Genomic DNA, 57,671 nt, shown 5'->3' with positions numbered 1-57,671 from the left:
CAGTAACCCAAATGCTTTCCGCATGCTCAAACAAATTTTCGATAAGCAACCGGCTTTGCAGAAAATGGAGTTGTTACAAACCTTACCTGGAAAAGAGGGTACGCAATTACAAGTAAAATATTACTTCGAGAAGCAAACACCTACTGTATCTAATATCTTATTGGATAAAGATGGTAAAATCGACCGAGTTCGTTTATTCGACCAATTATATGGCGCGAAGCTAGATACCACTGCGCACGAAGTGGGCGTTATCCCGTTCGTGATGGAGAACAAGAAAATTGTAGTACAGATTAAGATTAATAACCATCCTAAAGTATTACGCATGTTGTTCGATACCGGTGCCGATGGTGTTGGGTTGAAGAAAGAAGTAGCCGATGAATTGGGTTTAACAGGAAGCCGCGAGCAGCAAACAAGCATTGTTGGTGGCTCAGCAAAAATTACTATCAGCGAAAACAACATACTACACTTAGCAGAAGGTATCCAGCTGGAACGTTCTAATATCGCCATTTTCCCTAAGTATGATGGCGAGTTAGATGGATTATTTGGGGGTAACGTGATGCGCAAATACTCGGTATGTATTGACTTTGACAAATCGGTGTTACGATTATACACGCAAGGAGAAATAGCTTACCCGAAAGGTGGGTTTTATTTACCGCTTGTATATAGAGGCACACCTGAAATTGCGACCGGTATTAACATTCGTGGTACCGAACACTTGGCACACTTAGCATTTGATACAGGCGCTGGCTATAATGTGATTTTATTTGGACCATATGTACACAATAAAAATCTTATGGAGCGTTTTAGAGTGGAATCGTATAGCCAGAACATCAGCTTTGGTCATACTACCAAAACAGCTATGGGTAAGATTGATACGATTACACTGGGCGCTACAAAAATCCCGGCCTTACAAGGTAGTTTGCAGCAGTACGAAGAGGGAGATGAACGCTGGTCGCCAATGAGTGATGGAAGTTTGGGTATTGATGTGATTAAGCAATTCAATATTTACATCAATGCCGGCATGCGTGAATTCTATTTGATTCCCAACAATAACTTTGGGTATCCCGGTGATTTTTGGATGGCACAAGTGCAATACGGTTTTGAAGATGGTAAACTAAAAGTTATGCGTATTTATCCCGACTCCCCGGCAGCTACAGCAGGTCTTGCGGAAGGAGATGAAGTACAATTGATCAATAATATTAAACCACTTGCTTTCAAGAATATTGCAACGATAGAACAATATCAACGCGAGTGGAAACGTCAACCAATTAACATCACTGTTAAGAGAGAAGGTAAAACGCAGCAGCTGAAAATAGCCAGCATGTAGTTTGTTTTGTAGTAATCAATAATAGCACGTTTCTTATTATAGAAACGTGCTTTTTTGTTTTTGGGAGTACCGGGGTGGGAATCGGCCATACTAATTTCAGGTACATCCTAGTGTGTTACTTTCTTTGCTCGCCAAAGAAAGTAACCAAAGAAAGGCGAAAAACGCCCCGTGAACGACGGGGGCGTTTTATCGGAGCATTGATGAGGCTGTGGAGGTACTGTGCTGCCGGGCTTGGGTTCGTTGATTATGATTGCGTGGTGTTGCTATTTGGGGTGTTTGAGTTTGATTGGGATAATGGAGTTTTTGAGATTGGGGGTTTAACAAGGTTTTTGTCGACAAAAACTTTGAAAACTACCGGATCATCCTTGCTGACAGTAGGTTTGAAGTGAAAAAATCGGTGTTGAGGCGGTGAAAAAATGGGGCAAAATTCTTAAAGGCTTACTTATCAATACATTTTAAATTTTACCCTTTAATTTATTCCCTGCGGAAAATAATTGGCGACTGCGGTAAAGAATATAGCGAGCCTTTGACTTCCCTTTAACTTGCCTTTGACTTGCCTTTGAAAACCCTTTGAAATGCCTTTGACGACCCTTTGAAAGACTTTGACTTCCCTTTGAATGGCTCTGGCAACCCTATGAAAATCGTCACCAAACCACAAAAACCTTTTTAAGGGCTTTTAAGACCACAACAATAACCCATCAAGCAATATTTACCACCAAGAGAGAGATAAGTCAAAATACAGGCTAAAAAGGCCACAAAACAACCATTTTGCTTACAAAAGGTCAACCATTGGGATCACATGAAACTTTCTTTACAACAACATTAGTAGTTGGTGTTCTACAGTATTCCATGAATCCCAATGCGTTGTGTTGTAAGATTCGATGAACCACTACACCTGTAGTAGCACTTTTACATACTTATGGGCATGATGATTAAAGGTTCTTTCGATTTCAAATGAAGGAGCAGTATCGATGATTTCTACATGGGTGATATAGTCGATTATATAATCGCGCCAAGCGGGTAATGGTTTGGAGGGATCGGTACAAACGCCGCCTAGTTTGTAGATATCGACATTGGTTTGACCGTGTTTGGCGGTGTAGAGGATGTGAGGATGCCCTGTACGTTTACCGGGTATTTTGCCGGGGCAATTGTATTCGTACTGAATGGGTTTTCTCTTAACAATGGCTTCTTTGATAATGGACAATGTGTCGGGCATAGATGAGGTTTTTAAATGTTTATAGCATACATAAATATACATGAAAGTACTGCGAACAGAAGGAAGGAAGGGGGTATAACAAAATGCTTATACAGGGGTTAATACATATCAATTATCAATAAGTTGACATATCAATAATTGCCTTACACTTGATCAATACTTAGTTAATAATTGATCAACAACGAATAGGATTAACAACATGCATCACCGAAGGCAGCATCCCGTTGCAGATGGCAATCGAGGCAAACAAGATGCTGACTTGGTGAAATATTATTTACTGTAGTCGCGATGTAGCGCTACATTTAGTTTTGCATTTTCTTTTTTAGCATGCTCACTTGTTCTTGCAAGTTGGTGACCATATCTGCCAAGTGATTCACGCTTAAACGGGATTGGGAACCCATTTTTTGGATAATAGCATCTGTTTGCCAGATCTCCAATATATCTTCCATGGTTAATGGATAAGGGTCGTACTGCGGGTTATCCGATACTAGCGTAACCTTATTCTTGTTACGGTTACTCTTTAATACACGCTTGTACACGATCCCTTCGCGGCTCGTTACCACGATATGGGTTTCGTTGTTCTTAATATCTTCCCACTTGTCTACCTTATGGCAAACAATAACGCTACCTGAAGGGGTTGGTAGCATGGAATCCCCGGCAATTTCAAATGCCCGGTAATTACCGGCACCCAACATGGGTAAGGTAAAGGTGTTCAGTTCCTCGATAAATTCATCATCATTATATCCAGCCAAATAACCCGCCGCTGCCTTCACCGGTACAAATACTACATTCTGACGTTGGTTATTTCCTAATTTCTGCGCCCGGCGTTTCTCTAAGTAATTCTCCTTTGCGGTACTCAAATCACGGCGCAATAAATCATCGATACTTACCCGGAACATATCACTCACCTGCTCCAACACCTCTGTGCGGGGCTCGGCGCGCTCTTCCTCGTAAGCACCTAGCAATGATCGCTTGATGTTTAACTTATCTGCAAATTCCTGCTGGGTCCAGCCCTTTTGTTTACGCAGGTATTTTAAATTTCGGCAAACGGTTGACATCGCTCTAATTTATTTAGTAAATAATACTAACAAATTTAGCAATTATTTTTTTTATTTTCCAAATAAACTTGGTTGAGTTCCATTATTTTTGTCCCTGGTTTAAAAAAATCTGATAATATGTATACAGCAGTTCAATGGGTGCACTCCATCTTGCGTTACCTCGTGCTTTTCGCAGGTATCTGGGCGGTAATCCGTGCTTTTAGAGGTGTAGCTGGCAAAACGCCCTACACAAATGCAGACAATAAGGCAAGCTTGTTCTACATGATCTTTTTCGACTTGCAAGTAGTATTTGGCTTATTACTCTTCTTTGTAAGTCCCCTCATCGGCTCTGCTCTCGACAACATGGGTGCGGCGATGAAAGACAGTGTTCTCCGCTTCTTTACTGTTGAACACACTGTATTGGCATTGGCTTCTTTAGCATTTATGCACATTGGTCGTTCTAAGATCAAAAAAGCAGCTTCTGATGCGCAGAAACACAAAACAGCTTTAATTTTCTTCGGTATTTCGTTGATTTTATTGCTGGCTTTAATTCCTTGGCCTTTCCGTGCCGCTTTAGGTAAAGGTTGGTTACCTGGTATGTAATTTTGTCGTACAATTACTGTATTATAATAAATGGAAAAACGCCCTCTACCATTGTAGGGGGCGTTTCTTTTTATCCATTCGTATTAAAACTCGTTGCTTTTGCTTCTACTTAATAAAGCATTATTACACAATTTGCTAAAAAGCATCGCCTGTACCTAACTTTTCAGCTCCTTGTACTAAATGGCGAACCTGCCGGTTTACAAACCATCTAACCTTGTTCTTTATAAAATAAGCGGTACGAGTATACAAATGGTAAATAAGCTAATATACCTGCCGTTACTATAAATAAACATATACCTGCCACCATCGGGATAAACATACCACCAACAGCGATGGCAATTCCCGTAAACAGCCATAATTTACTGGCCATATGGTGCGTTAATGTCCAATTAATATCACTTTGCAGCGTCCACGGCGTTCTTACCCCTACATAATTATTCGGGTGTAAGTTCTTTAAGAACACGCCAATTGTTGCTACCATCAATCCTACAAAGAGGAAGGTCCATTTTTCCAAGAACATCACTTTCCCATGCGAAGCCATCCAAATAAGCGTACAACTGAAAAGCGATAAGAAAAAGTGTATCCGGAACCGTATCCGGTAATACTGCGCCATGTGTGATTTGGCTTCTTGCGGCGGCTCATCCTCCGTTTTAGGAATGTAGCGGAACAAAGCATACAATACGCCGTTCGTTACGAATAAAAAGATGAGTAATAATAAGATATCCGACTTCGGCCCTACCCGCTCCGGTGTACCTGTAAATAAGTTGTAGTTCGACGGGAAAATGTTCGGTAATGATGGCCATACTATGCCCAAATAAACCATGGGCAAGAATAGCAAAGCAATAAATAAAATTTCTCTGAAATAATTCGGCCTTATCATGGTAATAGTTTTAAGTGAGTAAAAACTACCGGGACTGGTGCCCTTACTATTATCTACAGTTTTCATGCCTGCTTGGTTTTAATTTTCCTGGTTTTAACATCCTTTTTACCAGGATTTAACTACTAACTTTTTTAGTTTTACTAAATATTTTAGTATTTTTGTCGTAGATTCTATAACTATTAAAGACATGATCACGCTCCAACATCGCACCATCGCGCATTTCGATCTCGATTGCTTTTTCGTGTCGGTAGAATGCTTGCACGACAATAGCTTAAAGGGGAAACCCTTGTTGGTAGGTGGTAAGAGTGACCGTGCCGTAGTGGCCGCTTGTAGCTACGAGGCGCGGCGGTTTGGAATCCATTCGGCCATGCCCATGAAAACGGCTTTGCGTTTATGTCCGCATGCGATTGTACGCAGTGGCGACATGGAACAGTACAGTTATTTTTCGCGCATGGTAACGGATACAATTGCAGAAAAAGCCCCATTATATGAAAAGGCGTCTATCGACGAGTTTTATTTAGATATATCGGGGATGGATAAGTTTTTCGGGTCGTTGAAGTGGACGAGCGAGTTACGTTCTTTGATCATGAAGCGCACGAAGTTGCCCATTTCCTTTGGTTTAGCGTCTAATAAGATGGTATCGAAGGTGGCTACGGATGAAGCGAAGCCGAATGGACAGTTGGAAATCCCGTTTGGTTTCGAGAAATCGTTCTTAGCGCCGATGCCCATCGATAAAATCCCCATGGTGGGGAAAGAAACGGCGGCACAATTACGCCGCCGGGGGGTAGAAACCGTTAAAACACTCAGCGAAATCCCCATAGGCCTGCTGGAAGCGTGGATGGGGAAAAATGGCATCACATTGTGGAATAAAGCCAACGGGATCGATGATTCGCCCGTGGTACCGTACTACGAGCAGAAATCCATTTCCACGGAAAACACCTTCCATGCCGATACCATTGATGTGCAGTTTATGCAACGCGAGCTGGTACGGATGACAGAGAAAATTGGGTTTGAATTGCGCCAGCAAGAAAAGCTCACCGGCTGCGTGACGGTAAAAATCCGCTATTCGGATTTTGAAACAGTGACCAAGCAAATTTCCATCCCGTATACAGCTTGCGATCACGTGCTGTTATCGCATGTGAAAGCTTTATTCGAGAAGCTGTACGATAGGCGATTGTTAGTTCGGCTTATCGGGGTTCGGTTCAGTCATTTAGTACAAGGTAATTATCAAATCAACTTATTCGACGATACACAAGAAATGATCGCGTTATACCAAGCCATTGATAGTATTAAAGATCAATTTGGTGCGGAGTTTTTAATGCGGGGATGTAATGTGAAAAACGGTGAAACAAGCGAGAAACAAATCTTACCATTTTTGAAAGAAAGCGGCGGCACGATGCGGAAACGCTACCATGGCCGGTAAATAAAACATATGTTTTTGAATTGCAAAAGCTGGTTCAGCTTACGTTATGGCACCATCGACACGAAAGAACTCGTGAGAACTGCACAGCAGCTGGGCATTACATCGCTGGCGTTGACCAATATCAACAATACCACCGATGCATGGCTTTTCGTGCAAGAATGCCGCGCGCATCACATCAAGCCTATACTAGGTGTGGAGTGTAGAAATGGGAATGATTTACAATACATTTTACTCGCACACAATATGGAAGGTTGGCTACATATTAACCAACATATAAGCGAACATTTACAACAAGAAACAGCATTCGAGCAGCGCGCCCCGCGGTTACCCTATACCTATGCTATTTATCCTTGGGGAACCGTTCCATTGGCAGATTTACAGGAACACGAACTTGTAGGTGTTCGCAGTAATGAACTAACAAAACTTTTTAGAATAGACACGTTCACACACGCGCAGCAATTGGTGATACTGCAACCGGTCACTTATCAAGACGATGTATACTTTGAACTACACCGATTGCTACGCGCAGTGGATCAGAACCTGCTCATCACGCAACTCGATCCCCAAAGCGTGGCCAAGCAAGGCGAAACCTTCGTGAGGCCCGCGCAGTTGGTAGATACATTCGCTGCCTACCCACACATCATCCAGAACACTTTGCGCGTGATGGAACAATGTAATATTACATTCGATTTTCATCAACATAGAAATAAAAAACTGTTTACTGCAAGCGCAGCAGAAGATGCACAACTGCTGCGCCAATTGGCCTATGAAGGCATGGAAGATCGTTACGGGGCACAGCATGAAGAAGCGAAGCGACGTGTTGAGAAAGAGTTACAAGTGATTAGTGATTTACATTTCACGTCGTACTTTTTGATTACTTGGGATATTATTCGCTTTGCCAATGAACGGCATTTCTTTTACGTAGGAAGAGGTAGCGGTGCGAATTCCATTGTTGCGTATTGTTTGAAAATAACGAACGTAGATCCCATTGCGCTCGACCTCTATTTCGAGCGTTTCTTAAATCCCCACCGCTCATCGCCACCCGATTTTGATCTCGATTTTTCTTGGAAAGACCGGGATGAGATCACGCAATATATTTTTAAAAAATATGGCCATAAAAACACGGCGCTTATCGGCACCATTACTACGTTTCAAACGAATGCAATTGTGCGCGAATTGGGTAAAGTATATGGCTTACCGAAAGCAGAAATCGATAAAATTTTAAATAGCCCGCAACAAGTTACACTCAATGGCAATGATACTATTCAAAGTAAAATCTGGTACTACGGTTCGCGCTTGGAAAAGTTCCCCAATCACTTGAGTATACACGCGGGTGGGATTCTCATCAGCGAAGAACCCATACATCAATATTGTACCACTCATTTACCCCCCAAAGGCTTTATCACCACGCAATTCGACATGCACATTGCCGAAGCAATCGGGTTACATAAGTTTGATATTTTGAGTCAACGCGGGTTAGGACATATCCGCGAAGCCATGGACATAGTGAAGCAAAACAAAGGCATCGACATTGATATACACGATGTGCAAAAGTTTATGGAAGACCCTAATATCAATGCGCAGTTGCAACATGTAAATACGATTGGGTGCTTCTATATTGAATCGCCGGCCATGCGGCAATTATTGTTGAAACTGCGTTGTAGTGATTACATTACCCTTGTAGCAGCGAGTTCTATTATTCGTCCGGGTGTGGCGCAATCGGGGATGATGCGGCAATATGTATTGAATTTTCATGCGCCGGAAAAGGCCGTGTATTTGCATCCCATCATGGAGCAATTGCTAAAGGAAACTTACGGTATCATGGTGTACCAGGAAGACGTGATTAAAGTAGCCCATCATTACGCCGAGCTTGATTTGGCCGATGCAGATATTCTCAGGAGAGCCATGGCAGGTAAATATAGGGGGAACGATCAATTTCAGAAAATCAGGGACATGTTCTTTGATAACTGTGCGCGATTAGGCAGGCCCGCGGCGGCAACAGACGAAATATGGCGTCAAATAGCCAGCTTCGCCCATTACTCCTTTTCGAAAGCCCACTCTGCCAGCTTTGCTGTAGAAAGCTACCAAAGCCTGTATTTGAAAACATACTTCCCGGCGGAATTTATGGTGGCCGTGATTAATAACTTCGGTGGCTTTTATAACCGTGAATTGTACTTCCGCGAGTTATTGAAAACGGGCGTTGCCCTGCATGCTCCTTGTGTGAATAACAGCGATTATTTAACGAACATCAAAGGTACAGATGTATACATGGGCTTTGTGCACGTGGAGCGATTAGAGACGAGTTGGGTAGAAGACATTTTACGGGAACGCAAGCAGAACGGGGTATTTGCCGGGTTGGAAGACTTTATAGACAGAACCAAACCTGCCCCTGAACAATTAGAAATATTGATACGCGTGGGTGCATTCAACTTTACGGGGCAGATGAAAAAAGAACTGTTGTGGAAAAGTTCGGCTTTACAACGTAATTATAAGCAGCACGAGCATCACATGCCGTTATTCAAAGAGCCGTCGAAAGATTGGCGTTTGCCTACCCTCGCCTATCATTCGCATGAAGATGCTTTTGACGAGATTGATTTGTTGGGATTTTCTTTGGCCTCGCCGTTTAGTATTTTACAACATAACCAAGTGGGTTATACCCCTTCGCGGATGTTTAGATTTAATGTTGGTCGTACTATCCGCGCTTTAGGTTACTTAGTATGTTTGAAACATTCGCGCACCAGCAAGGGTGAGTTAATGTGCTTCGGTACCTTTCTCGATGCAGAAATGCAGTTTTTGGATACGGTGCATTTCCCTAATAGTTTGGCGCGTTATCCTTTCCAGAAAGGAGGGTTTTACAGCATGGAAGGTAAGGTGATAGAAGAGTTTGGAGTAGTTACGTTAAACGTTGAGCAGATGCGCAAAATTGGGTATTTCGAAGATAAAGCGATTGCTTAAAAATATTAAAGTACATGCATTCCTCGATTCAGCAGTACCAAACGCGGTGGGTGATTTTCGCCTGCCGCTTTTTGTTTTTGGCGTGTTTGGGATGAAGTTGGGCAGAAAGTAATACAACCGTACAAGTGTGCGACGCAACAGTGCTTCATACAAGTACCAACGCCGGCTCACAAGCATAAAAAAAACCGTCCCTACAAGAGACGGTTTTCGTGTTAATATTCTCCGCGATTACTCGAGGCCGAAAAGACCTTTGTTGAGCAATTGCAATGTTTTGTTTTTGTATTGCGCCGCTACGAGGATAGAAATGTTGTGCCTACTACCACCGTAAGAAATCATACGTAATGGCACTTCGCTAAGGCAATCGAACATTTTGCTGAGGATAGCAGGTGTAGCTGCTACTTCGTTACCTACGATAGAAACGATCGCTTGTTGGTGGTCCAGCTCAACGCTACCAAAAGGTTGCAACTCTTTCAAGATTTGATCGAGGTGTTGAGAGTGGTCGATTGTTAACGACACAGCTACTTCAGAAGTAGTGATCATATCGATTGGCGTACGGTATTTCTCAAACACTTCGAAGATTTTGCGTAAGAAACCGTAAGCTAATAACATGCGGCTAGATTTGATCTTGATCGCAATGATACCATCTTTTGCAGCAACCGCTTTTACCCCGTTACCGTTAGGCATTTCGGTGATGATTGTACCTTTTGCTTCTGGTTGCATCGTATTCAACAACTTAACAGGAATGTTAAAGTGTTGTGCAGGCCAGATTGATGCAGGGTGCAAGATTTTAGCCCCGAAGTAAGCCAATTCAGCCGCTTCGTCGAACGATAATTGTTCGATAGGGAATGTTTTGTTAACAAGACGGGGGTCGTTGTTATGCATACCATCGATATCCGTCCAGATTTGCACTTCGCTAGCTTGGATAGCGGCGCCGATGAGGGAAGCGGAATAATCGCTACCACCACGTTTTAGGTTATCGATTTCGCCACGAGCGTTGCGGCAGATGTAACCTTGCGTGATGAAGATATTGGTTTGTTTATTTTTTTCGATGAGGGAAGCGAGTTTCGTTTTGATTTTAGGAATCTCGGGTTCTTCGTATTCATCGATGCTCATGAAATCCAATGCAGGAAGCAATACAGCATTAATACCTGCTTCTTCCAAGTACGTGCAGAACAATTTAGTAGATAACAACTCGCCTTGTGCAAGAATATCTTTGTTCAATGCCTCGTTAAAAGAAATTTTGAGGATGATATTCAAGAACTCAAAATGCTCGTCGACAATAGCATTCGCCTTTGCCTTACCATCAACGCCCTTCACTAATTCATCTACGAAAGAACGGTAGTGGCCTTCAAGCTTATCTATTTTTTCCTTGGCTTGTACCTTATTGCCTTCAGACAAAGATTGACTGATTTCTACCAACGCGTTGGTAGTACCAGATAAAGCTGATAACACAACGATTTTTGCATCGTTGTCTGCCGTTACCAGGTTAGCTACGGAATGCATCCGTTCTGGTTTGCCTACTGAGGTGCCGCCAAATTTTAAGACTTTCATTTTGATTTTATATATGCTTAGAAATTGATTTTGAATTTATCTGCCACGCCTTGTAAGTCGTTTACAACCGGCGTTAATAAAGGTATACCGCTTACTCTTCTTTCTGCATCCATTTCTCTTTCTGGATCGCCTGGGATAAGCACTTGGTGACCTTCTATAGGTTTTGTAGAACGGAACCTATTAATCCAGTTATCCATATGTTCTTTGAATTCATCTGCCGGTCGGAATCCATCGACACGCATAGCGCCGAAGAAATGTCCTAAACCTTCGCCTACTGGGTTAGGAGGTAAAGGTAAGAAGCTTACGAAAGGTGGAGCCCATGGGCCATAATTGGCGCCAGATAATACCGCCGAGAAAATGTCTACGATAGCACCTAGGCAATAGCCTTTATGGCTGCCATGTTCGCGATCGCCCCCTAGTGGCAACAATGCGCCGCCATCTTTAAGGATATTCGGGTTGGTAGAAGTATCACCTTCTTTTGTTTGTACCCAGCCTGTAGGCGCCTCTTGGTTCTTGCGTTGCAAGATTTCGAGTTTACCATTGGCAGCCGTTGTTGTAGCGAAATCGGCTACGAATGGCGGTTGCGATTTTGCTGGAATTGCTACAGCGATGGGGTTTGTACCCAACATTCTTTCGGTAGCAAATGTGGGTGCTACAAGCGGGCTGGCATTTGTCATGGCCATACCGATCATATCATTTTGTAAGGCCATCATGGCATGGTATCCTGCGATGCCGAAATGGTTAGAGTGCTTAACCGATACCCAGCCACTGCCCACATTTGTTGCCTTTTCAATGGCTACTTTCATAGCAAAAGGGGCAACTACAAGCCCTAAACCTCCGTCGCCATCAACCGTTGCAGTGCTCGGTGTTTCATGTACGATGCGGATATTAGGGGTCGCATTGATACGGCCGGCTTCCCAAAGGCGTACATACCCACTTAAGCGGGCAACGCCATGCGAATCGATACCGCGTAGATCGGCAGAAAGTAAAACTTCACTAGCCAGTTGTGCATGCTCTTCCGAGCAGCCCATATGTAAGAAAACCTCGTTTGTGAAACGGGTTAAGTGTTCGTAAGAATAAATGTGGTCCATCCCAAAAAAGCTAGAATTACAAAAATACGCTTTATGCTTGCGCAGTGGGTCCTCCAAAGTTCATCGGGATTGATACCGGCTCTTGGTCTTGAATAGGTCCGTGTGCAGCTTCGTATTTCTTAATATTATCTGCCAGGGCCTTCATGAGTCGCTTGGCATGTTGGGGAGTAAGGATGATGCGAGATTTAACCCGTGCTTTTGGCATGCCGGGCATTACGTTAATGAAATCAACAACAAATTCCGAAGGAGAATGGGTTATCACAGCTAAATTGGCATATGTTCCATCTGCTACATCTTCATTCAATTCTATGTTGAGCTGGTTTTGCTCCTCGTTTTGATTTTCCATTATAATATTATTAAGAAAGCACAAAAATAGAAAACCACGACGTTTTTTCGACATTTTTTTGAGAAAGAGTGAATAGCAGGTGATTAAAGGGGTTTTATATATGAAATAAAATGGGCTTCAATAAAAAAGCCGCCTGCATAAAGCAGGCGGCTTTCAAAATTCTATTTAAATGTCAACCTTATGGTCTTGCTCCAGTTTTAACCCATTTCTCAGTGAACACGCAACGGTCTCTTGTTACTTGAACCATAACATATTTCACATCGATTGTGATTACGTCTCCAGATTCGGTTACTGTGTTAGCTCCATCTGGTGAAAGTTTACCAAATCTAGTACCGGCACCTTGACCGTAAGCATTGGTAACTTCTACTACTTTACCCGCATCAAATCTAAATTGAGGCGTCCAGTTACTATAGTAGCTCGCACCTGTACCAGTATTGAACACGAAACCTGTCAATCCATAATCATCATTATATGCGTAACATTCGTTTGCACTAGCAGTGATTAAGAACATATGGTTATATGGGTACAATCCTTTAAATGCAGGATTATCATTATCTACATAACTACCTGTTACTTTGTACTCACCATCCCAGTGGTTTTTAGCATCTAACCTGTAAACTGCTGTACCGTAGTTCAAGCTAATACCACCAGATGTAGTTGATTTAATTTTCAAACCAACGGCATACATTTCATCTAGGTCGAAATCAGCAGTTTTAACGATTACCTTAATATAACCAATTCTTTCACCTTTTTTGATTATCGCAGTTGGATTTTCAATGGTGTATAAAGTGGTAGGCATAATCGTGTAAGGATCACCTTCGTTTACTTCGTCGTTATACGTTGTAACAACTGTTGGATCAACCTCAACTGTAACCGATACATCATTCGGAGCCGCTGTTGGGCCAGAATATGAAATTGGTAACATAAATTCCGCAGCGGGCATAATATCAAATGCAGCTTGGAACATTGGGATTGGAGTGCTAGTAGGTGAGCTGATCGTATTGTTTACGTTTCTGAAACCTACTACTGATGGTGAAGCCTCAGGATTAAATGCTTGATCTTCTTTCACACAGGATACTAATGAAGTAGCCAGTGCGCCGATCATAAATATATTTGAGAATACTTTCTTCATGACTAATAAATTTAGTTTCGCAACAATTAATTTTTCCTTCTATCCCAGAAAATATAATCTGTCACCGCAATACCTTTAGGAACGTTATTAGGGTTCACTTGATATTCAGAAGATGGGTACAAGATTCTTCCTGGTAATTTATCAGGTGTTGTCATTGTAGAGTTCAAAGACACAAATGTGGCAGTTGCGTTAGTTGAACCTGCAGTAATAGCTGGGTAACCTGTTCTTCTGTATTCAGCCCAAGCTTCGTGCCCCATGATAAAGTTAAGAGCAATGTATTTCTGCGTGATGATCGCTTCTAATTTTTGCTCATTTGTTGTTGCCAAATCCCAATTTACTAACCTAGCGTAAGTACCTGTAGCGTTATTTGTAAAATAAGCTGCGTAATCTGTTTCAGGAAGCTTATTCGATAAGAAACGACCGTCCCAAGTTGAATAAAGGTACCTGTAAGAAGCTAAAATACCTTCATTAAACAACACCTTTGGATCGCCAGCAGCGTAAACACCAAACAATGCAGCTTCTGATTGTAAGAATTTAGCTTCTGCTAAGAACATAATCGGTTGACCTTGTTGACGATTTTTCAATATACCGAGTGCATCTGGTTCATCGGCAGTGTAAGCAGTACTCACACCTTTGTACCAAGCAGTACCTGCAGGAGCAGTAGCTGCATCATCACCAGTGTAACCTAATTGGTTAGCAGTAGTAAGGTTTCTAAAGCTTACACCACCTCTAGCATCGGTTAATTTAGTACCGTTGTAGAAAGAAATAATGAAACGCGTAGGAACCCTTGAGTTACCAGCACCAGCTCTTGTACCTGCGTAGTTCGAGTGGTAGTTATTCCAGAATGGGTTTTGTTTACCATCATTCTTAGAGTAATTAGGGTTTACTAATACATCTTGGTCAATGAAACCACCTGTGAAATCTTTGGTTACACCATCCAATGCTGTTGTTTTACGAGCACGAACGAGCAATTTCAATTTCAACGTATTTGCAAACTTGATCCATTTAGTAAGGTCAGTAGTAGCACCGAACATAACGTCAGCTTTACCAATACTGTTTTCTAAAGAAATCTGAGGTTCTTGCGCGTTTCTGATTTTGATAATCGCTGTATCTAACTGGTTGTAGATGTCTTTGTAGATCGCTTCAGCATTATCATAAGCAGGTACGATATTATCTAAACCTTTCAATGATTGTGAGTAAGGTACATTACCGTAGTTGTCTACTAAAATTTGGAAAGTGTACGCTTTCATGATTCTAGCAACAGCCTCATAATATGTATACTTAGGATCTGCTTTTGCGTAGTTGATGATCAATTGATAGTCCATCAATGCATCATACTGGTTTGTCCATACACCGTTGTAATCAGAAGTAGTGTAGTTGTAAGTCAAGGTAGAACCCCAACCGCCATAACCACCTGCGTTCGCGATGTAACCAACTTGCCATGAACCGTAATCACTTAAACCAACTGTGTTAGCAGCAGATGCAGTTAAAGCTTGTGGCAATAATAGCTCTGGAGAGCTAGTGGTTGCTGTATTTGGATTTTTATTTACGTCAAGATACTTTTTGCAGGAAGAAAATGCAACCGCACCTAAAACGAGTAAACTTAATATTTGTTTTTTCATGTCGCTGCTAATTAGAAGGTTATTGAGATATTACCACCAAAGTAACGAGATGGAGGAGTTTGTCCTAATGTAGTGATACCTACAGCGTTACCGTCTGTGAAGCTGTACTCAGGATCTGTGTACAAGTTCGATTTTGGTACCCATAAGAACAAGTTACGTCCTTGAAGACTTACGCTCGCGTTTTTGATTACTTTAGTTTTACCTAAGAAAGATGCAGGTAAGTTATAAGTCAATGCCATTTCTCTTAATTTCCAGAAAGCACCGCTATATACATAGTTACTTGCAATAGCCATGTTATAACCACCATCACCATCAGCCCAATAGCCAGTACCACCATCACGTACCATTACGCTAGTGTTTGCTACGTAGCTGTTTGATTTGTCATCCCAATAAGAAGAGTTTGGAATTACGAAACGTTCACGACCGAATTGTGTAGTACGGATAGAAGAACCAGAGAAGTCATATGTTGATGCACCGTTGTTATAGATAACATAACCACTTCTGTGCTCAAACAATGTGAATAAACGCCAGTTTTTGTATTTCACTTCTAAGTTAAGACCCATGATATCCTTAGGGTTAGTGTTGCCTAAGTATTTGATTTCTGGATCAGCTGAAGGATAACCAGTGTTTTTGTCTACGATGATACGACCCTTGTCATCACGTAAATAGTCAACACCATAAATTACTGGGAATGCCATACCTGGAACAGCATACACTTGTGCAGTACCGCCAGTTGTCATTTGTAATCTTGGAACGTCGCTAGAGATGGATACAACTTTGTTATCGTTGTGTGTGTAGTTACCACCCACTGTGATTTGGAGATCTTTAGTTTTGTAAGCTACAACGCTGTAAGTCAACTCAAGACCTTTGTTTGTCACCTCACCTGTATTTCTCAAGTATTGTGAGTAACCAGAAGCAGTTGATACACCAGTAGTTACAGTTTGGTTAACTGTAGAAGATGAGAAATATGTAGCAGAAAGGTTAATTCTGTTGTTCCATAATTCAGCATCAAAACCAGCTTCCCAAGCAGTTGTCATCTCAGGTTTCAAGTTTCTATCAACGATCAAGTTGTTAGCAGTGAAACCAGGACCAGATGGGTAAGGGAAACCTCTTGCAGGGCTGAATGTTGATTCCAAAGCGTAAGCACCGATAGATGCTTGACCAATTTTAGACCAACCACCACGTAATTTCAACAAGTTCAAGAAACTATTGTCTTTCAACGCGTCGATTGCTTCTGTAGCAATGAATGATGCGTTTACAGATGGGTAGAAGAATGACCAGTTATTTTGTGGCAATACTGAACGCCAGTCGTTACGACCAGTCAATTCCAAGAATGCAAAGTTTTTATAACCAACTTTGAAGTTACCCCAAACTGCCACTTGGCGTGCTGTAGAGTTACTTTCGCCACCACCCAATTCACCTAAACGAACGCTTACGTTGTAAAGGTCTTTGATGATATTACCGTTAGAACTTACACCAACAGATTTAGCAGTATTATTTCTAATGAACTGACCTAAGATCAAGTTGAATGTGAAGTCGTTTACTCTCTTCTCGAATTGCAATTGCAAGTCAGAAGTGATTTGTGTTTCGTAAGAGCTACCATCAGATACGCTACCAGGGATGTTCGCTTTAGAACCAGTTACATAATATGAATCTTCATAGATGAAACGGCCTGTAGTGTTTTTGAAGCTGCTGTTTTGCGTAGATAAACCTACACGGTAAACTGCAGAACCCCATTTGAATGGAGAGTAACGGATTTCAGCGCTACCTACTAAATAATCGTTACGAGTCGCAGAGCGGTTGTTATCGATTGTGAAGTATGGGTTAGCATAGTAATCGTTGTAGTAACCTTGTGGGTTAGCAAACATATCATTCTGCCAATCTTTGTACTTAGTTAAAGGAATGTGAGCAGGCGTGTTCAACAACTGATCGTACATACCTGAAGTAGCAGAAGTAATATCGTAACGGTTTTGTGTATAGTAAGTGTTATAGCCAATTTTAACTTTATCACCTACGTTACGTGTACCGTTAGCGCGTAAACCAAAACGGTTGTACTCGTCTTTAGGAGTAGTACCATTTACTTTAGCGTATTGAACAGCTAAGTAAGAAGTACCTTTATCATCACCAGAAGATAATGCTAAATCTGATTGGCTAGTTAAACCAGTTTCCCAGAAGTGTTTTTTATCGTTGGTGTTAGAATAAGCAACTTTTTGAGTTGTTCCATCTCTCAACGGGCGGCCAATTTGTACCATTGAACCGTCGAAGCGAGGACCGTATTGTTGGTTTTCATACGGCGTATAAACTTGACCGTTACCAGTTGCACCAGAACCGAATTCTGTTTGCAATTTAGGGTAGTAAGAAACTTGCTCAGCAGTTAAAGTTTGAGAGAACTTGATAGAAGCAGAACCGTTTTTACCTTTTTTGGTCGTTACAATCAAGGCACCGTTTGATGCATCAGAACCGTAGATCGCGGCAGCAGAAGCACCGTTCAATACGTTGATATCTTCGATATCATCTGGGTTCAAGTTAGATAAGATGTTTGATGGAACGATCACATTATCAAGAACAACCAAAGCAGTGTTGTTACCTAATAATGAACGTTGACCACGCAATACTAATCTTACAGTTGGGTTTACACCACCGCTGATCGCGTTTACTTGCAAACCTGCAACTTTACCACTCAAACCTGAAGCAACGTTCACTGGACGAGCTTGTACAAGTTGTTGTGAGTTTACAATGGTTGCGTTGTAACCGATCTCCCTTTTACGAGCGGCAACACCACCCGCACCGATTACAACCTCATCCAAGGTTCTATTCGATGATTCGAGCGTGATACTTAATTCGCCAGAACCGGAAACAGCAATTTCTTTTTGTAAGAAACCAACTGAACGAACTACCAACGTGTTACCCACGTGTGCAGTTAATTTGAAAACACCATTTTGATCGGCTGTGGTACCACGGGTTGTACCTTTAATTTGAAGTGTAGCAAATGGTACTGCTGTACCATCAGAATCTACAATCTTACCCGTAACCTGGCGCTCTTGTGCATAGGCCAGGCTTATACTCACCATGAGCATGGTGAAAAAGAGTAAAGCCTTTTTCATATTGCGATTTAGATTTTGGTTGACCCTCGCAATTTAGTAAAAAATAATTGGTACCAAAAAATTTTAGTTAAGTCCGTGTTAAAAAATTACAAAAGGAGGAAAAAGTTTACAAGTGGGGAAGACATGATAAATCCTTGCTGGTCAAGGACTTGACAAGTTAAGAGGGGTTCACAAAATTTTTTTGAAAAAAAACCGGCCCGTGTGAACCGGTTCACTTGATGATCAGTAAGGTGTCAATCAAAATCTAAATCACCAATTATTTATAATTATTTAATTATCAGCTTATTAACCTCCAATCTTACGGGAATAATGCCATTTTTTCGAGAAAGTAGATATAACTAGGATTTACCCGGGCTTCCCAGGTATAACCTGTTTTTATATCGATTCGTTCATTTTTCTAGGGAAAAACAAGAAAATTTCACATATATAATTATTCAATATATAATATGGTTCGTATGACGGTCTTTCAAGCTATAATTTACCCAACTAGATAATTATATATACTAATAGATGGTTCCGAACAATCATTTTTTGCATTCCGTGGCTATGTATTCATCCGTGCGCTTACTATAATGACGTTTAAGCGGGCATAAAGTTGCAACTAATGCCCACTTTTTAAAAAAATATTTTCCACTCGGAAAGTTAAAACCAGGTCACCAGTTCGATACAAGTCGTAACAAATACTGTACCAGGGCCACTCCTTTAATAGCATGAATCAATATTTGACATATCAAACATCAGCTCAAACATCTATCTACAAACTCCCCAATCGCGCTACAGTACTAACTTTCCCGCTGCATCACTCGCTTTTGTGATTTTTCCATTAAGTTTATTTTGCTTTTCTAAATACCATGTTCCTTAGAATAAGTGTTCAACCAACAAGTATTAAAATATATTAACTGGGCAGGAGGACGAATTTACCATGATACGTATTTCCAAGGATTAGACCTGTATTGCTTCGGCCTTTTATTGGTTACAGGACTCGTGGTAAAAGAAACCGGGGGCTGCTGCCCAGTTTGATAAATGGACCATGATTTACCAGGTTCATCTATAGCAACTGTATGGCGGCATATTTGTCGTATCGCGTTATTCTCGCCATTTGCTTGGGTAGCTTTACGAGTGTTACTTACACACTTACTGGGATTTTTTGATTACCTATTGATTAGCAATAAGATTCCTATACTGTAACGATTGATCTGCCTATATGGAGAATATATCTACAATATTGGGATAACATTGAAAGAACATTAGAAGAACATTAGGATAACATTGGAAGATATTATAAAATAAGGATTTTACTTTTTCAAATAAGCTACAATCCTGTATGGGCGTGCATTTTGCTCACTGCGGTGAATAAATTGCTTTTGTGATTTTTAGTTAACTAATACGTTTTCAATGAATTAGATATTCAATACCCTTTATTTCAGCATTAACCTACCAGTATGCTAGTCCCCTTATACCCCAAACACTCCTATTTCCCCCGTTCCTCACAAACCCCAAGTACATTGAATCATACATTGTGTACTTCGAGGCCCTTCTATCTCGTCCCACCCACTACCTAAACTCGTTCTGCCTGGTATATGCAGGTGTTGAATACTCCCTGTTATTTGGAGTTTCCTTGCCAATTTATAATCCAGGTAAACATAGTATTGCCAACCTTCCCCGCTGTATTGCATTATACTTTGATCAAATAGTTGGTTACCTGTTACCACGTACATCCTGCTATCACTACCTCCTACATCAAAACGCGTTAGCCTACTTCTTATCTTTACCGTGGAACGAGGAATACGTTGCTGCCACTCACAATATAGCATCCATCCCGTTTGTTGCGTAGTTGAACGATACCACTTCGACTCGTACCGTACCTTCATTTGCCCTAACTCCGAAAGTTTATGTACTACCTGGCAACGGGCCACTTGCACTTGCTTACCTACTAAATTATAAGCATGCTTCCCCGGTACTATAACTTGTTCTTCTGCATGCTGGCTGGTATACCTTAAAAAGCAACTGGTTTGCTTGCTTGGCGTATACTGTAATGTAACGGAAGCCGATACCCCGCTTGAAGGTGCGGGCACCAAGTATTTAAGCCAAGGAAACTTATACACATCTATGAATGCCGACAACTGCACTTCTCGGTTAAACCGCCATTGGAAACCTGTATATACACCAATTTCATTGGTTACGTTACTTTGTTGCCCGAATGCCCGCGCATATCGACCATGATATTGCTTGTTGTAATAGCGGTATAAAATCGAGATATCCACGTCTTTATGAAGACTAGCTAATGCGCCTTGCACAGAAGCCCAACCTTTCCCCAATTCATATGCTATTTCTCCAAATAGATGCATGTTGCGCCAATTCAAGCTATAGTCTGTGCTGATATTGGTGGCTGCTTTTCCTGTAAATGATAGCACTTGGTATAAGGCATCTCCCCTTTTTATGTTGCTACTGAAATGGTGGTGAATTACATTGAGATTTAATTTTGATTGTTGTTTCGACCAACGTATTTGTCCACCGGCAGTATATTGTGTGAATTGCTGCATACGTGCTATTTCTAGCGCTGTTCTATGGTACCCGCTACTTTGGATGCTGGCATTCGCTTGCAACAAGCTATCTTCATTCATAATAGCATCCAATCTTCTTCGTGATACGAATGCTGTGACCATTGTTTTGGGTACTTCAAATGTAATAGCTGCACCCCGGTAGAAATAATACTCCCCGGCCGATGTATAGGGTCGTATTACTTCATTATCTTTTTTAATCAACATTGCATCATTACCCATACTATAAGCCATACTATGCCATTGAATTAATCCTTGTCCTAGGTTCACAACATAATCACCCAGTATGAGCTTTTTAACATGTTTTTGATGGGCCAGCATAAAATGAAAGCTGGAAAAATCCACGCCGTACTTACTCCAATAGCGCTCCCCGGCATCTTTCTCTACTAAAAATCCCCAACTCGCTTGCTGCCCAAATTGATACTTATACCGTAAAAGCACTTTCATTCTATCACCTACATATTGCTTCCCAAGGGTATCTCGTATTTTAAAGCCCCGCGCCTTTTCCAATACACTACCTAATCGTAGGCGGAAAGTATGATCGCCGCCTGTAAGTATTTGTTGTATAGAAAATTTCATTGCCATATCTCTGCCCACTACAATGTATGGCAACATTTGTCGAATGGTCAATAGATCCAATCCTGGTACTGCTTGTAATTCGTAGATGCTAATAAAATCACCCAGCAATGTACGGTACGATAGAATAGCGGCAATTTGTAATGGATGTAAACATCCCAACGCTGCTAAATCTTCGGCGGTAGCTGTATTTAGTTGTAATGGTTTTCTTTGCCAATGGCGTAATTGGTATTGTTGATCTTCATTTTCTTGTGCATCTTCTTGAACTGCCTGTGCTTCCAATTGCAACTCACTTTGCCAAGTTTCTTGCTGCTGCGCAAATAGTTGAATACTGATTACGCACCACAACAAACAGGTAATAGATTTTATTGCCATATCAATAAAACATTAGGTGAAATGCCTAATTGTACATGGTAACTTCCGCCTATTCCATACCCCATCTTGCCCCGCTTCCAGCGAAAAGATATGGCCTGCATGCTAGGTTGAAAAGCCGTACTTAATTGAATTTGGAGAAATTTTACAGGTTCGTATAACAGCTTCATGGCGGCGGTTAGCGAGGATTGAGATGCCTTCACACAAACAACTTCTAACAGTACTTGTTCACTAATTTCGTAGCCTATTCCTACAGTTACGATCACAGGTATTTGTAATAACGTTTGTTTTATGACATAACTTCCCCCGATATTATACCATTGCAAACCCAGTGATAAAGCAGGTGTAATATGACAAAGCCATGCCACTTCTGGTACTACTGCAAATTCACGCTGTAGCCCTTCTCCCGTTGCACTCACATAATTGAACTGTGCACCCACTTGCATGGATGTATTAATGTTCATTCCATACGCAATACCAAATTGCTGCTCTTTAAAATAGCGATCTCCAACGGCACCGAATGACACTCCTATGCCTCCGTTGCCCAATGGTGTAGCAAACACACATGAATAGATACCTACACCCGGCAATAAAAACCGGCTCTCGTACAGTACCGAAGTGGAAGACCTTTTTAGATTACCGAGCCTAGCTTGGTTCAGCAAATGCGATGCAGGCAAATGATGGTTGGCACTAAACGTGCGAGCATATACAATATGGTGGACATTCCTCCATAATGATGGTTGAGCAGTGCTATACAAGCTACTACACAGGCTAACAATGAATACAATTTGCTTCATGGATATGGTTGGTTACAAACAATGTTTATTTTACGTATTCGAAACTAATGGAAAGATTATTCATCCCAAATTTTCTACGCAACTATTTCAAATCCACTTTTTCAATATACGCTACATCTAAATACAGGAAAGCCTTTCAAGCGAATCACTATTTTCATTTTTTGAAAAATGATATAGGCTACATTCATCAAATGTAAAACTGCTCTAACAAAAAATGCTTGCAACCTATTCGATTGCAAGCATTCAATAATGTTGTGTATAACCATTAGAACAACCCGTACAACTCAGCATCTACACGGGAAATAATTTCGCCGAGGTCTGCTTCACTTTCAGGGAATTTGTTTTTATCTACATCAATGATCAACAAAGGACCTTCTGTATATTTCTCGATCCAATTGTTATAATATTCATTCAATCTTTTCAAATAATCTAAGCGAATATTCTCTTCGTATTCGCGGCCACGCTTCTGGATTTGTGCTACCAAAGTAGGTACAGATGCTTGTAAATAAATTAACAAATCTGGCGGGCGAACCATTGATTTCAATGTTTCGAAGAAGTTGAAATAGTTATCGAAATCGCGTTTTGTCATTAAACCCATTTCGTACAAGTTCGGTGCAAAGATGTGGGCATCTTCGTAAATGGTACGATCTTGAATAACGGTATCACGACCATGTGCATTATCTACCAATTGCTTGATACGGCTATGCAAGAAATAGATTTGCAGGTTGAACGACCAGCGTGGCATGTCTTCGTAGAAGTCGTTGAGATAAGGATTATGTTCTACATCTTCGAATTGCGGCACCCATTTGTAATGTTTGGCCAACATTTCTGTTAACGTTGTTTTGCCCGCGCCGATATTTCCGGCAATCGCTATATGCTTGATCTTATTTTTTGCCATGCAGGGAAGTATAATGCTGTTAGTGTGAAAGGGAACAGCTTTATACAAGATGTGAGAATCGTTAACATCTTGCATAAAGCTGGCCCGTACTGTATTAATTTTTTGAGATGGTATCGACTAGTAGTAATGAATACCGATCAATTTTCTTGCTTCTGATAAAGTTTTAACGGCGCTTTCTCTTGCTTTCTCAGCACCTTGTTTCAATACTTTTTGGAGGTACGCATGATCTTCTTGGATGGCTTTCGCTTTTTCGCGGATAGGGGAAATGAATTTCACCATATCTTCTCCAAGTTGACCTTTCATATCGCCGAAACGGATGGTACAATCGTTCCATTTTGCTTCGAATTCAGCCACAACGTCTGGCGTAGAAACTAATCTCAACAAGGAGAATAAGTTTTCAATCAGCTCTGTTTTCGGACTGTTTGGTACTTTTGGAGCATCACCAGAAACTGCTTTTTTCAGTTTTTTGATGATTAAATCGTCATCATCAGCCAAATACAAAGTTGCCATTTGGTTTTCGCTTTTACTCATTTTTCCTTTACCATCGAGACTTGGAATTTTCACCAAGCTATCGCCATAGTTGAAAGGCATTGGCTCTGGGAACAATTCACCGTAGCGAGCATTGAAACGTTGCGCGTAATTACGGCTCATTTCCAAGTGTTGTTCTTGGTCTTTACCTACCGGCACTTTTACAGCTTTGTGGATAAGGATATCTGCCGACATTAATACTGGGTAAGTTAATAAACCTGCATTCACGTTGTTCGGGTTTAAGCGAACTTTTTCTTTGAACGTAGGTACTTTTTCTAGCTCACCCAAATAAGCGAGCATGTTTAATAACAAGTACAATTCCGCGATTTCAGGGATATCGCTTTGAGCGTACAAGGTTACTTTTTCGGGATCGAGGCCCGAACCGATATTTTCAGCCAAAACGCGGTAAACGTTTGAACGTAAGTCCTTTGGATCAGGATGGGTTGTAAGCGAATGCCAATCTGCTACGAAAAAATAACAGTTAAACTCTTCCTGCATTCTGATGTAATTTGCAATTGCACCAAAATAGTTGCCTAAATGTAAAAACCCGGTAGAGCGGATACCGCTAACTACTATTTCCTTTTCTGTTGCCATAATGAGGCGCAATTTAATAAAAGTTGTCTACAGATCGCTTGTTAAATCTTAACAGCGTTTTCACAATGCTTACAATACTTAACTGTAGGGATTTCCACCGTTTATCACTATTTTTGATTCACTATATAGTAACATTCCAATTATTTTATATTTTTCGCTTAATTTGATTTTATGGAAGTGAATGACGCTTTAATCGACCAACTAGCCAATCTTGCCCGTTTGGAATTCGATCCTTCAGAAAAGGCCACCATCCAAAAGGACTTACAAAATATGATCACGATGGTCGAAAAATTAGGCGAACTCGATACTACGCAAGTCAAACCCTTAATCCATTTAACCGAAGAAGTAAACATGCTCCGTGAAGATGTAGTGAAGCCTACCATCACTCGTGAAGAAGCCCTACGCAACGCACCTTCGGCCAATAACGAATATTTCCAAGTTCCTAAAGTAATTAAGAAATAACCATGGCACAGAGTGTAATACACCTCGAGGACATCCGCAAAAGCTATAAAATCGGGAATAATGAACTTCCCGTTTTAAAAGGCGTTTCGTTGGATATTTTTAAAAATGAATACGTAGCCCTTATGGGCCCTTCCGGCTCTGGTAAGTCTACGCTGATGAATATCCTAGGCTGTTTAGACACTCCTACTGGTGGTAAATACGTGCTTTCTGGACACGACGTTTCCACGATGCCCGACGATGCCCTTGCCCTTGTTCGTAACAAGGAAATTGGCTTCGTATTCCAACAATTCAACCTCATGCCCCGCTTAACTGCCCTCGAAAACGTGGCTGTTCCCCTGATTTATGCCGGTGTAAACAAAAAAGAAAGGGAAGAAAAAGCCATGCAAATGATCGAGAAAGTAGGTTTGGGCTCACGCTATAAACACAAACCCAACGAATTATCGGGTGGCCAGTGTCAACGTGTGGCGATTGCCCGCGCATTGGTTAATGACCCATCGTTGATTCTCGCCGATGAGCCTACCGGTAACTTGGATACGAAAACATCCGTGGAAATCATGGAAATATTCGACAAAATCCATGCTGGTGGCAATACAGTAGTACTCGTTACCCACGAAGAAGACATCGCCGAACACGCTCATAGAATCGTGCGCTTGCGCGATGGCTTGATAGAAACCGATCGCCGCAATCCAAAATACTTAACTGCTACCCACTAAGCGTAGCCGCCTATATTTAAAAATGATATTTGTAATTTCGTAGGGAAACCTTCATTTTACAAGTATCATTTTTATTTATATACCATGGCTTTAAAAATATATACCAAAACAGGCGATAAAGGGAAAACTTCCTTGATCGGTGGAACGAAAGTTCCCAAATCCCATATCCGCATAGAATCTTACGGCACCGTCGACGAACTCAATTCCTACATTGGCCTCGTGAACGATTATATGGCAGAACCCGGCACCAAAGCCATGCTAAAAGAAATCCAAGACCGCCTTTTCACTGTAGGCGCCGCTTTGGCAACCGACCCGGATAAAGAAACCAAAATGGCTATTCCCGATTTGCACGAAGGCGATATTACCTTGCTGGAAAAAGAAATCGATAAAATGAATGAGATCCTTCCCCCGATGAAGTTTTTCGTATTACCAGGTGGACATGTAGCGGTTTCTACTTGTCATATTGCTCGCTGTGTATGCCGCCGTGCCGAGCGCCATTGTGTACAAATGCAGGAAGAGGGTATGTTTATTGAGCCCAAAGTACTCCAATACCTCAACCGGTTAAGCGATTACCTGTTTGTGTTGGGCCGTTATACAGCTCACATCTTGCAAGTAGAAGAAATTCCGTGGAAACCACGTGTATAATAGATATTGACCCATGCTGCGGGTAAGCCTGCAGCGTGGGTTATTTTTTTAAGGCAGTTAATACTGTACTACCCATCCCCTTCCCATCTGCCGAAATACTTTCCGTTTTTACAATACCGAAATTAGGGGCAAACCATTCTACCATGGTCATATTCATGGGTACCACTTTTCCCATCATTGTAATTTTCACATCCGATTTACTCACAATCTTATAGCAATCCCAGGCGCCAGCAGGTGTTTTCACGTTTTCCTTCAACTCTACCTTGCGAGCGTACACCTTGTAAGACAAGTTCATTTTCATGTTGCCCGACTCCGTTTCCATTTCCAGGGAATTGTCGGGTAAGTGTTGCCCTACGGAGAGCTTCGAAGGGTAGTTTAATTCCGACTGGCCGGATTTAAGGGTCAGTTTAGCATTCTTTAATTGGGAAGGTAGGTTCGACACCATATCAATGGCGAATTGGTCGCCATCACAAGAGAATTTGCCGTCGCTGGTAGTAATTTCTTTGCCATTCTTATCTGTAAAAACAGAATGTACGGTGGAAACAACCGCTTTCCCGTTATTTTTCACATCGGTTACGGCTACGTTTTGTTTACCGGTTAATGCCCCGGCGCCGTCGTAGATGGAAATTTCGACTTTTGTATTCTTTGTTAAGTAGTAAAACGCATTGCATTGTGCACTTGCTACGGTAGCGAGGCTGCATGCCAAGAGGAGGGTGAGTAGCTTTTTCATTGCATGGTTGTATTTGGGGGTGAAAAATCGACTATAAAGATACTAATTTAGCCGTGTTAGTGGGTAACCAGGTACAAACTGGCCCTTATTTAGTACCTTCGCAAAAATTTTGTTTACACGATGAACCTCATAGAAGAACTGCGCTGGCGTGGAATGGTGCAGGATATGATGCCAGGCACGGAAGAACAATTACAAAAAGAGATGACAACCGGTTATGTTGGCTTCGATCCTACAGCGGATTCGTTGCACATTGGTAACTTGGTTCCCATCATGCTGTTAAAACATTTGCAACGCGCTGGCCACAAACCGCTTGCTCTTGTTGGTGGCGCTACCGGTATGGTAGGCGACCCTTCTTTCAAAGCCGAAGAAAGGAAAATGTTGGATGAAGAAACGCTCCAACACAATCAACGTTGCATTAAGGCTCAACTCGAAAAATATCTCGATTTCGATCCTGCTAAGCCCAATGCAGCCGAAATGGTGAATAACTACGATTGGTTTAAAAACATTTCGTTCCTTCACTTTATCCGTGATGTAGGTAAACATATTACCGTGAACTACATGATGGCGAAAGATTCTGTTAAGAAAAGAATTGAAGGCGATAACGGTATGTCATTTACCGAGTTTTCTTACCAATTGATCCAAGGATACGATTACTACCATTTATATAATGAGAAGAACTGTCGCTTACAAATGGGCGGTTCCGATCAGTGGGGTAATATCGTTACAGGTACCGAAATGATCCGTAGAAAAGGTGGTGGTGAAGCGTTTGCCTTCACTTGCCCACTTGTGAAGAAAGCGGATGGTACGAAGTTCGGTAAATCTGAAAAAGGTAACATTTGGTTGGATGCCAGCAAAACTACACCGTACGAGTTCTACCAATTCTGGTTACGTTGTACTGATGAAGATGCTGAGCAATGGATCAAAACATTTACTTTCCTCGATCAAAACGAAATCTCTAGCATTATTGCAGAACACAACTTGGATAAAGGTAAATACACGTTACAAAAACGCTTAGCGCAAGAAGTAACAGCTTTCATCCACGGTCAACAAGAATTAGAATTGGCTATGATGACAACCGATTTCTTGTTCGGCAAACTTAGCCTTGATGCATTGAAATCATTGAGTGATGTGGATGTAAAGAAAGTAATGGCCGGTGTTCAACAAGCTACAATTACGAAAGCTGAACTAGCAGCTGGCATTGACGTTTTAACCTTCATGACAAATACGCAAATCTTCCCAAGTAAAGGTGAGGCGCGTAAGATGTTACAAAATGGTGGTTTGAGCATTAATACAGAAAAAGTAACAGCACAAGAATTAGTTGTAGATAGTTCTTTCCTTTGGAACGACAAGTATATTCTTGTTGCAAAAGGCAAGAAAAACTACGTACTCGTTACGGCTGAATAATATTTAACTGACACAACAATTAGGATCACCTTTCGATTTTTCGGAAGGTGATTTTTTTTGGGCTGAAGGGAAAGAAAAAAGGCGTTCTCTACATGCAGAGAACGCCTTTTCAATTGGTGGTATAAGCTTATTGTAAGTTATACTTATGCTTGTATCTTTCTGCTAATTGGGATTGTTTATTATCCAAACTCACTTCACGACCTTGAATGAAAGCATTTGTAATAACGCTTGATTTCATATCCAAGATATCACCTGTACTAATCACAATATTAGCATCTTTACCTACTTCTAAAGAACCCGTTTGCGCAGCAATACCAAGAATCTTCGCAGCATTCAAAGTAATAGCACTTAAAGCTTCCTCTTTGGACAAACCATAAGCACCTGCTGTACCGGCATTGAACATCAAGTTTCTTTGTTGCCAGAAACCTTCGTTCGCGATACAGAACAGCACACCTGCTTTTTGCAATTGAGCAGCTGTAGCATATGGTTGATCTACCGCATCGTCCTGGTTAACAGGCAAGCTATGCGGTTGATTCAAGATAACAGGGATGTTACTTTTCGCCAATAAATCAGCGATCAAATAAGCATCTGTACCACCTACAATCACTACATCGAAGTTGAATTCTTTCGCGATATCCATGGCTACCAACATTTCTTTTACAAGATCACAGTGAATAAACAACTTCTGTGATTTGTTGAACAAGCCTTTTACAGCTTCGTACTTCAAGTTGGTTTCGCTGTGTTGCGGGGTTTCCAAATACGTCTTTGCTTCGCGGAAGAACTCGCGTACGCTTTCAATTCTCGTCATAGCTGCTTTTACAGCATCGTTCGAAGGGCCACTGGCTGATGCACCAAAGGGGTTAGAACGCGCCATTAAACGCGGCATATTGAAGTGAATACCGTTATCTGATTTGTACGCAGCATCTTCCCAGTTCCAAGCATCGAGTTGTACTACAGAAGAGCTACCACTTAGTAAACCACCGCGAGGGGTAATGCCTGCTAACAAAATACCATTGCTTCTTAATGTTCCGATTACTTTAGAATCGGCATTGTAAGAAACAATGCTACGGATAGATGGGTTGATATCGCCCACCTCGGCAAAGTCGTTCGTGGCGCGTACGCTTTCAAATTCTGTTAAGCCGAGTTCTGTATCTGGTGCAATAATGCCTGGGTATACATGTTTCCCTTTTGCGTCGATCACTTTTGCGCCGGCAGCAGCGTTACCACCAATGGCAACAATTTTACCTTTTTCTATAATGATGGAAGAATTGGGTAATACTTGTCCTGTTCCAGTATGAACAGTAGCGTTCACGATGGCAATCGTTTGTGATTGCTGTGGTGCTGGGTAAACGTTTTCTTGTGCGTGTAATGTAGTAGCTAAGTAGCACCCCATCATTACACTAACTATTTTTTTCATAAATGATGTCGTTTTTAGTGTGAAGATTGTGATGCTGTTGTTTCCATTACATCGTGTTCGTCGAATAATTGTTTTTGATGACCGCGTTCTTCATCTTCACAATGCCATAACACGTCGATTGTAGGCACGGCGCGTTGTGTTGGGCCACCTCTTTTCTTTTCATTCAACGCTTTTTGAATCAAAGCAGCTTTTTCTTTCGCAATACGATCACGCAGTTTCAAATCTTGTTCACGGTCGAAATACACGGTACCATCTACAATTGTTTTTTCTGCTTTCGCGTAGATGCTTAATGGATGATCGCTCCACAATACCACGTCGGCATCTTTACCCACCTTAATTGAACCTGTACGATCCGCGATGTGTAAAAGTTTCGCTGGGTTAATGGTGACCATGTTCAAAGCATCAAGCTCGTTCATGCTTCCGTACTTCACACTTTTCGCAGCTTCTTGGTTGAGGCGGCGAGCCATTTCAGCATCATCGGAGTTGATTGCTACTGTTAAGCCTACACGTTGCATAATGCTAGCATTTTGTGGGATAGCATCGGTTACTTCCATTTTATATGCCCACCAATCGGCAAATGTAGAAGCGCCTGCACCATGGGTTTTCATTTTATCAGCTACTTTATAACCTTCTAAAATGTGGGTGAAAGTGTTTACGGTGAAGTTGAAACGATCGGCTACTTTCATCAGCATGTTGATCTCACTTTGTACGTAAGAGTGACAAGTAATGAAACGTTTCTTATTCAAGATTTCAACCAATGCGTCCAATTCCAAATCGCGGCGTTTATTAGCGCCTTGTTTTTCGTAATCGCGAGCACGGGTAAAGGCATCTACTAACAATTGTTCAACACCCATACGTGTTTGTGGGAAACGCACTGTTTGGCGATCGCCCCAGTTAGATTGTTTTACGTTTTCACCCAAAGCGAACTTGATAAATGGATCCCAATTCGCAAATTTTAACTGCTCGGCGTTTACACCCCAACGCAGTTTAATTAACTGGGTTTGTCCACCAATTACGTTCGCAGAACCATGCAACAAATGAGAAGTTGTAACACCACCACTTAATTGACGGTAGATATTGATATCATCTGGGTTTAATACGTCGGCGATTCTTACTTCAGAAGTAACAGACTGTGTGCCTTCGTTTACACCGCGGCTAATAGCTATGTGCGAGTGTTCATCGATAATACCGGCCGTTAAGTGCTTACCTGTACCATCAATTACGCGTGCACTACTGGCAGCAAGGTTCTTACCTACTTGCGCGATTTTGCCGCCTTTGATTAATACATCTGTATTTTCAAGTTTACCATCCTTTTCGCTTGTCCACACAGTGGCATTGCGAATGAGGATATCTTCTTGTTTAGGCGCTGTTTCGGCTCCGTATCCACTGAAAGGGAAATAGAGTTTACCGAGTACCGGGGTATCTTTTTTCTTGTCGGCATCAGCTTTAGGCGTGAATGCTTTATTGAACGCGAGTGTCCACAAAACGGGTTTACCATTTTCATCAACACCATTACCGGCCCAACCGGCATCGCCCATAACACCGCTTAGGCGTAATTGCTGCTTGTTATCTTTTGTAAGGGGTACATTCAATTTTACTAATTGACCGCTTACATCAAGTTTACCGGTTAAAGTATCGCCTTTAATCACTGTTAGAGAAGGACTAGCTGCGCTACCTTTCAATTCAACTGTGTAAGAAGCGTTGTTGGCTTGTAAGGTGTATGTGCCGCGGATATCTTTCCATGCATCGTCGTTCACAACATATTTATTGCCTTGTACCCAGTTTTGATAGATAACAGTACCATCGTTGAAAACAGGACCAGAAGCAATAAAGAAGTTCGCGAGTTTACCGGCATCGAGGCTACCTACTTTGTCGTATACTTTCAACAAAGTTGCAGGCGCTTTCGTGAGGGCGTCGATAGCACGTTGTTCGCTAAGTCCATATTGAATGGCTTTGCGTACGTTTGCGATGAACGACTTTGTGTCTTTCAGATCGGCAGCAGTAAGTACAAACGGGATATTCGCTTTTTCGAAGGCACCGGCTTCGGTGGGAGCTAATTCCCAGTGTTTTAATTCGCTAACGGCTACGAACCTTGCATCATTGGGATCTTCCACGTCCATTACGGCAGGATAGTTCACCGGCAAGATGAAAGTAGCTTTGGTAGCTTGCATATCGGCGATGCGTTGGTATTCGTTACCGCCGGCTTTAATGACGTATTGAACACCGAACTCGTCGCCTATTTTATCGGCGCGGAGCGCGTTCCATTTATCGTTTGCTTCGAAGATTTGGAGTAAAGGTTGATTATCGTTCCAAGCTTGGAGGCTTAAGTTTACACCTTCTTTAGCAGGATTGGATTTATACCATTGTGCATCTAAGAAAGATTGGCGTAACAAAGCGATAGAGCCCATGAGCGAGCTTGGGTAATCTTGGGTAGAAGAACCTTTTTCGAAAGAGTAGTGAGCAGAAGCTTTTTCTTTCAAAATCACTTTGTTTTCACGGTCGCTTGCTAAAGTAACAATAGCACCTGTTCCGCGGGCAATACCGTCGGCTTGGTGGGTTAATACTACACCAAAACCAGCATCGCGGTAGCTTTTCGCTTTTGCATCATCTACTACGAAAGATTGTACAACGTTGAATTCGCTTTTAATAGCTTGGTTCCAACCGTACGGACCTTTTGCATTAGAAATGAATTGGGGGGCTGCATTGAAGTTACGTTGACGACTAGCGGCTGTAGTACCGTAATCGCTATAAGCATCAATGAAGGAAGGGTAAATGTATTTTCCGTTACAATCTACTACTACGGCATCTTTAGGAATGGCAACACCATTGCCGGCAGCCACGATTTTACCGTCGCGGATGAGAAGGGTAGCATCATTGAGTTTACTTACACCATCCTTTACAATGGTGGCGTGGGTGAAAGCATAACATGCTTCGCGGGGTGCATTTACACCGTTTACAGGGAACGTAGCTTGTGCTTTGGCTCCCATCGCTGCCATCAATAAACCCACTACGCCATACAATGTTTTGTGCTTGTAAAACGATATTCCCGGTAAGCCTTTACGCTTACGCAGCGGTAATTGCCGCGACTTTCCGGGAAAGGAAAATCCTGCTGTCATTGCGGTTTAATTTGTTGATTAGAATAATAAAATAGGCTGTCTTCTAAAGATTGACACTGCGATCGATCTAGATTTTGGCATTTTTTCAAAAGCAAAACACTACAAAAAGGGTGTTTTCTGTATGTATTTAATTGCTAAATTTAACAAAACATTAGTGCTGGTAATATATTATTAGCATAATTTTTACGAATGGTATTTAAACGGGATATTTTAACTGATTTTATGAAACTAGTCATCGCCTCCTCCATGATGATGGCCGCCATGCTGATCATCGGAACCCATGCCGCACAAGCGCAAGATACAAGCGCTAGAAAAACACGTTGGACAGCCGAAGGGAAAGCCGACAAAATGGGTGATAAACTCGATAGGCAATTGAGTTTGAACAAAGTGCAGAGTAAACAAGTCCGCGAAATTAACGAGGATACCTTCAAAAAGCTGGATGCGTTAAGACGCGATACAAGTGTATCGAAGCGCGACCGTATGCAGCAAATCAAGGACTTAAACAATGAGCGTACGCAGCGTTTTAAAACGGTGTTAACACCTTCGCAATACAAGAAGTGGAATGATTGGGAATTAAAGAAGAAAGAGCAGCTGGAGGCTAAAATGGATCGCAAACAACAACGTAGAGAATCACGTAGCGAAGCCTTATAGTATGCAGGCCGTTCAACACGCGCAGCAGATTTTTACCCAAGCTGTGCATGCCGTTCAACCGCAAGCACTTTTACCTCGTTTTATTACCATTCAGAACGACCAGGTTTTTGTAGCCGGTAAGCCCATTCCCCCTACAGCCAGCATTTATATCGCCGCGGCAGGTAAAGCCGCCGCATCTATGCTATTAAGCGCCGAGCAAATATTAGGCACGCGTATACAAGCAGGTTTAGCAGTTACGCAAGAAATACCCGCACATACTTTCACCAACATGGAACTGTTTAAAGCCGACCATCCTACCCCGGGCGAAGCTAGCATTGCCGCGGGAGAGAAGATGCGTGCTTTTTGCGAGCAACTGAAAGAAGGGGATGTACTAATTTTCCTATTATCGGGTGGCGCCTCGGCATTGTTAGCAGATGTTGTAGAAGGTGTTACCTTGGAAGACATGCAAGTGCTTTCCAAGTTGTTATTACGTTCCGGGGCGAATATTAGCGAGATGAACGTGGTACGCAAGCATTTATCATACCTGAAAGGTGGGCAGTTAGCAAAGATGGTATATCCATCTACCTTATTTACGCTCGCCATTTCCGATGTACCGGGGAACGATCCATCCGTGATAGGCTCGGGACCTACTGTAGGTGATCCTAGTACGATTAAAGACGCTTTAGCGGTATTGAAGAAATACCAATTGCTCGACCAGGTACCGGCTTCTATTGCTACCCATTTACAAGAGAAAAACCACGAAACACCATTCCCTAGTGACATTGCCTTTGAGCATACTTTCTACCAATTAATTGCCACCAACGAAACGGCTATACAAGCAGCGGCAGAGAAAGCGAGCGAATTGGGGTACCATGTAACAGTATTACAACAGCATTTCAGCGGGGAAGCCCGGGATTTGGGTCAACAATTCATCGAACAAGCCATGGCTTATGATGGTGCTACCCCAGCTTGTTTATTAGCAGGTGGTGAAAGCACCGTTACTGTGAAAGGAGAAGGATTGGGAGGAAGAAACCAAGAAATGGCATTGGCTGCCGGCTTAGCCCTACATAATACGCCGGGTATTACCATATTATGCGCCGGAACAGATGGCAAAGATGGTCCTACTGATGCAGCCGGGGCATATGCTTCTGCGGATATCATGACAACTATGCAAAACGGGGCATCTTATCTTCAAGCGAATAACGCTTACCCCTTCTTCGAACAAACCGGGAGCTTATTGAAAACCGGGGCTACACATACGAATGTGATGGACTTGGTGGTGATACTTATTGCTCCTTAACAAACAATTGATACCAAGCGGTTTAGCAAAATCCGTATTTTTAAAAAGATAAAAATGATCGGCAGTACTAGGATTTTCGCAGGGAGATTCTATTTTTGGGCCCGAACCATCATCTAATCATTTATAAATTGCACGTTGATATGTTGAGAATGGAACAAACTTGGCGCTGGTTTGGCCCCAACGACCCGGTTAGTTTACAAGATATAAAGCAAGCCGGCGCAACCGGGATTGTAACAGCTTTACACCATATTCCTAATGGAACAACATGGAGCAAAGAAGAAATTATGCTCCGTAAAAAACAAATTGAAGCAGAAGGCTTGGTTTGGTCTGTTGTAGAAAGTGTACCTGTTCATGAAGATATTAAAACCCAAACAGGCCGTTTTAAAGATTATATCAAGAATTACCAACAATCGCTCCGTAACCTAGCTGCATGCGGTATTAAGATCGTTACTTACAATTTTATGCCCGTGCTTGATTGGACACGTACCGATCTTGCCTACACCCTGCCCGATGGCTCGAAAGCACTAAGGTTTGATAAAGCAGCTTTTATCGCGTTCGATGTATTCATCTTACAACGCCCCGGTGCTGAGAACCAATACCCAGAAGAAGAAATCTGGCGTGCGAAGGAGTTGTTTGATAGCATGACGGATGAAGATAAATTATTACTACAAAGGAATATTATTGCCGGTTTACCTGGTTCGGAAGAATCATTTACCCTGCAACAATTCCAAGCAGCCCTCGATAAATACAAAGATGTAGATGCCATTAAGCTGAAACTTCACCTGTTCTACTTCCTACAACAAATTGTACCGGTAGCAGAAGAAGTAGGCATTAAATTAGCGATTCATCCCGACGACCCTCCATTCCCCATCCTTGGCTTACCACGCGTTGTTAGCACGGAACAAGATGCCCGCGAGTTATTAGCAACGGCTCCTTCACCTGCTAATGGTTTGTGCTTCTGCACAGGTTCTTACGGTGTACGCGAAGACAATGATTTACCCGGTATGGTAGACCGTTTAGGCGAACATATTCACTTCATTCACCTCCGTAGTACGAAACGCGATGCCCTTGGCAACTTCTACGAAGCCGACCACCTCGATGGCGATGTAGATATGTACGAAGTAGTGAAAGCGATTGTAACGGTGATGAATAAAAGAAACATCAGCATCCCGATGCGTCCAGACCATGGTCATCAAATGCTCGATGATCTGAAGAAGAAAACAAACCCTGGCTACAGTGCTATTGGTCGTTTACGTGGGCTTGCAGAATTACGCGGGCTCGAACTGGGCATTGTTCGCAGCATGAAATAATTGATATTACAAATATTGATAGAACGCTTTGGTTGAAAGATCAAAGCGTTTTTTAATGCCCAAACCTTTTGTCGACCGCCAATGGTTCTACGCTTACTACTTTTACTAAATCGTGAAAACGTGGGAAAAGTGGGTTGAGGACATAATTGAACTCGGTGGGTAATACAGCGGATGGTACTTTCATAACCAATGATCTTTTATTACGGCAGAAGTTATCGCCGATTTCTTTCAGTTGGATATGATCAGTATCACGCCAGTTTTTGGGCAACTTTGTACTGGGTAACCGGTATAGCGGGGCACTGTCGCTGATATCGATTTTCATGACGTAGAGGTGTTGTGGAATTTCGGATGGGTCGAAATGCACGAGTGTTTCGAGGAAGGCGAGTGATTGGGATTCGCTGGTATACAGCATGAATATTCCTTCGCTATTCCATCTACCGCCTACTAAAAAAGCGCCTTTACCACTTAAATCATGTGCGCGCTTGGCGTCTTTTACAATTCTATAAACGATCATGAGTAAACGCCTTCTTCGATGCGGGTTAAGATAGTGTTGATGATTTTGAGACCGGTAGCCGTATTCATAATCTCCAATGGTTTCTTTCCTGCGATGGCACGGTTTTCTTTATTGAGCCAATGTTTGAATGTTTCCATATCGTCGAACACTTCGATGCCGTGGGCAATGGTGGAAGCAATTTCAATGGCTTGCGAAGAGACGACTTCGCTGAGTAGATCGGTGTTCTTTTTGCGTTCTAGGGTTTTGGGTGAAAGGTTCACCAAGTCGGCCATATCCTTCATGGGAATATCGAGGTATTCGGCAATGCTGATAATAGACGATTTAGGAATTCCATGAATACTAAGATCCAAGTAATCCAGCTCGCTATTCACAGCACGGTGAATATTCTTCTCCCCTCCTAATATCATATACACCACTTTACCTTTTGTAGGTGCTTTTTGGGTAGATGATTTTTTCGCGGCTACTTTCATACAGACAATTTACCTAAAGATAAGGGTAAAATGTCGGTTTACGAAATAATAGTTCTAATAGAGTAAGTATCATAATAAAAAATGCCCTTGTGGTAAACAAGGGCACTGCTATAATTAGTTTTGGATTTCGGTTACTTCCTATTCTGTGGATTAATTCCTTCTGGCCCCATTAAGGGCAATACAATATTCCCCATTAAAGTTCCATTACCTCGTTCCCTTAATAATCCTCGAGTATTATTATATGCAATATTTATCATGAAATTAAGCAATTCATCTTCGACGATTATTTCACCATTAATTACTTTTGTTCTAGTAGCTTCTAAAGTACAATCAAACACATTAACTGTACTTATTTCTCCAACCTTTACAAAAGGTAAAGCTCCACTTTGAGATTCATTCTCTAATTTTAGAACAACTGTAATTTTTACTGCAACCATTGTTTCAATATTCTGAGAATATCCCAACTCGGAAGCCACATCTAGTATAACTTTTAATGATTCTTTATTGTCTTTAGGGTTTAATTCACATTGAAAACTATCAATGTATAAATCCCGCATCTGTAGATTGTACTTCATATTAATATGGTAACAACGTCATTTTTTTATTTAATATTCCATTCTTAGTATTTGCCTTCCAAATGTATTTTGTATGTTTTTTATCGGACATCATATCCACGATTAAGAAATCGTCTAAATGTTGTGGTGTAGGCGAAAAAAAAGGCGCACGTTTTCGTTCAATAATATAATGCATGTTGGGAATATCTATTAGAGTTGTAAACAAATCCTGCTTAGTATTATGATCAAAATGCATTTCTGTTGACCACCCTATTTCGTGTACGGGTTCTGGCAATTCCTCAACACCTGGAATAATAATTATTTTCTCACCTAAAGCAATTTCAATTTTAGCAACAGTCTCAAAAGTAAAGTTCTGCGCTCCTTTCATCCATTTACTTATCTCAGATTCAGATTTCTTCAATTTAACAGCCAATTCCTTCTGCGACATCCCTTTTTTCTCAAGAATATCTAAAATTCTCTGGGTGAATAAAAACGACAATTCAACCTTTCGGCTTGCATCTTCAGGAATTTGATTAATTAATTTTTGTAATTCATTCTGCATAGTTTGTACTTTTAGGGTTAATCACAATTTCCTAGTTCAAAAAATAAATTTCCAGCCAGTTCTTGAGTATTCCCTTTGAACTTCCATTTAGTCTCTCCTTCAATAATTCTTTCTCGTAATTCTTTTTCTAATTCACTTGTTAATTGCCAATGCGGTTTACAATTAGGACAATTTTGCACTTTATCTGCAATCTTTACATCTCCATTACAAAGAATAATTGCACATTTACCACAAGGAATTAAATATAGGCGAAGTTCACATGGACCATTTAAGAGGGCTTCTACATTTAACTCACCTTTAGGCCTGAAACGCTTTTCATCAACTCCGTACCTTCCAAATAAGTCTATAGTAGCAATAATTTCATCAAAATCCTTCCTATATTTCTCATTTAATTTGAATTTTTCAATAAACTTTTGAAATTCGCTCAAATTCGAGCCTTCTTTATGAAAGGTATAAACATCAAGCGCTCGTACTCTTCCATAATAAACTATTTTCCCTCGTAAACAATTCACTTTAAAGTTAAGTTCAAAATTAAAAAATAATATCTAAGTCAAATGTTAAAAGATAAATATGGCTATCAACATTCTTTCTGTTACATTATTAAAGCATTATATGAGTTTGATTAAGCAGGATGTATAGGCATGTTTGAGCCATATGATTTTGTATGAATCCAATTGGCTATTACACTGGGGATTAATCAAACCTAATTTTGGGCCTAATAAACTTTGTTCATTTTCAATTAATTAAAGATACGGAATAAATACAACCAAGAATAAATTGCTGAATAAATCAATGACTTAACATCAAATACCCAATAAACATACATCCCAACAATCCAATCCCGCCCAATATCCCTACAACCCACCGAGCGGTAGTTCTGCCGAAATATTTAATAATAGATCCAAGCCCATATACGCGCTCATTAGGCTGAAACAGCCAATTAGGGTTCAAAATGGCAAATAGGAGAAGCATAAGGCTCAGCCCGAGCATGATGAGGAGGAATTGTAGGTTTTCATTCATATGGCTTTGCGATTAACAACAATAAAGTTACTGCATCTGGCATAATCTAAACTAGATGGGCATTGATTATACCCTAAAGGGATGTTGCCATAGCCAAAACAAGGGAAATTCACAAGAATTATACCCTAAAGGGACGGATTCTAGTACAAAACAAGAAAATCACCCCTTTAGGGATCATTTCCCCTAAAAACAAATTTCCCCTCCACTTTCGTGGAGGGGAAATTAAAACACACTACTACGAAAAATCAATAGCGCCTATCTCCAAAACTGGTTGCCTGTTAAATGCAATAATTCCAAGCTTGATATCGATAATTGGTATTGATATTGAATTCTTGACAGTTGGGCTTCGAGTACAGAGGTTTGTGCATTCTGTAAGTCGAGGTAGGTTACCACGCCGTTTTTGTAGCGTGATTGTGCCAACTGTAATGCTCTTTCTGCTTGTTTTACCAAGGTTTCAGAGGTTTGTAATTTCTTTTGGTTAGAAACGATGTCGGCGTTTTGTGTAGCTACATCTTTTCTCAATTTATCATTTACACCTTGGGTGTTGATTTTCGCGATTTCTAGTTGGTGGTTAGCGATACTTTCTTGGTAACGCAATTTCTTACCATTGTAAATCGGTACGTTTAAAGTAACACCGGCGTTGAAGTTCCACTTAGGGGTTCCTACGTCTGGTAAGTAACCATTTTTAATACCGGTACCGGCATCGAGGAATAAGCTAGGCGTGTATTGAGATTTAGCTGTTTTCAAATCCAGTTCTGCCACCTTTTCTTGTTCCAAGGCTGTTTTTAAAGAAGCATTCTCGGTTAATGCATCACCAGGTGCAACGTTTGTTTTTGCAGGCCAGTTAAAGTCATTCTTAATGGCTTCTTTGTAGTCTACGCCCGTTAAGTAAGTTAAGTTCGCCATTTGTTTTTCCAATTGACTTTCAAACTCTACTTTATGGTTACGGTAGTTTTCCAATTTCACTTGGGTATTGATCAAATCCAAATCAATCGCATCACCATTCTTCAACTTGTTCGACACCATTTTCTCTGTTTCTTCCAACAGCTTAATGTTCGCATCTTGTACTTCGATTTCTTTTGTTAAGAAAGCTATGTTCAAGTACACATTCGCAACTTGGTAAGCGAGAATTTCTTTCGCTTCTTCTGTTTGAATGCCTAATAAGTTCTGTTGTGCTTTTGCATGATCGATCACGCTGTTGCTTTTACCGAAGTCGAGCAATAATTGACGACCGGTTACGCCAACATTCAAGCTTTCCGAAGGAATGGCTTGGAATACCGCGTCGCCCAAATTCATTTTAGGTACCGGGTACAAGTGTTGGTATTGCAATGAACCGTTTACTTCCGGTAAGCGGCTAGCTTTAGTGATTTGCGTTCTGTCGCCTGCAATCGCTTGTTGCGCCTTCATCGCTTTGATGTCGGCGAAGTGATCGAAGCTTTGATTCACCAGTGTTTGTAAATCACTAGGCACTTGTTGCGCTTGTGCATTTACGGCAACAAGACTAGCTAAAGCGAAGAGTGAATAAAATATCTTTTTCATTGTATTAATTCGTTGATAAATACGGCACACAAAATATTAGTGTGCATGTTCTGATGCTTCTTTCATCGCGTCTTTGCTCAAATTCCTCTTCTTCACGAAGAACATTAATGGCAATACGCAGATAAAGAAAATACCTACAATTCGGAATGCATCGAGATAAGTCAGTACATATGCTTGTTTCGTTACAATACCATCCATTACTTTCAGTGCCACATCGTGTGCTGCTGAAGGTTGAACACCTTTTGCAATCATACTTTGCGCAGTTTGATTCAATTGGTTAACGGCGATGGGATTGTCGCTATTTGCGTACTGTAACATCTGGATACGGTGTGTAGCGTATTGTGTTGCCACGTAAGTGTTCATAAAGGCAATACCGAATGAACCACCCAACTGGCGTAACATGTTGTTGATCGCGATACCTTGCGGCATTTCCATTGGTTGCAAACCCGATACGGCTTGGTTCGTTAATGGTACGCTCAACATGGCCATACCCACACCACGTAATAATAATGGTATAAAGAAGAATTCTGCACCTGCTTCAGAACTAGCGCTAGCCATCCAGAAACAGAAAAATGCGAAAATCGTGAAACCACAAGTGATCAAGTACTTCGGCGCCACACCTTTCATAATAGCACGCGCTACAAGCGGCATCATAAAGGCGGCCACTACCGCACCCGGCAATAACGACTCACCCGTCAATGTAGGCGTAAAGCCCATGATCTGCTGCATCCATACCGGGTATACGAACATCGAACAGTAGATACCCATACCCATGATAAAGGTTAATACCGTGGTGATGGCCAGCGTTCTATTCTTCAACACTTTCAAATTCACTGCTGGCGCATCCGTCTTCAATTCCCACCACACAAATCCTACAAAGGATATAACTGCAACTACAGTTAATACCACGATATGTTTTGCTTGAAACCAGTCTTCTGATTGTCCTTTTTCCAGTATGTATTGTAAAGAGCCTACCCACAAACACAATAATGCGATGCCGATATAATCAATCTTGATCTTCTTCCTGTCAATTTTGTACTCGTACGGCTGTTTATCAATAAATGAATAAACCAAGAATGCCGCTAAAATCCCCACCGGGATGTTGATATCAAAGATGTACGACCAGTGATAAGAGTCTACGATATAGCCACCTAAAGTAGGACCAACCGTAGGCCCGATAATTACACCCATACCAAAGATGGCAGAGGCGGTCGGACGTTCCGATGTTTCGTATGTGTCGAATAAGATCGACTGCGAAGTGGAGAGCAATGCACCACCACCGATACCTTGTATGAAGCGCCAAGCTACCAGTTCCCAAAGGTTCGTGGAGTTGCCGCACATAAACGAGGCAAAAGTGAATATGATAATAGATGTGAGGTAGTAATTTTTACGCCCGAAATAGCTGGCTAAGAAGCCCGTCATCGGGATTACGATTACGTTAGCAATCGCGTAAGCTGTTACGATCCAAGACGCATCTTCAATGGTGGCACCTAAGTTCCCGCTGATATTTGATAATGCTACGTTTACAATGGTGGTATCGATCAATTCTAGCATGGTAGCCGATATCACCGTTGCAACGATCACAAACTTTTTAAAACCTTTCGGTTTTAATGGTGATGCCAATTGTTGCATGATTAGTATTTTAAAGCTACATCCACACTCAAACCACTACGTAATTTGTCCATGTATTGGTCAGCGTTTTCGATAATGATCTTAACAGGTACGCGTTGAACGATTTTCACGAAGTTACCTGTAGCGTTATCAGGAGGTAATAAAGAGAATTTTGCACCGGTAGCGCGGGAGATATCAGCCACTTTACCTTTTAACACCAAACCTGGGTAAGAATCGATTTCGATTTCTGCTTCTTGACCTAAGAAAATGTGCGCTAATTGTGTTTCTTTAAAGTTGGCTACGATGTAGAAACCTTTATCATCCACAATAGTGAAAAGGCTTTGACCAGCTTGAACGTATTGACCGGCCTCTAACATTTTTTTACCGATTTTACCGGTGATGTTAGCCGTGATATGCGTGTAAGTTAGTTTTAAACGAGCTTGTTCTACCAAAGCAGCTTTAGAAGCTAAGATAGCTTGTGCTTGACCGATTTTAGTAGACGTAACTGAAATCGCTGATTTCGCTAAATCAATTTGATCTAAGGAAGATTGGTATTGCTTGTCGTACGACATGCTCGCTGCTTTTGTATCATCTAATTGACGATTCGTGATCGCTTGGTCGTTGAACAAGTTTTGATCTCTTTTCAAATCGGCAGCAGCTTTGTTTTTGTGTACTAAAGCAACTTGAGCATTTGTTTCAGCAACGCGTAAGTTAGCTTGTGAGTTGCCTAAGCTGGCTTGTGCAGATAATAAGTCCGCTTGCGCTTGTTGGTAATCCGCTTCAGCTTGTTGTAATGCAATTTTGTACTCTGCATCATCTATCGTTAATAAGGTGTCGCCTAGTTTTACATTACCGTAATCTTGAACGTCCAACGCCTTCACATAACCCGATACGCGGGCAATAACAGGGGCAGCATGACCTTCCACCTGGGCGTTATCGGTCGTTTCGTGGTGACGGGCATACATCCAAGTTTTAATACCGAAGATGGCACCAACCACGAGAATCAATATAAAAATGATTCTTACTACTAATTTCCCTTTGCGAGGGTTGTTACTTGTGTTTTCCATGTCTATGTTCTAATTTCGAGGACAAAGGTAAACCGGGTTTACTAAAAAGACAAATAAGTTGACTATATTTTAATAATATTTTAATTTTGTAGAAAAGATGGTCGATTATTTGGAGAAGAATAATAGGCAATCCTATATTTATCAATTAATTAGACGTCCAACATGATGGAAAAAATCTTAGATGAGCAAATTAGGGGCTTACTGGACAAGCGGAACAAGTTGTTAATAAAGCTATTGGCGTTGACCAAGAAGGATATTGACAACCGTTTGACGGAGGGCTTAGCGGAATTGGGGTATCCCGACTTTAAAATCGCCGATATGGGATTATTGGCGAATATTAAGTTGGAAGGTACGATCAATAACGAGTTGGCGAAAAAAGCACGTATTACCAAGCAGGCCATGAGTAAAGTGGTGAAAAGCTTGGAGCAAGCGGGCTTTATTTACACGAAAAAGCACGAAACCGACAACCGTGCAACTGTTATTTTCTTAACCGTGAAAGGAAAAGAATTAATGCTAGCTTCTAGCGCCACGGTGCAGAAGATAGATGAGTTTTATTCAAATATCATTGGAAAAGAGGATACAGAGAAACTCAGGGAAATCCTTTATAAGTTAATCGACGGCATTTACCCTGGTTGTTATTTTGACCAAGCCCAACCCGCTAAGTAAGGTTTACATTGTACGCTTGATTCCACGTAGAAAACACATGCACGACCACTGGTTTTCACTAAATCCTACTGCATACACCAATTTGTCTAGCACATACATGGTAGCTGGTAAGGTATTGTATGCTTATTTCCCACGCATCCACTTCCCGGGATCGAGATGTTCGTACCGGTTAAAGTACTTTTCCCAGCAGGCCGACATGGCCTCTAGGTCGATTTTTTCTTGAAAAATACCCGGCAAACCCGGTTTCTCTATATGATCGAGAAGGTGATCTAGTTTAGTGGACAATGCTTCCAATTTAAGCATCATGTGCATATAGTAGGCACGATCTATCCTGGCTGTATTCATACCTGCACTATTAATGAATGAAGAAATCCCTAACGGTTATCATGTTATTTAACAGCCAAGCTCATAAATGGTTATTTTTTCCGGAAAATACACTTGCGCATCCAAACCCAAAGCAGCAAGCCGATAGCTACTATACCAGCCACCCAACGTGTCCATACTAATGGCCGAACAGCAATAAGTTCAACCGGCTGGTGATGGCCAACATAGGTTAACATGGCCCAGTAATAAGGTAATTGCAAACTTGGGTTGGCTGTTTCTTTTGTTAACCAATCCAATTTTGCTTGGTGCAAGGCCGCAAAGGCCGGTTTCCCGGTAGATAAATACTTATACATATCACCCGTTAATTGGGCCGCCGCTGCGTCATTAACATTCCACAAGCCGGCAATAATACCACGGGCACCAGAGGCCGCAAACTCGCGGGAAAGACTGATAATTCCTTCGCCTTCTGCCAGTACTCCATCACCTGTTTTACAGGCACTTAATACAACTAATTGCGGGTGGAAATTATGCTGGTAAAGTTCAAATAAATAAAATGGATCGTCGGCCATGTGGAGTGCTAATACCGGTGGATCGCCCAATAAGCTGGCATGTGTAGATATATGCAGTACATCTGCTCCCGCCATCCTCTCTGTAAACAATTGGCGCGTAGCGCGTTCATCATTATAAAAATCACCTTGCACAAACTGTTGCATCGCTTCGCTCTCTTTCTTCACAGCAGGAATAGCAGGCATACCTTTCGGTTGCGATATAAAAAAGCCTAGTACATTCTTTACAGCTTTGCTGGGTTGATGTTGCTGCTGCACAAACGTTTGTAACGAATAGGCTTGTGTAGAAATATGTTGCTTAATAAAATACGGCCATGCTTGCGGGTTTTCCTTAAACTGTGGACTTGTTATCAATGCATCAAAAGGCAGGTATCCAATATTGCCATCTGGTACTAACAAAATTGTTTTGCCTGTTTGTAGCGGCAAACCCGCTAACAACCAGCGGTACATCTCGTGCGCCTGCGTATAGTATTGCTTCGGTGCATTCATCATCGCCGATGGCCCGTTGTGAAAGTAGGTTTCCACGAATGTTCGCATTTGTTGCAATTTCGCCGAAGCACTATCGATCCGCGTTATATGCTGCACACCTTTTTGATTTAACAACAAGGCATACATATGTTGCGTACCCGCGAAATAACTCACCGCTTGTACATTTGCCGGTAGTGCTTTGCATAGCTCGTCGACATTGAATGTTTGTTCATTCGAATACATGGCCGGGTACTTAGCCTTTACTTGTTCTTTTAATAACGACAAGCTATAGTTTAATTCATCCCTTGATTTTTGATGCTGCGCAGCATTTCCACTAGCATTTGCTATTTCGCGTTCGTGGTAAGTAATGGCTTGTTGGAGTTGTTGTTGTTTGATCAGTAATGAATCTTTCCGGTTCGCACGGCTATATGCAATGGCTTGGTTAATTTCTTCCTGTAAAGCTTGCGCCTTGCTCCACTCGCTAATTTGCAAGAGCATATTAGCATACTTCGTTTGCTTTGTAGCCTGCCACAAAGCAAATGCTTCATCCATCGCTGTTTCAGCAAGTTGCTTAGAAGCTTGTTGGTGAATAAGTTTTGTTTGCCTGTTGAAGAATTCGCGTTGCAGCTTTCTTTCCACGATAAATGTTAGTAACAAATATTGTAAGGCTGTTTCATGCTGTTGTTGTAATTGCAAAGCCTTGGCTTTCCCTTGTAAAGCATCGGCCAATGTGTATTCACCGTATAATTGTTGTTCGCGTGGAAGGTAGTTTTGTTGTGCTGCAGTAGGAATAAATATCTCGATTGCGCGGTTATACAAAGCAGTTGCTTTGACTCCTTGTTGTTGTAATACATACAAGTTGCCAAGTTTTACATACAAGCGTGCTTGTTCGCGTTTACGGGTAGCCCCGTAATGTTGCTGCAATAATTGCAAGGCTGCTCCGTATGCTTTCGCGGCTGCTTGGAATTCCTTCTTCTTCAAGGCAATATTCCCTGCCGCTTCCAAGGCCGATGTTTGCCAATAATATACATCTACGCCTTTAGTAACCGGCACCTGCTTTAATACTTGTATGGCTCGTTGTACATAGAACTGCGCGCTATCTAATTGGTTTGTTTTCTCGTACACATCGGCCATGAGCGAATGTAGTAATCCATCTACGCCGGAATTTCTTTGCACGTATTGTAAGCCTCGGCGGCCATATGTTTTCGCGGTATCGTATTTCTCTTGGGTAAGGGCAGCTACGGCTAAGTTGCAACAACTGGCGGCCATTTTCTGTGCATCCTTTTCTGCTTCGGAAATTTCCAAGCTTTTCCGGAGAATAAACTCGGCGCGGGCATAATCGCCTAAACGGGTATAGTTATTCCCCAGTGGCTTTAGAACAAACTCTACAATATCGTTATGTGGAAGTGGTTGATCGAAGTAATATTTATACGCTGCTTCATAGCTTTGGATGCTACCGATAATTTGACCGGCCAGCATTTGGTAATATCCTTGGTAGGTTAATAAATCGAGCCATGCTTGGCGTTCATATTCATCTTTGGGTTGGCGCCATGCTTGGGTACTAGTAGATAATAAATAAGGTAAACGCGCTGCGGGTTTCTCTACAGCGTAATCCATGCGCAAGTAAAGCCATTGTTCGAGGTCGTTTGCTTTTTGTAAAGAATCTAAATCGCGCTGCAATAGGTGTGGCAACGAATCTTGCCTTGTAATGGCAGCAGCGTGGCCTACGATCATGAAGCTACATAAAAGAATACGCGCTAGCTTTAACAGCATGCTGGTGTAGGATTTGATAGTACCTTTTAAAGATACTTAAAAACGCCAAATCCCGTAAATGAAGAACTTATTCGTTGGTTCTTGTAAGTAACGTATATATCTAAACCCAACGCTTGGTCCTACCCGCACCAATCCTACATTCACATCGGCAAACATAGCAGCCCCCCAAATATCGAAGCCATCGCTTTTAGATGGGGTAGCCGATTGGAACTGGTGTTCCGAACCATCCTGCGCATCGAGCAGGTAAGCTATTTGCTTGGTGCTAACTTTATTGGAGATAGAAGCAGTGGCCATCGCGCCTATACCTACGCCTACAAAACGATTTAAGTTATAGCGCACATGAACCGGTACTACATCTAACGACGCTACTTCTCGAATGGTGTAGTGCTCGCGGCTGCGCACCATGTATTTCCGGTCGCCCACGGCTGTATCGCGACGTTGGTTATCAACACTCGTTAATTCCTGTGTTTTGTTATGCACATTCAAGTAGGCTTCCACTTGCCAATACAATCGATACGGTGCAAATGGCGCCACGGCAACACCCAAGGTTACTTGCCTTCGTTGTACTGTGGGCGAAAGGGTATCTTTCGATTCATTGCCTGTTAGGATATTATACCCAGCTATTGGTGCAATGGAAATACCCGGTTTAAAACGACCATAAGAACGGTTCGTAATCACGGGTTCATTCTTATCGAACACAATAGCCGCTTGGCTATAGAAAGGTAATTTTTTAAGTTCCTTATTGAAACGTACCCTGTATTTAATAAAACCTTTAGTAGAATCACTATCGCTTACGCCATCTTGCTGCATACCAGGTAAGTAAATATTCTTAAACACGAAAAAGATACTATCCTTCCTAATAATGGTATCTAAGCAACTCTGCCGATCATATGCCGAATCGCACAGCACACATTTCGGTGAGTAATCGACCAATTCCACTGTATTCGAGCTTAACATGCCCGGCACTCTAACGCCTACGCTCACTGTTTTGGCAGGTCCTTTACCTGTATTCTGGAACTGCACTTTATAGGTAAGCTCTTTCGATTTGCTTACAAAGCGGTAGTTCATCCAACGATGTTTGAGTTGCATTTTATTGGGATCGTGCGAGGCCACTATTTGCATTTCGAGGTCGAATTGTTCTATTGGCTTAGCGGGATCTTCGGGTACAAACATACCGCTGAAGGTAACCACGGCATTGGTATCCTTGATCATTTCCGGCAAGGTATTCATGGATAAAAACATGAATTGTTCTTCACCGGCAGCTAAGTTCTCTACGCGCCAAATATGTTGAGCTTTAAAGGTTTGTTGCTTCTCGGCGATGATTTGCGCGAAGGCTGCTTTACGCGTAGGATCTACGTTAGGCAGGGCATGGGGGCCGCTGCGTGTATATGTACCCGCTAGTTGGTAATCGTTATCGTTTGCCAACATGGCGAACATAGAATCGGCCGAGAAGTTTCGTTCTCCGTGGTAAGTACGTGTATCGGCAAGATCGAAGCTATTTGTTTTGAATTGTTTTTCGTTATAGAAAAGTACAAGGGCACCATTCATATCGCCGCTGCCGTTTGGGGCTTGGTTGCGGTAGCCGATAATGGTGACCATTTCTTCACCTGGGCGGGGCATACGATTGATCTTCATTTCTATGCTGCCTTGGGTTTTGAAGAAATTGCTTTGGTGACCGTTAGAAGCTACGTATGTTTTCTTCTTCACTTTCACACGGCGAGGCTTGCTTGTGGGCGCCTTTCCATCGTCGTAATTATTAGTAGCATATAAACGGAGGTTATACTCACCTGTATCTCGGTAAGTATGTAAGGGTGTCATATCGAAGCTGAACTTGCCATCACCGAATTCCCAGAAATAGGTATAAAATGCGGCGGGTGCACCGGCAATTTGGCGAAGGGGGCGCAGTTTAGCTTGTATTTGCACTTTGTTTTCGTCTTGTTGAACGTCCATTTCTGCAGGAATAGAATCATGAACGGGCGGCGCAGATTGCGCAGCAACACGGAATGTGAAGGCACACCCCAACATGCAGAACGTGAAAAGTAACCACCTGTAATACATAATGCTAGATTTAATAACCAATACCGGTTGGTTCGTAGGAACATGGTTGAGGCACTACAATAACTTTCTATGAAAACGGGGTTGAACGTTGCTGTAAAGAATACCGCCTATACCTAACAACTGGGCATACTATCCCCCTGTGGCATAGGAAAATGCTGGTTCAATAAACATGTGTTTGCAAGAAAGAAACATACCTGGTCAACCGCGACCAATTACATCACAACTTCCTCTTCAACGGTCGGTTTCACAACGATAACGGTTAAATCATTACTAGTACTTGGTACTACCGGTACTATTTCTTTTGCCCCTGGTGTTTCAATGTTTTTCTCTTTGTTTGATGCTTCTTGCACCTGCTTAATTACATTCACAATAATCAAAAACAATAGGCAAAAAGCGATCGTACATCCAATAAAGTACATAGAATACGTTTTAAAGCATGAAAATTTACTGTCCCTTAACATGCTTATATCAACACGAACAGGAAATTGTTACCTGCCCGAAAGGTGGACAAAAACGGCAAGTTAGACAATTAAATTGTGGATATGTTTAATGTAAGTAAAAAAAATTCTGCCTATTTCCTGTCTTGCAGGCTGAAAGAGTGCCTACAAAAGACTTTAATAGGATGATCATCGATTGATGGAAAATAGGTTTTCAAAATTCTTTATCTTTATTACCGTGGTCCCAGCCACACTCAACTTAACACCCAACAATATCGAATGGCTGCAAATGTTCAACATGCCGATCAGCGTTATATAGAAGGACTGCTACAGAATAAATCCGAGGTCATTACAGAGATCTACGAACGGTTTTCACAGAAAGTGAAGGGCTTCGTTGTGCAGAATAGTGGTTCTGTAGATGATGCTGCCGATATCTTCCAAGAAGCCTTGGTAGATATTTATAACCAAGCCAAATACAAGCAGCTTATTCTCACCTGCCCTTTCGAGCCTTACCTACTATTGATTTGTAAAAGAAAGTGGCTCAACGAGTTGAAAAAACGTGGCCGTAAAGGGGTAACAATCGATATAGATGAGCAATCTACTATTGGAGAAGATACTTTCAAGCAGGCCGAAGACACTTGGCACGATATGCAACAAGCACACCTGTTCAAAGCGATGTTCGAACAATTGGGCGACCGTTGCAGGGAAATCATCCAGCTATCGTTGGGTACACAATCACAAGAAGAAATAGCATCCGCGCTGGGCGTCACGTATGGCTACCTGCGCAAAAAGAAATCCGAATGCATGGCTGCACTAATCGCGGCCGTTAAATCTAATGCTAAAAAATGGGGAATCTAATGAACGAACAGGATTACGTATATATCGACCAGTATCTCTCCGGTGATATGACACCGGAAGAAAAAGCGGCGTTCGAACAGAAACTGGCATCGGACCCCAATTTGCAAGCGAACTTGGTTGAATGGCAAAATGCCAACGACCAATTGAAAAAAACGCTGCTACCCGATGAAACACGCGACCACCTCCGTGCAAAGCTAGAAGATCACCGGGCTACCTATTTCGCACAAGAAAAAGTAAGTGTGCGCGGCGTACGCCGCATGGTATACTCGGCTATTGCCACCGCCGCCGTGATCGCCAGCGTTTTACTATTTGCACCTTGGAATAAAGATATCACCAAACGATACCCTCCCGTAGAAATGTCGAGCGCCACCGAACGCGGGGTTGCCTCTACTACAGCCATGGAAAAAGCACAAGCATACTTCAATAAAAGCAAGTACGCAGAAGCTTTGCCGTATTTAAATGAAGAAGTACAACGTAATCCCAAAGATGCCTTCAGCCTTTATCACCGCGGGGTAGCTTATTACCAAACAGCACAGTACGACTTAGCACGGGCCGACTTATTACAGATTTACAACGGTGAATCTTTGTTTAAATATGAAGGGGCTTTCTATATCGGGTTAAGTTATTATAAACAGAAAGACAAGAAGTTGTGTAAAGAATGGCTAGAGAAAATCCCATCTACCGCCGCTAACTATTTGAAAGCACAGCGTTTCTTAAAAGAGATGAAGCCGTAAACCTACGTTGAAGGGAGTGACACAACGAGCGCTTCATCCTATTACTACAGCTCACAAAAACACACAATTATAACAATGAAAAGGCCGGCTCACGAAGAGACCGGCCATTTCATATTCCACGTCTACAGTATCTTTTGCGCTATTGCGAATAAGTTTCGGGGTAAGCAATAGACGAATAATTCATTTTTGCGTTGCTAATTAAGCTTCGAGGTATATAACAGGTTGGAACATCTAATTGTTTAAATATTTACAATATTTTTTTCGTATGCCCGTACCCGTTATAAAAGAAAAGGGAAAGCAGCCTGTCTTCCGCTTTCCCTCTTTCTCTGCTGATAATATACCTACTCTGCTAAAACTAATTCTATAACAGGAATTTCCACATTTGGTTTGGTTACCGGCAAGATTAATGTTAAATCTCCTTTTTTATAATCGCTATTGTCCCAATGACCGTTACTAGCCGTCATCTTAATCTCCGAATTATCATGTAAGAATTGGGCATATTTCACTTTCCCTTCGTAGCCTGGTAATACTAGGCGCGATAATGGATAGTCGACCAAGTGCACATACAAGCGCTTGGTTTTCGGGTTATAGGTGAGGAGGGTTTGATCAATTTTGTTATACTCGGCCGGTGCTTCCGTGCAACCGTAGATGGAAGCAGCATTGAACTTCATCCATTCACCCATGGAACCCAACGCGTTCTGTGCACGGTAGTCGAACATACCACGGGCAGTGGGGCCTACGTTTAATAGCAAGTTACCGCCTTTGCTTACCGACTCGATCAGTAATACCAATAGTTGCTGCGTGCTTTTCCAAGTGTTTTCATCACGGTGATAACCCCATGAGCCAGAGAAGGTTTGGCAGGTTTCCCAATACAGCTTATTCCCCTTTTCATCTTTCGGCCAGCTCGCTACTTTATATTGTTCCGGGGTAACAAAGTCCCATGCATCGTCGTACTCTTTCAAATCGAGGCGATCGTTTACAATAATTTGCGGTTGTAATTGGCGCACCATCTTGATTAATTCAATAGAACCCCAATCATCTTTTCCTTTACCGTTTTGACCAGGATAGGAAAAGTCGAGCCAGAGAATATCTATTTTGCCATAGTTTGTAAGGAGCTCGCGTACTTGGTTTTTCAAGTATTCGCGGTACTTGGCCATATCACGACCTTTATTCAGTTTCTCGTATTCGGCAGGCGTATTTACCCTTTGCGAGTGGTTACGGTCGATCGTGAAATCGGGATGGTGCCAATCGATGAGGGAATAATAGAAACCTACTTTGATACCTTCGGCACGGAATGCGTCGACGTATTCTTTTACGAGATCTTTTTTAATGGGTGTGTTAGTGGATTTATACTCCGTGAATTTAGAATCGAAGAGGCAGAAACCTTCGTGGTGTTTGGCGGTAAGCACGGCATACTTCATACCGGCAGCCTTGGCCATCTTTGCCCAATCTTTCGGATTATAGAGATCGGGGTTGAAGTAATCGAAATATTTTTGATAAGCCGAATCGGTTAACCGTTCTGCATTGCGTACCCATTCGTGGCGGGCAGGCATAGCGTAGAGGCCCCAGTGGATGAACATACCGAAACGGTCGTTTGTCCACCATTGCATGCGATCTGCTTTTTGTTGCGTTGTTTCTTTAAAGAGTTTTTTCTGCGCCTGTAATGGTTGTTGCATCGCCATCAGCGCAGTGATTGCGCAAAGAAGGAAGCGTTTTTTCATATTGTGGATCATTAATGAATGTGCAAATAATTGATATACCAACAAATTAGTACAAAGCGCACAGCTTTATTGGTAGCATTTTAACTATTACAGGTTGATTATTCATCCTTGCTTTCTACAACGTACCAAGTGTAGCCTCCGGCTGGTATAGTTACGGTTATTGTAATGGAATAATCGCGTCCCAGTTTATATTTACGGGCAGCACCTTCTTGTTCACGCATACTTGCCGTTTGTGCAATACCGGTGTAATACAAAGGTAGTTGGATATTACGTGTAATAGGTTGCGTTAAAGGATTGTACAACATAACCAACGCGCGTTCTTTATGGCCAGGCAATACATGCATGATACCATCCCAATCGCGCCCATCGGCCCGGCGTAAGTGAATAATATCGGCATTCAGAATTGTACGATAGCGTTTATACCAAGCAATGGTGTTGGTTACCATTTGCTTCGTATCGTTTGTATCGTACAAACGTGGGCCACGGTAACAAGCTTGAATACCGGCACCGTAGTATTGCATCATCAATTGTTGATAGGTAGTAATATGCTCGTGCAAAGGTTCAATAGTAGCCGCTTTTCCGCCACCTTGGTATTCGGTGAGTGGTACAAAGCCCCAGCCCATCGAGGGCGTTTTCTCCCAAGTACCATCAAAGATGTTTTGACGGTTGAGAATCATTTGTTGTTCGCGGGGTAAGGAGAAGTTGACTTCGCGGTAACCTAATCCAATTTTATGTGTACCATCGAGGAAATACCAATCTGGTGCATTAATATATACCCCACGCTCGTTCAACCAATGGTAGAGCGATTTTTGCAATTGCATTTGTGCCCATTGTGCATCGTATTGATCTTTATGACCGGGATGTTTGGTAGAAGCGCAAACATCACCGGGATAAGGACCATCATTCTCGAAAATATCAAATCCTGTAGCAGCAATAAAGCGCTTTAGTTTCGACAAATATGCTAATCCCCAATTACTACCAAGGCAGGGGGCGTTGCCAAAAAATGCATGTCCCCGCTCCCCGGTTTCCGGGTCAATTACATCATCTTCTTCACTAATTCTCCTGCTAGAAAAAAGGGAATACCCACCTAGCAAAATCTTTTTACCATGTGCATAATCTGCGAAGTATTTAAAACGGCGAATATTGGCCGCGCTTGTATCTTCCATATTAAGCCCACTACCGAAACTAAGAATCACCCCTTCATAACCCGTAGCTGCGCATTGATCAATGGCATGTAACACCTTGGCGCTGTCGGTGGTAACAAGGTGCATGAAAATGGGATTTTGGGTAGTCCACGGGGCAATGGCGCGGTACATGCGGCGTTGCGCGAGGCCGTTTCTTTCGCGGTCGTAACTATCGAGTAGTAGTTCGTATGTTCTAATGGAGGAGATGGATTGCTGGGGTTGTACAGCCATGTTCATCCCTTGAGGCGGGTATACTTCCAAGAGGCAAGGCGTTTGGTAGTCGTAATTCACTTGCGATGTATAGGATGAATCTATCTTCCAATGAGTTGTTTGATCGCTTAGGTTGGCCTTCATGGCGTTATTAAAAGCATAGTTACTTTCTATGTATAAGCTGTGCGGGGTTTTCATTTTACCGGCAGCACTGAACACGGCCGACTCTTCTTCAGGCGTGGCCAATACTTCGTTTACAATTTGGTTCACCTGTACCGGGGTGTTGCCGGTATTCTCTACCGTTACCCATTTACAAATGAGCGGCAACCCGTTATACAGTGCGTAATGTACACGTACTTTCAAGCCGGGGAAAGCATTGTGTTCGAAAAGCAATACGAGCTCTTTTCCTTTTGCATGGGTTGTATTTGTTGCCCATAAGTTGGGCTTCCATGCTACATAAGGATCGATTTCTTTTACTTGGTAGGCCATGAATTGGAAATCATCTTCCTGGGCGTGCAGGTTTGTCAACCAACTTTCAAGGAGGTAAGCTTGTTGTGGTTGACCATATAAACCGCCGATGTTATAAGCATGGTTATTCAGTGTAATGATAGCTTCGGGGCGAATAGCGCGGATAAACTGTTCGCCTGTTTGCAGCTGTTGATAACTTATGCAGGCGAGGTTTTGCTGTATCACAAATACCCGTTTGGCTAACCCGTTCTCAATCGTTAATTGATTGTTACCGGTATGAATATTTGTTTTGAATGCATCGTTATTAATGAGCCAATCTTTCGCTTGTTGCGCATAGGAAGAGAAGCTGAAGCAGCTCAGAATAATAACGAGGAAAAGACGCATAACCAGGTTGTTTTGGATGCTATAAAAATAGTAAGCAGGGATATATGCCAGCGATAGGATTTTAGCATTGAATAGCGCTATTTGAATAATTGTAGTGAATGCTATATACTAAAACTGGGCAAGTAACGTTTTGTATACACGTGTTCACACGGAACGGTTAAAATAGGCGCTGCCAATCAAGCAGATACAGCCGTTAACAAGCGGTTAACAACTTATTAACACGAACCCAATAGGAAGAATAGTACTATTGTATACTTATTTTTGAAGCACAACTAAGATTCTTACACATACTCCAAGTTAACTATTAAAGACAGGAGGTGTGCGTTCTGCGCACCTCTTTTTTATTCAAATGTGTATAGGAATGTTGCGTTTCAGTTTATGCCAACATGCATGCAACATGCTGCTATAAATGTTTCTCGAGCTTTTATGTAATTGTAATTTGAAAACTCTGTGCGTGTGAAACTGTAGAGATTTCATCATTAAAAATTAAGTACCGTGTATCCTGGTAATTTTAATGTTTACATCATGACCAACGAGGCGCATAACTATTTCCTCGTGTCGCTCACAGAAAACCTTCAACACCAAGTTAAACAACTGAAAACAGGCTTAAACAGGCCTTTTGCTGCGAAAGTGGAAGTCACCAAGTTGGTGTATTTCGAGTTCTACCATGCCTTAGATGTGGCGCGATTTAGGTTGAAGGAATTAGAGGAAATGTATAGTGATGAGGACAAGCGCGTATTGATAGATGCGGCGAACGAGGATTGGATAGATTTGTATGATGCATTGCCGGTGGATGCTAACTTACCGAAGAATTTGTAATGGCTTATATACTGTAAAAAAATATACCCCAATTAGCCGGTATACCGTGCTAATTGGGGTTTTACTGTTTTGAAAATATGCTGTTAATAGATTACCATGCAAAGCAGGATCAACATTACGCCTAAGCTTTTCGTAAACCGCATGTTGAAGCCGCCTTTCTCCGTATAATAATAACTTTCCTTATAGCGATCGTATTCGATCGGTGCACCTAAATCCTTCATCATTTTCAAGAATTCGTATAAAGTGCGTTCAGAAATACGGAGGCGTTTTGCGAGTTGGCCGGGTTTACCGGTACCTTTAATCCTTATCAAGTAATCAATAGTCTGTAGTCGTTCGAAATAACGTTTTGGCATTTGGCAAAGGGGGTCTTAATAGATGATGAAATAAAGATGGCGGCAGTAATAAGTGTATGCAGGAATATACAGTTAAGTTAAGTGCTACGCGTTTCGTGCTTCCATCTGCGGGTTTGCTGTCCAAGGAAATTATTGCCTCCCTGGTTTGCCTATATTGCGTGCGTGGCTGCATTATAAACAATGTGAAATTACACGGGGCACCTTAGGGTGGTGACAAATTCGCATGTAAAGGCAACATCGCTCGGTTTGCTTGCAGTAGGTGGTTCATGTGCAGGCAACCTGGTGTTTGTAAAACCATTTTGTGTGTCATTTAATGAATTACTAATTGGAACAAAAAGCATCATGCCTCGAAATTGTACCAACTGCCAAACAAGAATTAACGCCGGTCTTAAAGTAAATAAATATATATTTCGGTAAATGGTAAAATAGGTGGTTCAGTGTAAAAGCTACACAGATCTGGGGCTACTAAAAAGCTGGTACACTAAACAATAAAGTTTCTCTACTTACTATCGCGACGAGCTAAAAATAATTGGCATATCAATGAATAATGGACTAATAACGAGATCAATCACTGCATTGGCAAGATTTTACTCCATTCAAGATAAGTAACCGGGTGCTGGCAAAAACAATAGATCTTCTTCATAGAAAAAGCTTTTAAAAGGGTTAAAATTCCATGGGTACTGTTCCCATTTTTCCGTTTGTGTCTTGTAAATTAGTGAATCTTACTGCAATTTCATAGCAGTAATGCTATTATTTTTGACACTAACGTGCAATTATTTTTCCTGCTACTATGGCCCGTTTAGGCCGATTATACAGGTTTGTTTTTCACTACAGTTATGTAATACAAACAGTTAGCTATTTCACCGGTTCTACAGGCCATGTTACCACCAGTTCAGGGCTATGCAACGAGACCTCACGCATGTTGTATAGCCTCGTTGCTGTTTATACCGCGCAGGCATTTTGCGCAACTG

At 41.8% G+C, this 57,671-nt stretch carries 47 protein-coding genes (1 of these 47 only partly in view); 15 read left to right on the top strand and 32 right to left on the bottom strand.

Annotated elements, in window-relative coordinates:
* Window positions 1–1,327: the 3' portion of an aspartyl protease family protein gene (locus LX64_RS03080; protein ID WP_111596126.1), read on the top strand. It extends 206 nt beyond the left edge of the window; 1,327 of the gene's 1,533 nt are visible here — the last part of the coding sequence; its start codon lies beyond the left edge, outside the window; the stop codon is at window positions 1,325–1,327.
* An 889-nt stretch (window positions 1,328–2,216) separates the two neighbouring features.
* Here LX64_RS03080 and LX64_RS03070 read toward each other — a convergent pair.
* Window positions 2,217–2,543 (bottom strand): WYL domain-containing protein, encoded by a 327-nt coding sequence (locus LX64_RS03070; protein ID WP_111596124.1) that lies wholly within the window; start codon window positions 2,541–2,543, stop codon window positions 2,217–2,219.
* Between the two features lie 302 nt (window positions 2,544–2,845).
* On the bottom strand, window positions 2,846–3,601 hold the full coding sequence (locus LX64_RS03065) for an XRE family transcriptional regulator (protein ID WP_111596123.1): 756 nt from the start codon (window positions 3,599–3,601) through the stop codon (window positions 2,846–2,848).
* Between the two features lie 117 nt (window positions 3,602–3,718).
* On the opposite strand from LX64_RS03065, the gene LX64_RS03060 reads away from it, so the two are divergent.
* A complete protein-coding gene (locus LX64_RS03060; protein ID WP_111596122.1) occupies window positions 3,719–4,183 on the top strand; it encodes a hypothetical protein in 465 nt (154 codons plus the stop codon).
* Between the two features lie 208 nt (window positions 4,184–4,391).
* Here the strand turns inward: LX64_RS03060 and LX64_RS03055 are convergent, their stop codons facing one another.
* On the bottom strand, window positions 4,392–5,129 hold the full coding sequence (locus LX64_RS03055) for an SdpI family protein (RefSeq protein ID WP_111596121.1): 738 nt from the start codon (window positions 5,127–5,129) through the stop codon (window positions 4,392–4,394).
* Window positions 5,130–5,250: 121 nt separating this feature from the next.
* Between LX64_RS03055 and dinB the strand changes: the two genes are divergently transcribed.
* Window positions 5,251–6,486 (top strand): DNA polymerase IV, encoded by a 1,236-nt coding sequence (gene dinB / locus LX64_RS03050; RefSeq protein ID WP_111596120.1) that lies wholly within the window; start codon window positions 5,251–5,253, stop codon window positions 6,484–6,486.
* Between the two features lie 9 nt (window positions 6,487–6,495).
* Window positions 6,496–9,441: a DNA polymerase III subunit alpha gene (locus LX64_RS03045; RefSeq protein WP_111596119.1), complete on the top strand. Its 2,946-nt coding sequence runs from the start codon at window positions 6,496–6,498 to the stop codon at window positions 9,439–9,441.
* Window positions 9,442–9,669: 228 nt separating this feature from the next.
* Here the strand turns inward: LX64_RS03045 and LX64_RS03040 are convergent, their stop codons facing one another.
* From LX64_RS03040 to trpS, 10 genes are all read right to left on the bottom strand, one after another.
* Complete coding sequence (locus tag LX64_RS03040; protein WP_111596118.1) at window positions 9,670–10,992, bottom strand: aspartate kinase; 1,323 nt, start codon at window positions 10,990–10,992, stop codon at window positions 9,670–9,672.
* Between the two features lie 17 nt (window positions 10,993–11,009).
* A complete protein-coding gene (locus tag LX64_RS03035; RefSeq protein ID WP_111596117.1) occupies window positions 11,010–12,083 on the bottom strand; it encodes an Ldh family oxidoreductase in 1,074 nt (357 codons plus the stop codon).
* A 31-nt stretch (window positions 12,084–12,114) separates the two neighbouring features.
* Window positions 12,115–12,429 carry a DUF3467 domain-containing protein gene (locus LX64_RS03030; protein ID WP_111596116.1) on the bottom strand — a complete coding sequence of 105 codons (315 nt, stop codon included), beginning with the start codon at window positions 12,427–12,429 and terminating at the stop codon, window positions 12,115–12,117.
* Between the two features lie 178 nt (window positions 12,430–12,607).
* Window positions 12,608–13,561 (bottom strand): DUF1735 domain-containing protein, encoded by a 954-nt coding sequence (locus LX64_RS03025; RefSeq protein ID WP_111596115.1) that lies wholly within the window; start codon window positions 13,559–13,561, stop codon window positions 12,608–12,610.
* A gap of 26 nt (window positions 13,562–13,587) precedes the next feature.
* Complete coding sequence (locus LX64_RS03020; protein WP_111596114.1) at window positions 13,588–15,183, bottom strand: SusD/RagB family nutrient-binding outer membrane lipoprotein; 1,596 nt, start codon at window positions 15,181–15,183, stop codon at window positions 13,588–13,590.
* Between the two features lie 11 nt (window positions 15,184–15,194).
* Window positions 15,195–18,287: a SusC/RagA family TonB-linked outer membrane protein gene (locus LX64_RS03015; RefSeq protein ID WP_111596113.1), complete on the bottom strand. Its 3,093-nt coding sequence runs from the start codon at window positions 18,285–18,287 to the stop codon at window positions 15,195–15,197.
* Between the two features lie 1,487 nt (window positions 18,288–19,774).
* Window positions 19,775–21,799, bottom strand: coding sequence for a ComEA family DNA-binding protein (locus tag LX64_RS03010; RefSeq protein WP_111596112.1), 2,025 nt, complete (start codon window positions 21,797–21,799; stop codon window positions 19,775–19,777).
* Window positions 21,790–22,593: a hypothetical protein gene (locus LX64_RS03005; RefSeq protein WP_111596111.1), complete on the bottom strand. Its 804-nt coding sequence runs from the start codon at window positions 22,591–22,593 to the stop codon at window positions 21,790–21,792. The genes LX64_RS03010 and LX64_RS03005 overlap by 10 nt, the downstream gene beginning before the upstream one ends.
* Window positions 22,594–22,858: 265 nt before the next feature.
* Window positions 22,859–23,491, bottom strand: coding sequence for a deoxynucleoside kinase (locus LX64_RS03000; RefSeq protein ID WP_111596110.1), 633 nt, complete (start codon window positions 23,489–23,491; stop codon window positions 22,859–22,861).
* 117 nt (window positions 23,492–23,608) lie between these two features.
* Complete coding sequence (gene trpS, locus LX64_RS02995; protein ID WP_111596109.1) at window positions 23,609–24,613, bottom strand: tryptophan--tRNA ligase; 1,005 nt, start codon at window positions 24,611–24,613, stop codon at window positions 23,609–23,611.
* Between the two features lie 171 nt (window positions 24,614–24,784).
* Between trpS and gatC the strand changes: the two genes are divergently transcribed.
* From gatC to LX64_RS02980, 3 genes are all read left to right on the top strand, one after another.
* A complete protein-coding gene (gene gatC / locus LX64_RS02990; protein ID WP_111596108.1) occupies window positions 24,785–25,075 on the top strand; it encodes an Asp-tRNA(Asn)/Glu-tRNA(Gln) amidotransferase subunit GatC in 291 nt (96 codons plus the stop codon).
* Between the two features lie 2 nt (window positions 25,076–25,077).
* Window positions 25,078–25,788, top strand: a complete 711-nt coding sequence (locus tag LX64_RS02985) for an ABC transporter ATP-binding protein (protein WP_111596107.1) — start codon at window positions 25,078–25,080, stop codon at window positions 25,786–25,788.
* A gap of 84 nt (window positions 25,789–25,872) precedes the next feature.
* Window positions 25,873–26,433, top strand: a complete 561-nt coding sequence (locus LX64_RS02980; RefSeq protein ID WP_111596106.1) for a cob(I)yrinic acid a,c-diamide adenosyltransferase — start codon at window positions 25,873–25,875, stop codon at window positions 26,431–26,433.
* Window positions 26,434–26,473: 40 nt separating this feature from the next.
* Here the strand turns inward: LX64_RS02980 and LX64_RS02975 are convergent, their stop codons facing one another.
* Entirely contained in the window at window positions 26,474–27,163 is a 690-nt protein-coding gene (locus LX64_RS02975; RefSeq protein ID WP_111596105.1) for a TapB family protein, read from the bottom strand.
* Between the two features lie 120 nt (window positions 27,164–27,283).
* Between LX64_RS02975 and tyrS the strand changes: the two genes are divergently transcribed.
* Window positions 27,284–28,567 (top strand): tyrosine--tRNA ligase, encoded by a 1,284-nt coding sequence (tyrS, locus tag LX64_RS02970; protein WP_111596104.1) that lies wholly within the window; start codon window positions 27,284–27,286, stop codon window positions 28,565–28,567.
* A 127-nt stretch (window positions 28,568–28,694) separates the two neighbouring features.
* On the opposite strand, the gene LX64_RS02965 is transcribed toward tyrS, so the two are convergent.
* Together LX64_RS02965 and LX64_RS02960 are read right to left on the bottom strand one after the other, a co-directional pair.
* Window positions 28,695–29,984, bottom strand: a complete 1,290-nt coding sequence (locus LX64_RS02965) for an amidohydrolase family protein (protein ID WP_111596103.1) — start codon at window positions 29,982–29,984, stop codon at window positions 28,695–28,697.
* A gap of 14 nt (window positions 29,985–29,998) precedes the next feature.
* Window positions 29,999–33,100 carry an amidohydrolase family protein gene (locus LX64_RS02960; protein ID WP_111596102.1) on the bottom strand — a complete coding sequence of 1,034 codons (3,102 nt, stop codon included), beginning with the start codon at window positions 33,098–33,100 and terminating at the stop codon, window positions 29,999–30,001.
* Window positions 33,101–33,322: 222 nt separating this feature from the next.
* Between LX64_RS02960 and LX64_RS02955 the strand changes: the two genes are divergently transcribed.
* The 3 genes from LX64_RS02955 to uxuA all read left to right on the top strand — a co-directional run bounded on the left by LX64_RS02955 (window position 33,323) and on the right by uxuA (window position 36,340).
* Window positions 33,323–33,751, top strand: a complete 429-nt coding sequence (locus LX64_RS02955) for a hypothetical protein (protein WP_148707170.1) — start codon at window positions 33,323–33,325, stop codon at window positions 33,749–33,751.
* A 1-nt stretch (window position 33,752) separates the two neighbouring features.
* Window positions 33,753–35,030 (top strand): glycerate kinase type-2 family protein, encoded by a 1,278-nt coding sequence (locus tag LX64_RS02950; RefSeq protein ID WP_111596100.1) that lies wholly within the window; start codon window positions 33,753–33,755, stop codon window positions 35,028–35,030.
* 140 nt (window positions 35,031–35,170) lie between these two features.
* Entirely contained in the window at window positions 35,171–36,340 is a 1,170-nt protein-coding gene (uxuA, locus tag LX64_RS02945) for a mannonate dehydratase (protein ID WP_111596099.1), read from the top strand.
* Window positions 36,341–36,392: 52 nt separating this feature from the next.
* On the opposite strand, the gene LX64_RS02940 is transcribed toward uxuA, so the two are convergent.
* The 9 genes from LX64_RS02940 to LX64_RS02900 form a co-directional block, all read right to left on the bottom strand.
* Window positions 36,393–36,854 carry an RES family NAD+ phosphorylase gene (locus LX64_RS02940; RefSeq protein WP_111596098.1) on the bottom strand — a complete coding sequence of 154 codons (462 nt, stop codon included), beginning with the start codon at window positions 36,852–36,854 and terminating at the stop codon, window positions 36,393–36,395.
* Entirely contained in the window at window positions 36,851–37,324 is a 474-nt protein-coding gene (gene parS / locus LX64_RS02935) for a type II RES/Xre toxin-antitoxin system antitoxin (protein ID WP_111596097.1), read from the bottom strand. Before parS ends, LX64_RS02940 begins: the two co-directional genes overlap by 4 nt.
* 131 nt (window positions 37,325–37,455) lie before the next feature.
* Entirely contained in the window at window positions 37,456–37,899 is a 444-nt protein-coding gene (locus LX64_RS02930; RefSeq protein WP_111596096.1) for a hypothetical protein, read from the bottom strand.
* A gap of 1 nt (window position 37,900) precedes the next feature.
* On the bottom strand, window positions 37,901–38,440 hold the full coding sequence (locus LX64_RS02925) for a helix-turn-helix domain-containing protein (RefSeq protein ID WP_111596095.1): 540 nt from the start codon (window positions 38,438–38,440) through the stop codon (window positions 37,901–37,903).
* 17 nt (window positions 38,441–38,457) lie between these two features.
* Window positions 38,458–38,868: a hypothetical protein gene (locus LX64_RS02920; protein WP_148707169.1), complete on the bottom strand. Its 411-nt coding sequence runs from the start codon at window positions 38,866–38,868 to the stop codon at window positions 38,458–38,460.
* 361 nt (window positions 38,869–39,229) lie between these two features.
* Window positions 39,230–39,430 carry an Imm17 family immunity protein gene (locus tag LX64_RS26415; protein ID WP_394337177.1) on the bottom strand — a complete coding sequence of 67 codons (201 nt, stop codon included), beginning with the start codon at window positions 39,428–39,430 and terminating at the stop codon, window positions 39,230–39,232.
* 285 nt (window positions 39,431–39,715) lie between these two features.
* Window positions 39,716–40,999 carry a TolC family protein gene (locus LX64_RS02910; RefSeq protein WP_111596092.1) on the bottom strand — a complete coding sequence of 428 codons (1,284 nt, stop codon included), beginning with the start codon at window positions 40,997–40,999 and terminating at the stop codon, window positions 39,716–39,718.
* Window positions 41,000–41,035: 36 nt separating this feature from the next.
* Window positions 41,036–42,631, bottom strand: coding sequence for an MDR family MFS transporter (locus LX64_RS02905; protein ID WP_111596091.1), 1,596 nt, complete (start codon window positions 42,629–42,631; stop codon window positions 41,036–41,038).
* A 2-nt stretch (window positions 42,632–42,633) separates the two neighbouring features.
* Complete coding sequence (locus tag LX64_RS02900; protein WP_111596090.1) at window positions 42,634–43,677, bottom strand: HlyD family secretion protein; 1,044 nt, start codon at window positions 43,675–43,677, stop codon at window positions 42,634–42,636.
* Between the two features lie 162 nt (window positions 43,678–43,839).
* On the opposite strand from LX64_RS02900, the gene LX64_RS02895 reads away from it, so the two are divergent.
* The gene (locus LX64_RS02895) at window positions 43,840–44,343 is read left to right on the top strand and encodes a MarR family winged helix-turn-helix transcriptional regulator (protein WP_111596089.1); all 504 of its coding nucleotides are present in this window, start codon (window positions 43,840–43,842) and stop codon (window positions 44,341–44,343) included.
* A gap of 123 nt (window positions 44,344–44,466) precedes the next feature.
* Here the strand turns inward: LX64_RS02895 and LX64_RS02890 are convergent, their stop codons facing one another.
* The 4 genes from LX64_RS02890 to LX64_RS02875 form a co-directional block, all read right to left on the bottom strand.
* On the bottom strand, window positions 44,467–44,688 hold the full coding sequence (locus tag LX64_RS02890) for a hypothetical protein (protein WP_111596088.1): 222 nt from the start codon (window positions 44,686–44,688) through the stop codon (window positions 44,467–44,469).
* Between the two features lie 71 nt (window positions 44,689–44,759).
* Window positions 44,760–47,474, bottom strand: coding sequence for a CHAT domain-containing protein (locus LX64_RS02885; protein WP_111596087.1), 2,715 nt, complete (start codon window positions 47,472–47,474; stop codon window positions 44,760–44,762).
* Window positions 47,475–47,510: 36 nt separating this feature from the next.
* The gene (locus LX64_RS02880) at window positions 47,511–49,532 is read right to left on the bottom strand and encodes a PKD domain-containing protein (protein ID WP_148707168.1); all 2,022 of its coding nucleotides are present in this window, start codon (window positions 49,530–49,532) and stop codon (window positions 47,511–47,513) included.
* A 212-nt stretch (window positions 49,533–49,744) separates the two neighbouring features.
* Entirely contained in the window at window positions 49,745–49,951 is a 207-nt protein-coding gene (locus LX64_RS02875) for a hypothetical protein (RefSeq protein WP_111596085.1), read from the bottom strand.
* 297 nt (window positions 49,952–50,248) lie between these two features.
* On the opposite strand from LX64_RS02875, the gene LX64_RS02870 reads away from it, so the two are divergent.
* Together LX64_RS02870 and LX64_RS02865 are read left to right on the top strand one after the other, a co-directional pair.
* Entirely contained in the window at window positions 50,249–50,827 is a 579-nt protein-coding gene (locus LX64_RS02870; protein ID WP_111596084.1) for an RNA polymerase sigma factor, read from the top strand.
* Complete coding sequence (locus LX64_RS02865; protein ID WP_111596083.1) at window positions 50,827–51,561, top strand: hypothetical protein; 735 nt, start codon at window positions 50,827–50,829, stop codon at window positions 51,559–51,561. The genes LX64_RS02870 and LX64_RS02865 overlap by 1 nt, the downstream gene beginning before the upstream one ends.
* 341 nt (window positions 51,562–51,902) lie before the next feature.
* Here LX64_RS02865 and LX64_RS02860 read toward each other — a convergent pair whose 3' ends face one another.
* Window positions 51,903–53,282, bottom strand: a complete 1,380-nt coding sequence (locus tag LX64_RS02860; RefSeq protein ID WP_111596341.1) for an alpha-L-fucosidase — start codon at window positions 53,280–53,282, stop codon at window positions 51,903–51,905.
* A gap of 98 nt (window positions 53,283–53,380) precedes the next feature.
* On the bottom strand, window positions 53,381–55,528 hold the full coding sequence (locus tag LX64_RS02855; protein ID WP_111596082.1) for an alpha-galactosidase: 2,148 nt from the start codon (window positions 55,526–55,528) through the stop codon (window positions 53,381–53,383).
* Between the two features lie 525 nt (window positions 55,529–56,053).
* On the opposite strand from LX64_RS02855, the gene LX64_RS02850 reads away from it, so the two are divergent.
* The gene (locus LX64_RS02850; RefSeq protein WP_111596081.1) at window positions 56,054–56,347 is read left to right on the top strand and encodes a GIY-YIG nuclease family protein; all 294 of its coding nucleotides are present in this window, start codon (window positions 56,054–56,056) and stop codon (window positions 56,345–56,347) included.
* An 83-nt stretch (window positions 56,348–56,430) separates the two neighbouring features.
* Here the strand turns inward: LX64_RS02850 and LX64_RS02845 are convergent, their stop codons facing one another.
* The gene (locus LX64_RS02845; protein WP_111596080.1) at window positions 56,431–56,700 is read right to left on the bottom strand and encodes an HTH domain-containing protein; all 270 of its coding nucleotides are present in this window, start codon (window positions 56,698–56,700) and stop codon (window positions 56,431–56,433) included.
* Window positions 56,701–57,671: the final 971 nt, after the last annotated feature.

The organism is Chitinophaga skermanii, from assembly GCF_003259335.1.
In the GTDB taxonomy this organism is placed as follows: Bacteria; Bacteroidota; Bacteroidia; order Chitinophagales; family Chitinophagaceae; genus Chitinophaga; species Chitinophaga skermanii.
This window is presented reverse-complemented; position numbering and strand designations above follow the sequence as displayed.

Bases quoted from the DNA above. Each gene is read 5' to 3' on its own strand.
- LX64_RS03070 (WP_111596124.1), bottom strand. From the start codon at position 2,543: ATGCCCGACACATTGTCCATTATCAAAGAAGCCATTGTTAAGAGAAAA.
- LX64_RS03065 (WP_111596123.1), bottom strand. From the start codon at position 3,601: ATGTCAACCGTTTGCCGAAATTTAAAATACCTGCGTAAACAAAAGGGC.
- LX64_RS03060 (WP_111596122.1), top strand. From the start codon at position 3,719: ATGTATACAGCAGTTCAATGGGTGCACTCCATCTTGCGTTACCTCGTG.
- LX64_RS03055 (WP_111596121.1), bottom strand. From the start codon at position 5,129: ATGAAAACTGTAGATAATAGTAAGGGCACCAGTCCCGGTAGTTTTTAC.
- dinB (WP_111596120.1), top strand. From the start codon at position 5,251: ATGATCACGCTCCAACATCGCACCATCGCGCATTTCGATCTCGATTGC.
- LX64_RS03045 (WP_111596119.1), top strand. From the start codon at position 6,496: ATGTTTTTGAATTGCAAAAGCTGGTTCAGCTTACGTTATGGCACCATC.
- LX64_RS03040 (WP_111596118.1), bottom strand. From the start codon at position 10,992: ATGAAAGTCTTAAAATTTGGCGGCACCTCAGTAGGCAAACCAGAACGG.
- LX64_RS03035 (WP_111596117.1), bottom strand. From the start codon at position 12,083: ATGGACCACATTTATTCTTACGAACACTTAACCCGTTTCACAAACGAG.
- LX64_RS03030 (WP_111596116.1), bottom strand. From the start codon at position 12,429: ATGGAAAATCAAAACGAGGAGCAAAACCAGCTCAACATAGAATTGAAT.
- LX64_RS03025 (WP_111596115.1), bottom strand. From the start codon at position 13,561: ATGAAGAAAGTATTCTCAAATATATTTATGATCGGCGCACTGGCTACT.
- LX64_RS03020 (WP_111596114.1), bottom strand. From the start codon at position 15,183: ATGAAAAAACAAATATTAAGTTTACTCGTTTTAGGTGCGGTTGCATTT.
- LX64_RS03015 (WP_111596113.1), bottom strand. From the start codon at position 18,287: ATGAAAAAGGCTTTACTCTTTTTCACCATGCTCATGGTGAGTATAAGC.
- LX64_RS03010 (WP_111596112.1), bottom strand. From the start codon at position 21,799: ATGGCAATAAAATCTATTACCTGTTTGTTGTGGTGCGTAATCAGTATT.
- LX64_RS03005 (WP_111596111.1), bottom strand. From the start codon at position 22,593: ATGAAGCAAATTGTATTCATTGTTAGCCTGTGTAGTAGCTTGTATAGC.
- LX64_RS03000 (WP_111596110.1), bottom strand. From the start codon at position 23,491: ATGGCAAAAAATAAGATCAAGCATATAGCGATTGCCGGAAATATCGGC.
- trpS (WP_111596109.1), bottom strand. From the start codon at position 24,613: ATGGCAACAGAAAAGGAAATAGTAGTTAGCGGTATCCGCTCTACCGGG.
- gatC (WP_111596108.1), top strand. From the start codon at position 24,785: ATGGAAGTGAATGACGCTTTAATCGACCAACTAGCCAATCTTGCCCGT.
- LX64_RS02985 (WP_111596107.1), top strand. From the start codon at position 25,078: ATGGCACAGAGTGTAATACACCTCGAGGACATCCGCAAAAGCTATAAA.
- LX64_RS02980 (WP_111596106.1), top strand. From the start codon at position 25,873: ATGGCTTTAAAAATATATACCAAAACAGGCGATAAAGGGAAAACTTCC.
- LX64_RS02975 (WP_111596105.1), bottom strand. From the start codon at position 27,163: ATGAAAAAGCTACTCACCCTCCTCTTGGCATGCAGCCTCGCTACCGTA.
- tyrS (WP_111596104.1), top strand. From the start codon at position 27,284: ATGAACCTCATAGAAGAACTGCGCTGGCGTGGAATGGTGCAGGATATG.
- LX64_RS02965 (WP_111596103.1), bottom strand. From the start codon at position 29,984: ATGAAAAAAATAGTTAGTGTAATGATGGGGTGCTACTTAGCTACTACA.
- LX64_RS02960 (WP_111596102.1), bottom strand. From the start codon at position 33,100: ATGACAGCAGGATTTTCCTTTCCCGGAAAGTCGCGGCAATTACCGCTG.
- LX64_RS02955 (WP_148707170.1), top strand. From the start codon at position 33,323: ATGAAACTAGTCATCGCCTCCTCCATGATGATGGCCGCCATGCTGATC.
- LX64_RS02950 (WP_111596100.1), top strand. From the start codon at position 33,753: ATGCAGGCCGTTCAACACGCGCAGCAGATTTTTACCCAAGCTGTGCAT.
- uxuA (WP_111596099.1), top strand. From the start codon at position 35,171: ATGTTGAGAATGGAACAAACTTGGCGCTGGTTTGGCCCCAACGACCCG.
- LX64_RS02940 (WP_111596098.1), bottom strand. From the start codon at position 36,854: ATGATCGTTTATAGAATTGTAAAAGACGCCAAGCGCGCACATGATTTA.
- parS (WP_111596097.1), bottom strand. From the start codon at position 37,324: ATGAAAGTAGCCGCGAAAAAATCATCTACCCAAAAAGCACCTACAAAA.
- LX64_RS02930 (WP_111596096.1), bottom strand. From the start codon at position 37,899: ATGAAGTACAATCTACAGATGCGGGATTTATACATTGATAGTTTTCAA.
- LX64_RS02925 (WP_111596095.1), bottom strand. From the start codon at position 38,440: ATGCAGAATGAATTACAAAAATTAATTAATCAAATTCCTGAAGATGCA.
- LX64_RS26415 (WP_394337177.1), bottom strand. From the start codon at position 39,430: ATGCTCGGGCTGAGCCTTATGCTTCTCCTATTTGCCATTTTGAACCCT.
- LX64_RS02910 (WP_111596092.1), bottom strand. From the start codon at position 40,999: ATGAAAAAGATATTTTATTCACTCTTCGCTTTAGCTAGTCTTGTTGCC.
- LX64_RS02905 (WP_111596091.1), bottom strand. From the start codon at position 42,631: ATGCAACAATTGGCATCACCATTAAAACCGAAAGGTTTTAAAAAGTTT.
- LX64_RS02900 (WP_111596090.1), bottom strand. From the start codon at position 43,677: ATGGAAAACACAAGTAACAACCCTCGCAAAGGGAAATTAGTAGTAAGA.
- LX64_RS02895 (WP_111596089.1), top strand. From the start codon at position 43,840: ATGATGGAAAAAATCTTAGATGAGCAAATTAGGGGCTTACTGGACAAG.
- LX64_RS02890 (WP_111596088.1), bottom strand. From the start codon at position 44,688: ATGAATACAGCCAGGATAGATCGTGCCTACTATATGCACATGATGCTT.
- LX64_RS02885 (WP_111596087.1), bottom strand. From the start codon at position 47,474: ATGCTGTTAAAGCTAGCGCGTATTCTTTTATGTAGCTTCATGATCGTA.
- LX64_RS02880 (WP_148707168.1), bottom strand. From the start codon at position 49,532: ATGTATTACAGGTGGTTACTTTTCACGTTCTGCATGTTGGGGTGTGCC.
- LX64_RS02875 (WP_111596085.1), bottom strand. From the start codon at position 49,951: ATGTACTTTATTGGATGTACGATCGCTTTTTGCCTATTGTTTTTGATT.
- LX64_RS02870 (WP_111596084.1), top strand. From the start codon at position 50,249: ATGGCTGCAAATGTTCAACATGCCGATCAGCGTTATATAGAAGGACTG.
- LX64_RS02865 (WP_111596083.1), top strand. From the start codon at position 50,827: ATGAACGAACAGGATTACGTATATATCGACCAGTATCTCTCCGGTGAT.
- LX64_RS02860 (WP_111596341.1), bottom strand. From the start codon at position 53,282: ATGAAAAAACGCTTCCTTCTTTGCGCAATCACTGCGCTGATGGCGATG.
- LX64_RS02855 (WP_111596082.1), bottom strand. From the start codon at position 55,528: ATGCGTCTTTTCCTCGTTATTATTCTGAGCTGCTTCAGCTTCTCTTCC.
- LX64_RS02850 (WP_111596081.1), top strand. From the start codon at position 56,054: ATGACCAACGAGGCGCATAACTATTTCCTCGTGTCGCTCACAGAAAAC.
- LX64_RS02845 (WP_111596080.1), bottom strand. From the start codon at position 56,700: ATGCCAAAACGTTATTTCGAACGACTACAGACTATTGATTACTTGATA.